This is a genomic window from Streptomyces sp. NPDC040545 (genome assembly GCF_055595065.1).
Window position 1 is genome coordinate 56,584 of the sequence record NZ_JBVIWA010000024.1, and the last position, 48,860, is coordinate 105,443.

Consider the following 48,860-nt stretch of genomic DNA (forward strand, 5'->3'; position numbering starts at 1 on the left):
CGGAACTTCTTCCTCGGCTCCGAGCCCACCAAGGGCCGCGGCCCCCTCCGCCGCCTCGACGTGGACCTCATGCGCGAGACCACCCGCACCGAGCTGCTGCGCATGGGCATCGACCTGCGCGACGTGGACCAGCCCATCGGCACGCTGTCCGGCGGTGAGCGGCAGTGCGTGGCCATCGCCCGCGCCGTGTACTTCGGGGCGAAGGTCCTCGTACTCGACGAGCCGACCGCGGCCCTCGGCGTCAAGCAGTCCGGAGTGGTCCTCAAGTACGTCGCCGCCGCCCGGGACGCGGGCCTCGGCGTGGTCCTGATCACCCACAACCCCCACCACGCGTACCTGGTCGGAGACCGTTTCGTCCTCCTCAAGCGGGGCACCATGGCGGGCAGCCACACCCGCGACTCGATCACGCTCGACGAGCTCACCCGGCAGATGGCGGGCGGCTCCGAGCTGGACGAGCTGAGCCACGAACTGGAGCGAGTGGCAGAATCAGGGGCAGGCGCCCCACACGCCACGGCCGCGACGGACGGCGCAGCCGGTCGCGGCGGCCCGGCCGACGAGGCCGACCGGCCCCCCCGAACCACCGCACCCAAGAGGGACGACACGACTCGATGAGCACGTACCGGGACTTCACGCTCACCCACCGGGGGTCGGCGCGAGGCACCGTCCTGCGGACCATCGGGACCCGGGAGCGCCGGTCGCACCTGACGGCCCCGCGCGTCCCCACGGTCGGCATCGACATCGGCGGAACCAAGGTGATGGCCGGCGTCGTCGACGCCGACGGGATCATCCTGGAGAAGATCCGCACGGAGACCCCGGACAAGTCCAAGAGCCCCAAGGTCGTCGAGGACACCATCGTCGAGCTGGTGCTGGACCTCTCCGACCGGCACGACGTGCACGCGGTCGGCATCGGGGCGGCCGGCTGGGTCGACGCCGACCGCTCACGCGTGCTGTTCGCACCCCACCTGGCCTGGCGCGACGAGCCCCTGCGCGACGCGCTCCAGTCCCGGCTCGCGGTCCCGGTCATGGTCGACAACGATGCCAACACCGCCGCCTGGGCGGAATGGCGCTTCGGCGCCGGACGCGGCGAGGACCACCTCGTCATGATCACGCTCGGCACCGGCATCGGCGGGGCCATCCTCGAAGGCGGTCAGGTCAAGCGCGGCCGGTACGGGGTCGCGGGCGAATTCGGCCATATGCAGGTCGTCCCCGGCGGCCACCGCTGCCCCTGCGGCAACCGCGGCTGCTGGGAGCAGTACAGCTCCGGGAACGCCCTGGTCCGCGAGGCCCGCGAGCTGGCCGCCGCCGATTCGCCGGTCGCGTACAACATCATCGCCCGGGTCGGCGGCAACGTCTCCGAGATCACCGGACCGCTGATCACCGAGCTGGCCCGCGAGGGCGACGCCATGTGCGTCGAGCTGCTCCAGGACATCGGCCAGTGGCTGGGCGTCGGCATCGCCAACCTCGCCGCCGCCCTCGACCCGTCCTGCTTCGTCATCGGCGGCGGCGTCAGCGCCGCCGACGACCTGCTGATCGGTCCGGCCCGGGACGCCTTCCGCCGCCACCTCACCGGTCGCGGCTACCGCCCCGAAGCCCGTATCGCCAAGGCCCAGCTCGGACCCGAGGCGGGCATGGTCGGCGCCGCCGACCTCGCCCGGCTCGTCGCCCGCCGCTTCCGCCGCGCCACCCGCCGCCGGGTCGAGCGCTACGAGCGGTACGAGCGCTACGCGCAGCAGCTGGGGCGGCGCGATCCCGCCGCCCCCAAGGACCAGGACGAACAGTGAACCCGCCCACCCTGCCCCACCAGGCCTCCGCCCCCGACGCCGAAAGCACCCCGGCGCCCACCGCCGAGGACCGCAGGCACGTCGTCAAGCGCCGCTGGATCACCGCGATCATCATCCTGCTGCTGGTCGGCGTACCCGCGGGCTACCTGGCGATCTCCACCCAGCAGAGCCGCGAGAGCGGCCGCGACAAGGCCGCCAAGGTCGGCGCGTCCAAGGTGCGCCCCGGCTGGCCCTCCAAGGTGCAGCGCAGCATCTACGAGGTCCCGGTCCCGGACAAGGCCTGGCGCGTCGGGTTCCTGGAGACCAACAACTGGCGCACCAGCCGGCTGTACGTCCAGTTCGCGGTCACCCCGCCGGAACTGGACGGCTTCCTGTCCTCCCTCGGCATCGGCCGACAGGACCTGACCCCCGGCGTCTCGGTCTCCGCGCACGACACCTCGATCGCCGGCTGGCACTGGAAGCCGGAGACCTCATGGCTGGGCACCACCCTCGAACAGGACGACCCCCGGCCCACCCGGGACATCACCGTCGACCTCACCGACCCCAAGGTCTCCAAGGTCTACGTCGTCTCCTCCACCACCCCCTAGCCTTGGGATCATGAAGCTCACCAAGCGGCTGCATTCCTGCGTCCAGTTGGAGAAGGACGGGCGCACGCTCGTCATCGACCCGGGCGCCTTCAGCGAACCGGACGCGGGACTGGGGGCGGACGCCCTGCTGGTCACGCACGAACACCCCGACCACTTCGAGGAGGGCCGGCTGCGGGCCGCCCTCGACGCGAATCCGGCCGCGCAGCTGTGGACCCTGCGCAGCGTCGCCGAGAAGCTCGCCCCCGCCTATCCGGGCCGGGTGCACACCGTCGGCCACGGCGACGCCTTCACCGCGGCCGGGTTCGAGGTCCAGGTCCACGGGGAGCTGCACGCGGTGATCCACCCGGACATCCCGCGCGTCACGAACGTCGGCTACCTCGTGGAGGGTTCCCTCTTCCACCCCGGGGACGCGCTGACCGTGCCCGGGGTCCCCGTCGAGACGCTGATGGTCCCGGTCCACGCCCCCTGGAACAAGGTCTCCGAGGTGGTCGACTACCTCCGCGAGGTCAAGCCGCGCCGGGCCCTCGACATCCACGACGCCTACCTCTCCGACCTCGCCCGGCCGATCTACGACAACGTCCTGGGCGCCCTCGGGGGCACCGACCACGGGCGACTCACCGCGGGCGACTCCGCCGAACTGTGACTGTCGGTGCCGGGCGGTAGGTTGGCACGTATGCGTATCGCCACCTACAACGTCAACTCCATCACCGCCCGGCTGCCGCGCCTGCTGGCCTGGCTGGAGAGCTCCGGTACGGATGTCCTGTGCGTCCAGGAGACCAAGTGCTCGGAGGCGCAGTTCCCCTACGACGAGCTGCGTGAGCTGGGCTACGAATCGGCGGTCAACGCCACCGGCCGCTGGAACGGCGTGGCCCTGCTCTCCAAGGTCGGCCTGGAGGACGTGGTCCTCGGGCTGCCCGGCGGGCCCGACTACGAGGGCGTCCAGGAACCCCGCGCGATCTCCGCGACCTGCGGTGGGGTCCGGGTCTGGTCGGTGTACGTGCCCAACGGGCGCGAGGTCGAGCACGACCACTACGGCTACAAGCTGGACTGGTTCCGCTCCCTGACCACGGCCATCGCCGAGGAGGCGGCCGGTCCGCGCCCCTTCGCGGTGCTCGGAGACTTCAACGTGGCCCCGACCGACGAGGACGTCTACGACCCGGCCGTCTTCGCGGGCCTCACCCATGTCACCCCCGCCGAGCGGGCCGCCCTGGAGGCGCTGCGCGCCGCCGGGCTCTCGGACGTGTTCCCGCGCGCCCTGAAGTACGACCGTCCCTACACCTTCTGGGACTACCGGATGCTCGCCTTCCCCAAGAACAAGGGCATGCGCATCGACCTGGTCTACGGGAACGAGTCCTTCACCAAGGCCGTGACCGATTCCTACGTCGACCGCGAGGAGCGCAAGGGCAAGGGCGCGTCCGACCACGCGCCCGTCGTCGTGGACCTGGACCTCGCCCGGTAGCCGGTGGCTGGTGGCCGGTGCCATCCGGGCCGACGGATCCAGGCGCGCCCTGTGGTCAGTGGCGGATCCTGGTGCGACGCTGGGCGGTATGAACATCCCCTTCCTGGACAACTGGCTGAACCGACGCGAAACGGAACAGGGCGCGGGACTCGCCGCCGCCCTCGCGGACGACCCCGAGGGCGTCGCCGAGTTGTTCTCGGAGTGCGAGATGCTGCGCGTCCAGGCACGGGCGGACGGGCTCGAACTCAACGAGAGCCAGGCCTCGTTGGAGGCCCTGGACCAGCTGATGCCGCGCTGGCGGCGGGATCCCGAGGCGGTGCCCTGGCTCGGCAACGACGCCGGCTTCTACCTCGGGACCGTGATCATCCGGACGGTTCCGGGGGCCGCCTGGCGGGTGTGGCCCAACGGTCAGCCGGTGATCCGGCTGGCCTCGGGCCGGGAGCTGAACGTGATCGAGTCGGGCCTGTCCTGGGCGATGACCGGATCCCCCGAGCTCAGCCAGGCGTACGCCGAGGCCTCCGAGGGCTGACGCCCCGGAGTGTCGATACCGACTCCGACTCCGACTCCGACAAGTGGGCAGGGCAGCACATGGCCGTCGAAACGTTGATCGAGCTGCGGGACGTCAACAAGCACTTCGGTGCGCTGCACGTACTGCGGGACATCAGCCTCACCGTCGGCCGCGGGGAGGTGGTGGTGGTCATCGGCCCCTCCGGTTCCGGGAAATCCACCCTGTGCCGGGCGATCAACCGGCTGGAGACCGTCGAGTCGGGCACGATCCTGATCGACGGGGAGGCGCTGCCCGCCGAGGGCAAGGAGCTGGCCCGGCTGCGTGCCGAGGTGGGGATGGTCTTCCAGTCCTTCAACCTGTTCGCGCACAAGACCGTCCTCGCGAACGTCTCGCTCGCGCAGGTCAAGGTCCGCGGCCGCAAGCGGGGCGAGGCGGACCGGCGCTCCCGGGAGCTCCTGGAGCGGGTCGGCCTGGCCGACCAGGCCGAGAAGTTCCCGGCCCAGCTCTCCGGCGGTCAGCAGCAGCGCGTGGCGATCGCCCGCGCCCTCGCCATGGACCCCAAGGCCCTGCTCTTCGACGAGCCCACCTCCGCGCTCGACCCGGAGATGATCAACGAGGTGCTGGAGGTCATGCGGCAGCTCGCCGGCGAGGGCATGACCATGGTCGTGGTCACCCACGAGATGGGCTTCGCCCGCTCCGCCGCGAACCGCGTGCTCTTCATGGCCGACGGGCAGATCATCGAGGACCGTACCCCGGAGCAGTTCTTCACCGCCCCCGAGAGCGACCGGGCCAAGGACTTCCTGTCGAAGATCCTCAAGCACTGACGGGCCCGGCCGGCCGCCGGGTGCCGGGCCGCCCGGCGGCTGCTGCCGGGCGCCCGGTCCCGGCAGCAGCCGTGTCTCACTGCTCGCGCAGCGGGACCGACAGGTAGCTCGGATCGGTGCGCGGCGAGGAGAAGGTCAGCTGCGCGCCGATGGGGTTGTGCTCGATGTAGAGCGGGTCGACCGTGTCGATGACGAGAGCGAGCCGGTGGCCCGCCGGGACGTCATAGGCGGTGGAGAACAGCTCCAGGTCCACGCCGAAGGCCTGGCCGGGAGCCTTCCCGTGGAAGGTGTACGGGGCGTTGCTGACGAGCTTGCCGATGCCGAGCGGGCCGACGTCGTAGAGGTACGCGACGAAGGTGCCGTCGCCCTTGGTGGGGGTGACGGTGGTGTGCAGCTTCGCGGTGCCGCGGATCCGCCGCGCCTCGTCGTAGCGCTCCGACTGCCAGACGGCCGCGAAGGCCCGGGGGAGGAGCGGGACGGAGGCGATCGGCGGCGCCTTCACGAACTGGTCGAGGGCGCTGGAGAGGAGGAGGATGCCGCCGTTGGCGCCGGAGTCGACATTGGCGAAGAGGTGCTCGCTGTCGGAGAGCGCCAGCTTCTCGGTGCCCCCGGAGCCGACCGACTTCCAGTCGGCGTAGCCCTCGTACCCGTCGTTGCTACGGGACTTGATCTGCACCGGGGCCTCGGTGTCGACGCCGTTGCGCTCGCCCTTGAGGTAGCGGTCGAACCAGCGGTGCGCGTTGGTCCAGGTGTCGTTGGGCAGCCCCAGCAGGCCGGTGCCCTCGGCGGTGGCGTGGTCCCCGGGCCGGAACTCCAGGCGCTTGGGGCCGGTCAGCCGCTCGTAGAACTTCGCGTACTGGTTGGGCGGGAAGATGGTGTCTCCCCAGGCGTTGCCGAGCATGATCGCGGCGCCGTTGGCGTTGATCCGGTCCACCTGCTCGGAGGCCGAACGCCTCCTGCCCCACTCGATCATCTGCTGCTCCTGGTCCAGCCGGGAGCCGAGGAAGTTGCCGAGGAGCGTCTTGAGTTCGGGTCCGGGGCGGCCGGTGAGGTACCCGGCGGCGCCGAGCATTCCGGCGGCCTGGAGGTGCTGGGTGCGGCCGGAGTAGATGGATTCGATGAGGTCGGCCCAGCCGCTCATCGAGACCACGGCCTTGACGCGCGGGTCGTGGGCGGAGGCCAGCAGGGTGATACCGGCGGCGTACGAGACCCCGCCGAGGCCGATGCGGTCCGCGTCGGCGGGGGAGTTGGCGAGGGCCCAGTCGATGACGGCGCTGACGTCGGCGATGTCCGGCGGGCCTGCAACCTCGATGTCGCCGCCGGAGAGCCAGAAGCCGCGGGAGGTGTAACTGACCACGACGTAACCGGAGTCGGCGAGCTTCTTGGCCTGGGCGATGTACTCGATCTGCGGCAGGCCCCAGCTGGTGGGCAGCACGATCAGCGGGTACTTCCGGCCGCTCTGGGCCCCGGCCGGGGTGAAGACGTTGCCCTTGAGGGTGATTCCGCCGGATCCCGGGATGTCGTGGAAGCGCAGCTGCGAGGAGGCGTCGGCGGCGGCTGCCGCGGTGGTGACGGGAGCCGCCTGGGCCTGATGGGGGGCCAGGCCCAGGACGGCTGCCGCCAGCAGGGTCGCCACGGCCGCTGCGGTGGTGGTGCGTTGCATCTGTCGCTCCTCGCGCGTGCGCCGGGATTGTCAAAGTGACCCGACGGTAACGGGAGCGTGTTACCGAAAGTAACCCATGGGTAAGTTACGCACTGGTAACGATTGGGTGAGGGCGGTCGACCAGCCGCCGGCCGGCCGTCAGCCGTTCTGCGGGGTGCCGGACAGGGCGCTCTTGGCCTTCCACTGGTCCCAGGAGAGGTTCCACTCGCCGTAGCCGTTGCCGATGTCGGCGTTGCCCTTCGAGCCCTCGCCGACCACCTCGAAGGCGTCGCCGATCTGGGACTGCGCGAAGAACTCCTTGGCGTCGGCGTCGCTCATCCCCACACAGCCGGAGCTGCTGTTGGCCCGCCCGAAGTTGCCGGAGTTCCACGGGGCGGCGTGCGCGTACATGCCGGACCAGGTGAGCCGCATCGAGTAATCGACCATCTTGTTGTAGGCGTTGTCCAGGCCCACCGTCTGGGAGTCCATCCGGATGGTGCCCTCCTTCGACATGATCACCATCTTCCCGGACCATGAGGCCTTCTTGCCGCCGGGCGTGCCGGCCGAGATCGGGACCGTCTTGAGCGCCTGGCCGTCCTGGGTCACCGACATCTTCTTGGTGTCGAGGCTGACCTGGATCCGGCGGTCCTTGCCGATCTTGAAATCGGTGTTGTAGTCCCGGGTGAACATGCCCCCGCCCTTGCCGGAGTCCACGCCGTTCAGGTTCATCTCGACCTTCACGTCCGTGCCGGACTTCCAGTAGTCCTTGGGCCGCCAGTCGACGCGGTCGTTGCCGGAGTAGTCCTTGATCCAGCCCCAGGAGCCCTCGGTGTTGTCCGAGGTGGTGACCTTGAGCTGCTTCTCGACCTCGGCCTTGTTCGTCACCGGGTTGTCGAAGACGAGCGACACGGGCATCGCCACGCCCACCGAGCTGCCCTTGGGGATGTTGATCGAGACCTTGTTCACCTTGTCGGCGGCGCTGGTCTTGAACTGGGTGGCGGCGCTCTGGCTGTCGGTGTTCTGCGCCTCGACCTTGTACTCCGCGCCGGGCGGGGCGTTGCGCTCCGAGGTCCAGGTCTTCCCGTCGTCGGAGATCTTCCCCGGCAGCTCCGCGCCCTTGGCGTCGGTCACCTTCACCTGGGCCAGCTTGCCCTCGGCGACGGTCACGGTCACCGGCTGGCCCGCCTTGACCTGATCGCCCGCGAGGTTCACCGAGACCGCCATGGGCGCCTTCGGCTTCAGCTCGGCCTTGCCCTTGTCGTCACCGCCACCGTCGCTCCCGCCCGAACAGGCGGTCAGCGAGGCGGCCAGAAGTGCGGTGCCCGCCATGGCGGTGCGGCGTATACGGCTCAACGAAGGGCCCTTTCCAGGAGCGGTGGAGTGAACGTCCGCAAAAGAGGATGCGAACGGCTCGACTTTAGGTTCCGCAATCGGCGGAAAAAGTCATCCTTTCTCTTGTGACATCGACCGCAGCGAAACGGTCATCATCCGGTCACAATCGCCGCGCACTTCGGTCACGGGCAGCTGTGAGAGTCCTGTGAGAGACCGTCAGGACGACAGGAAGGCCGTCTGCCGTGTGTGCACTGCTCGTGACCCCCGCCCAGCAGAACCATGACCAGGACCGGGAGCTCCGGGTGCGTGCCCTGTCGGTCTCCGAATACCAGGCGTTCCTTTCCCGTCACGGCGGGGCGAGCTTTCTCCAGTACCCGTCCTGGGCCCGCGTAAAGGACCTTTGGCGCTCGGAAAGGGTCGGCTGGCACTATCCGGACGGTCAGATTCAGGGCGCTGGTCTCGTTCTCTACCGGCAATTTCCCGGCACCCGCAAATACTTCGCCTACCTCCCCGAGGGGCCCGTCGCCGACTGGTCCGATCCGCACATCGACCGCTGGCTGACCCCGCTCATGCGCCACCTGCGCTCCTCCGGCGCCTTCGCCGTCCGCATCGGCCCCACCCCCGCCTACCGGCGCTGGGACGCGGCCACCGCCAAGTCCGCCGCCGGGCCGGGCCGGCAGATATCCGACGTGCTCGCCACCGAGGTCGATCCGGTGGGCGCAGCCCTCGCCGACCGGCTGCGCACGCGCGGCTGGACGCGGTGCGGCGGCGAGGACGACGGCGACGCCCAGCCCCGCCACGTCTTCCGCGTGCCGCTGGCGGGCCGCACCCTCGACGAGGTGTGGGCGGGCCTCAATCAGGAATGGCGGCGCAACGTACGCAAGGCCACGAAGTCCGGCGTGGAGACGGTCATCGGCACGTTCGAGGACCTGCCCGAGTTCTACCGGCTGCTGCGCATCACCGAGGAGCGCGACGGCTTCCGGCTCGGCCGCTCCCTCGCGTACTACGAGCAGCAGTACCGGGTCCTCAACGAGGAGGCGCCCGGCCGTATGCGGCTCTACCTGGGCGTTTACCAGGGGGAGATCCTCGCCGCCCACACGATGATCACCGCCGGGAAGCGGGTCTGGTACCAGACGGGCGCCTCCGCCGACCACCGCCGCGAGGTACGGCCCAGCAACGCCCTGCAGTGGCGCATGATGTGCGACGCCCACGCCCTCGGAGCGGAGGAGTACGACATGCGCGGGGTACCCTCCACCCTTGACCCCGACGAACGTTCCTTCGGGCTGCTGCGCTGGAAGCTCGGCACCGGCGGCCAGGTCGTCGAGACGCTCGGAGAGTGGGAGATACCGATGGACGGAGTCGCCAACACGGCGCTCTACAAGGCGTTCCAGGCGTACCTGGCTCGCCGGTGACGGCCACCGACACCGACAGCGGCACCGATACGGGCACCGGAGCGGCCGCCGCCGCGCCCGGAGCCGCCGCGCCCTCCGGGAAGACCTCGGTGCTGCGCAGCGGCGCCCTCATGGCGGCCGGTTCGATCGTCTCCCGCGCCACCGGCTTCATCCGCTCCGCCGTCGTCGTCGCGGCGCTGGGAACCGAACTCCTGGGCGACAGCTACGCCGTCGCCAACACGGTCCCGAACATCATCTACATGCTGCTCATCGGCGGCGCGCTCAACGCCGTCTTCGTACCCGAGCTCGTCCGGGCCGCCAAGGAGCACGCGGACGGCGGATCCGCCTACACCGACCGGCTGCTCACCGCCTGCACCGCCGCCCTCGTGGTGCTCACCGCCGTCGCGGTCCTCGCCGCCCCGCTGATCGTCTCGGTGTACACCGACTACGACGGCGCCCAGGCGAGCACCACCGCGGCCCTGGCCCGGTACTGCCTCCCACAGATCCTCTTCTACGGGCTCTTCACCCTGCTCGGCCAGGTGCTGAACGCCCGCGGCCGGTTCGGCGCGATGATGTGGACCCCGGTCCTCAACAACCTCGTCATCATCGGCGTCTTCGGGCTCTTCCTCTACCTCTCCCACGACGGGGCGCCCGGCCTCACCGCCGCCGAGACCCGGCTCCTGGGCCTCGGCACCACCCTCGGCATCCTCATCCAGGCCCTCGCCCTCGTCCCCTCGCTGCGCGCCGCCCGCTTCCGCTGGCGCCCGCGCTTCGACTGGCGCGGCAGCGGCCTCGGCCGCCCCCTGCGCAACGCGGGCTGGACCGTCATGCTCGTCCTCACCAACCAGATCGCCTACTGGGTCGTCACCCGGCTCTCCACCACCACCGGGCAGCAGGCCGTGGACGCCGGACTCGCGGGCGGTGCCGGCTACACCGCCTACAGCAACGCCTACCAGCTGTGGATCGTCCCGCAGGGCATCATCACCGTCTCCCTCGTGACCGCCCTGATGCCGCGGATGAGCGCGGCCGCCACCGAGGGCGACCTCGGCGCCGTGCGCCGCGACATCTCCTACGCCCTGCGCTCCAGCGCAGCCCTCGTCGTCCCCGCCGCCGCGCTCTTCGCCGCCCTCGCCCCCTGGGTGATGGGCAGTGTCTTCGAGTACGGCCGCACCGATGCCGCCGACATCGAGGTCATGGCGGGCATGCTCATCGCCTTCGCGCCCGGCCTGATCGCCTTCTCCGCGCAGTACGTCCTCTCGCGCGGCTTCTACGCCCTCTCCGACACCCGGACCCCCTTCTTCCTGAACCTGGTCATCGCCGCGCTCACCGCCGGGCTGTCGGCCGCCGCCTACCTCCTGCTTTCTCCGCGCTGGGCGGTCACCGGCATGGCCGCCGCCTCCTCCGTCGCCTTCATGGGAGGCGCCGCCGCCACCGCGTACGCCCTCTCCCGCAGGCTCGGCCCGCGCGCGGGCACCCGTACCGAGCGGCGCGCGACCGCCGTACGGACCCACGTGCGGCTGCTGGCCGCCTGCACACCGGCGGCCGCCGCCGGGTACGCGGCCGCCCGCGCCGCCGACCCGTTCGGCAACTTCGCCGCGGTCGGGGCGGGAACCGCCGCCCTGGCCCTCGTCGTCGTCATCCTCGCCGGGCCGCTGCGCCTGACGGAGATCACCGACATGCTGGACTCCCTGCGGCGCAGGACCGGCCGCTGACGGGAGGCAAGGCCCCGCAACACCTTTGGGATACTGACCGGATGCCACGCGTACTGCTGATCGAGGACGACCCTTCCATCCGCGAGGGGGTCGGCCTCGGCCTGCGCCGCCGGGGCCACGACGTGAGTTCCGCCGAGACCGGCGAGGAAGGGCTGGCGCTGATGGGCGGCTTCCGCCCCGAGCTCGTCCTGCTCGACCTGATGCTGCCGGGGATCAACGGGGTCCAGGTCTGCCGCCGCATCCGCGAGACCAGCCAGGTGCCGATCATCATGCTCACCGCCCGCGGCGACGACTTCGACATAGTCGTCGGCCTGGAGGCCGGCGCCGACGACTACATCGTCAAACCCGCCCGCACCGAGGTCATCGAGGCCCGCATCAAAGCCGTACTGCGCCGGCTCAGCGACCCCGTGGGCGCCCGCTCCGGGGTCGAGCACCACGGTCAGCTGACCATCGACCGCGCCGGGCTGAGCGTAGCCAAGAACGGCGAGCGCGTGCCCCTCGCCCCCAGCGAGATCAAGCTCCTGCTGCACCTGTCGGCCTCGCCCGAGCAGGTCTTCTCCCGCCAGCAGCTCCTCGAATACGTCTGGGACCACAGCTACCACGCCGATGCCCGGCTCGTGGACGCCTGCGTGCGCCGGCTGCGCACCAAGGTCGAGGACCCCGACGCGAGCCCCCGCTACATACAGACCGTGCGCGGCTTCGGCTACCGCTTCGGTCCCCTGTAGGCGGCCGTGAGACGCATCGCGCCGCTGGGCCTGCGCACCCGACTGATCGCGGCCTTCCTGCTGGTCGCCGCGATCAGCGCGGTGACCACCGCCGCCCTCACCTACCAGCAGGCGCGCAACGCGATCCTCAAGCAGACCCAGGACACCGCCATCAGCACCCTGCGGGACCAGGTCGAGCAGCAGGAGTTCCGTCTCCCGCTGGACCAGCAGGAGCTCCAGCGCATCGTCATCGATCTCGGCAAGCGCGGCAAACCCCACCCCTGGATCATCTTCGGCGAGTACGGCAGCGTGCGGGTCTCCACCAACCCCGGCACGCCGACCTCCAGCGTGATCACCGACAACCTGCGCGAGAAGGTCCGCCGCCACGACTACACCGCCTTCCAGCGGGTCGAGGACGCGCGCGGCAACCCGTGGCTCACCATCGGCGTCCCCGCCCTCTTCGAGCACGACGGCTTCAGCGAATCCACCGGAGCCGTCTTCTACGCCAGCGTCCCCCTCTCCACCGAGAAGCAGACCGTGGAGGCCATGGTCGACGCCGCCAAGCAGGGCGCCGTCCCGGGCCTGGCCATTGCCATCGTGCCCGCGCTGCTGGCTGCCCGCAGCGTGCTGCGGCCGGTCCGCGACATGCGCCGGGCCGCCCAGCACCTCGGCCGCGGCCGCCTCGACACCCGGATCGAGGTCCGGGGCGCCGACGAGCTCGCCGGACTCGCCCGCACCTTCAACGAGACCGCACGCGCCCTGGAGCAGTCCGTGCGCGAGCTCCAGGACGCGGAGGTCCGCGCCCGCCGCTTCGCCTCCGACGTCTCCCACGAACTGCGCACCCCCCTCGCCGGGATGCTGGCCGTCACCGAGGTCCTCGACGAGGACGCCGAACGCCTCGACGCCGACACCGCCAAGGCCCTGCGCCTGGTCAGCGCCGAGACGGGCAAGCTCGCCGTCCTCGTCGAGGACCTGATGGAGATCTCCCGCTTCGACGCCCGGGCCGCCGAGCTCAACCTCGACGACGTGGACATCGCCGAAGCCGTGCGCAAGACCCTGGAGCGCCGCCACTGGGTCGACGACCGCATCGTCGCCGAGCTGCCGGACCAGGTGCGCGCCCGGCTCGACCCGCGCCGCTTCGACGTGATCCTCGCCAACCTCGTCGGCAATGCCCTGCGGCACGGCGGCGCCCCCGTACGCATCACCGTACGGACCGCACCGGGCGAGGACGGCGAACGGCTGCTGATCGACGTCGCCGACAGCGGCCCCGGCATCGCCCCCGAGGTGCTGCCGCACATCTTCGACCGCTTCTTCAAGGCCGACGCGGCCAGGACCCGCTCCGCCGGAAGCGGTCTCGGCCTCGCCATCACCCTGGAGAACGTCCGCCTGCACGGCGGAACCCTCCTCGCGGCCAACGGGCCCGCCGGGGGAGCGGTGTTCACCCTCGACATGCCGCTGGAGGCCCGCGTATGACAGGGCGCAGGACGAGAACGAGGTCCCGGGCGGCCGTGGCCACGGCGGCGCTGGTGAGCTGCGCCCTGCTGCTCACCGGGTGCGGGATCAAACGCAGCGGGGTGATCGACAGCGGCCACGCCGCCACCGTCAAGGTCGCCGATGGCAAGAACAGCACCTATCTCTACTTCCTCTCCAAGGAGGGCGACCGGCTCGTCCCGGCTCCGTTCAGCCTGCTGGTGGACTACAAGCTCAATCCCGTGGTGCTGCTGCGCCTGCTGCTGGAAGGCCCCCGCGGCCGGGCCGGCGAGGCCGGGCTCACCACAGGTCTGCCCCAGCTGCCCGCCGGCCAGGGGGCGGAGAAGCTCGAGGTGAGCTCGGCTTCGCACGCGGGGGTGACGGTCCGGGTGCCGTTCGCCGTGGGTGACCTGTCGGCCCTGGCCCGCATGCAGCTCGTCTGCACCATGGGCATCTCCGCCGTGAAGGACACCCTCACCCCCGTCACCCTGCAGGGCAGCGACACCACCCTCGCCCCTGCCGAATGCGACCTGAAGCGCTGACGGGCACCCCCTGGGTACCCGGCCGCGCCCTTGCGGGCAGCCCCGCGCACCCGTCACGGTGGCCCCATGGACCACGCCGCGGACGTCCCCGACGTCTTCGACCCCCGCATCTACGCCGCCGGCATCCCGCACGAGCGCTACCGGCTGCTGCGCGAGCGGCACCCCGTGGCCTGGCAGGCGGAGCCGGAGATCCAGGGCTGGCCCGCCGGCCCGGGCTTCTGGGCCGTCACCCGGCACGCCGATGTCGTGCGGGTCCTGCGCGACCACCGGACGTACACCTCCTGGCTGGGCGCCACCCAGATCCGCGACCCCGACCCGGCCGACCTGCCCTTCCTGCGCCGCACCATGCTCAACCAGGACCCACCCGAACACGGCCGGCTGCGGCGGCTGGTGTCCCGCGCTTTCACCCCCGCCCGCGTCGACGCCTTCGCCGGGCGGGTACGGGAGCGGGCCCGCGCCCTGCTCGCCGCCGCCCGCCAGGACGCCACGGACGGCGCCGCCGACCTCGTACGCGCCGTCACCGACGAGTACGCGCTGCTGAACCTCACCGACCTGCTGGGCGTCCCGGCCGCCGACCGGGCCCTGCTGCTGGAGTGGACCGTACGGATCATCGGGTACCAGGACCCCGACGACGCCCCGCCGCCGCTCCTCGGCCCGGACGGCACACCGCTCAACCCGCGCTCACCGGCCCTGCTCGGCGAGATGTTCGCCTACGCCCGCGAACTGGCCGGCCACAAGCGCGCCCACCCCGGCGACGACGTGATGACCGCCCTCGCCGAGGCCGGACTGGACCCGGCCGAACTGGAGATGTTCTTCTTCCTGCTCACCGTCGCGGGCAACGACACCGTACGCAGCGCCGCCCCCGGCGGCCTGCTCGCTCTGGCCGGGGCCCCGGACGCCTACCGCCGGCTCGCGGACGGAACCGTCCCGTTCGACCGCGCCGTCGACGAACTCCTTCGCGTCCACCCGCCGGTGCTCAGCTTCCGCCGCACGGCCGCCGTCGACACCGAACTGGCCGGGCGGACCATCCGCGCCGGGGAGAAGGTGGTGGTCTTCCACGCCTCCGCCAACCACGACGAGCGCGCCTTCACCGACCCCGGCCGCCTCGACCTGGCGCGGACGCCCAACCCGCACGTCTCCTTCGGGGACGGCCCGCACGTCTGCCTCGGCGCCCACTTCGCCCGGCTCCAGCTGCGCATCCTCTACGAGGAGTGGTGCGCGGCCATGCCCCCGCCGGAACTGGCGGGACCGCCCCGGAGGCTGGTCTCCAACTTCATCAACGGGATCACGAGGCTGCCGGTTCGGGTGTCAGAGCGGCCCGGGTGACATCGGCCGCGAGCTCGGTCACATCGGGGCCGTAGGCATCGGAGTTGACCACCCTCAGCACCAGGCAGAAGGGATCCTTCCGGTACGTGCGGGCCAGCCGCTCGTGGTGGCGGGCGAGATAGCGGGCGGCGGCCTGGTTGCTGACCGCCGTCTGCCCGGAGAGCAGGAAGACGGGACGGCCGCCCTGCGCGCCCGTCAGCCTGGCCAGCAGCACGTGCTCCACCCGCCCCTTGGCCCACCGGTAGCTCTCGCCGCCCACCTGGATCGCGCCCCGGTCCTCGTGCTCCTGGGTGTCGACGTTCACCCGTACCCCCGGCAGCATCGAGGCCAGGTGTGCCACCGTACGGGTGTTGGATGTCGGGCCGCCGACGCAGAACTCGGCGCGCTCGCCGAAGCCCTGGCGCGCCTCGTCGTGCGTGACGATCTGGACGTTGGCCCCGCAGTCCTTGATCAGCGCGGATATCTCCAGCAGCGCGAAGGCGTCGTTGCGGTGCACCGACGACTCCTTGCCGCCCATCTGCCGGTTGACCACGAACAGGCACTCGGCGCCGGCCGGCAGTCCGAAGAAGCCCTGCTTGCGGCGCAGCGTACGGCGCCACAGGTAGGTCCGGGCGAACCAGCCGAACCCGCCGCTGACGGCGGTGGCTATCACCCCGAGCACGATGTTGCGCACGTCGTCGTTCATGCGGCGGATGGTAGCGGCCGGGCCGCCTTCCTGACGCGGGGGGTGCGGTGAAGTTACGCTGCGCGAACCAGACCTGACCGGCCGTCGACCGGAGGAACCGCATGCGTGCTCCCGCCGCACGTCAGTTTGCGCTCGTCGCCCTCGCCGGGGCGCTCGTCTCCACCGGGGCCGCCGCCCCGCCCACCACGGCCGCCCCGCCGGCCAAGGTGCCGGTCGCCGCCGGCTACGGCGGCGCCGTCGCCAGCGTCGACGCCGACGCCACCGCCGCGGGCATCGCCGTCCTGCGCTCCGGCGGCAACGCCGTGGACGCGGCGGTCGCCACCGCCGCCGCGCTCGGGGTGACCGAGCCCTACTCGGCGGGCATCGGCGGAGGCGGCTACCTCGTCTACTACGACGCCCGCTCGCACCGGGTGCACACCGTCGACGGCCGCGAGACCGCCCCCGCCACGGCCACCGAGGCACTCTTCCTGGAGAACGGCCTCCCCATCCCCTTCGCGGAGGGCCAGACCAGCGGCCGCGGGGTCGGCGTGCCCGGCACCCCCGCCACCTGGAAGAGCGCCCTCGACGCCTGGGGCACCCGCCCGCTGGACAAACTGCTGAAGCCCGCCGAGAAACTGGCCCGCGAGGGCTTCACGGTGGACAGCACCTTCCGGGCCCAGACCGAGCTCAACCAGGACCGCTTCAAGGACTTCCCGGCGACCTCGAAGCTCTTCCTGCCGGGCGGCGCCCTGCCGGTGGTCGGCTCCACCTTCAAGAACCCCGACCTCGCCGCCACCTACGCCGAACTCGGCCGCAAGGGGACCGGAGCCCTCTACCGCGGACCCCTCGCCGAGGACATCGTCCGGGCGGTGCGCACACCCCCGGTGGATCCGGCGGCCACCCGCAAGGTCCGCCCCGGCGACCTGACCACCGCCGACCTGCGCGCGTACGCGACCAAGCGGCAGGACCCGACCCGGGTGAGCTACCGCGGCCTGGACGTCTACGGCATGGCGCCCTCCTCCTCCGGCGGCACCACCGTCGGCGAGGCGCTGAACATCCTGGAGCGGAGCGACCTCTCGAAGCTGTCGCAGACGCAGTACCTGCACCGCTTCATCGAGGCCTCGCGGATCTCCTTCGCCGACCGGGGCCGCTGGGTCGGTGACCCGGCGGCGGTGGACGTGCCCACGCGTGAGCTGCTCTCGCAGCGGTTCGCCGACTCGCGCGGCTGCCTGATCGCACCGGACCGTACGCTGACCAGCCCGCTGGCCCCCGGCGACCCGCGCCACCCGGCGGCCTGCGGCGGATCCGGCCGGGCCGCCCCGACCACGTACGAAGGGGAGAACACCACGCACCTGACGGTCGCCGACCGCTGGGGCAACGTGGTCTCCTACACCCTGACCATCGAGTCCACCGGCGGTAGCGCGATCACCGTTCCCGGACGCGGCTTCCTGCTCAACAACGAGCTGACCGACTTCTCGTTCGCCCCGGCCGCGCCCGGCGTCCCGGACCCGAACCTGCCCGGCCCCGGCAAGCGGCCGCGCTCGTCCATGTCCCCGACGATCGTGCTGGAGGACGGCCGTCCGGTGCTCGCGGTCGGCTCCCCGGGCGGTGCCACCATCATCACGACCGTGCTGCAGACCCTGATCGGCCACCTGGACCGGGGGCTGCCGCTCGTCGACGCGATCGCCGCGCCGCGGGCCAGCCAGCGCAACCAGACCACCACCGAGCTGGAACCGGGCCTGTGGAACAGCCCGGTGCGCGCGGAGCTGGAGGCGATCGGCCAGGGCTTCCGGCAGAACCCGGAGATCGGCGCGGCCACCGGCGTGCAGCGGCTGCCGGACGGCCGCTGGCTGGCGGCGGCCGAGACCAGCCGCCGGGGCGGCGGCTCGGCGATGGTGGTCCGCCCTCACGGGAAGCCGTAGCGGTCGGGGAGGGGTTCAGAGGGCGGTGAGAATCCGCGGACCGTCGGCGGTGATCGCGACCGTGTGCTCCGAGTGGGCGGCGCGGCTGCCGTCGACGGTGCGCAGGGTCCAGCCGTCCGCGTCGCAGGTGTAGTCGTCCGTACCGCCCGCGATCAGCATCGGCTCGATGGCGAGGACCAGGCCGGGGCGCAGCTTCATGCCGCGTCCCGGCGGGCCCTCGTTGGGCACGCCCGGGTCCTCGTGCATGGTGCGGCCGATGCCGTGGCCGCCGAAGCCGTCCGGCACCCCGTACCCGGCGGCGCGGCAGGTGGCACCGATCGCGTGGGCGATGTCGCCGATCCGGTTGCCGGGCACGGCGGCGGCGATCCCGGCGGCGAGGGCCGCCTCGGAGGTCTCGATCAGCCGGAGGTCGGCGGGCCGGGCCGGGCCGACGGTGAAGCTGACCGCCGCGTCCCCGACCCAGCCGCCGAGCTTCGCCCCGCAGTCGGCGCTGACCAGGTCACCGCCCCGCAGCCGGTAGTCGCCGGGGATGCCGTGCACGATCGCGTCGTTCACCGAGACGCACACCACGGCGGGGAAGGGCACGGGCGCGAACGGCGGCCGGTACCCCAGGAACGGCGAGGTGGCACCGGCCTCGCGGAGCACCTCGCGGGCCACCTGGTCCAGGTCCCGCAGGGACACCCCCACGTCGGCGGCCTCCCGTACGGCGGCCAGGGCGCGGGCGACCACCCGGCCCGCGGCGCGCATCTCGTCGATCTCTCGGTCCGTCTTCAGTTTCACCATGCCAATAACTATACCGGTATAAGAATAACGGGATAGTTATTGGTGTGCGGGGTAGGATGACGGCATGGTCCGTACCCCCCTCACCCCCGAAGAACGCGAGCGCGGCGAGCGGCTCGGCGCCCTGCTGCGCGAGGCCCGCGGCGACCGGAGCATGGTCGAGGTCGCGGCCGGCGCCGGGCTCTCCGCCGAGACCCTGCGCAAGATCGAGACCGGCCGGGCACCCACCCCCGCCTTCTTCACGGTCGCCGCCCTCGCCGCGGCCCTCGGCCTCTCCCTGGACGACCTGCTGCGACGCTGCGCCGTCGTCCCGGCATAGGCTCTGCCCGGGGCGTGTCCGGGCCTGCCGTTCGGGCGGGCGCGGCGGCCGGACGGCCCAATCGGCGGTGGGAGGTCCGGAGCGCGGGGCAAGCGTGAAGGCGTGTCAGCCATGAACGCATCCAAGCGAGTCGGTTTCGCAGTCGTCGGCGCCCTCCTCGCGGGCGGCCTGCTGCTCGCGGCGTGTGCCGCCCCCGAAGGCCGCCCCCGCGCGGGCGAGGTGGTCTTCCGCCACCCCGGCGTCGTCGTCGGCCACGGCCAGCTGCGGCAGGCGAAGCAGATGGTCGCGGCAGGCAAGGAACCCTGGCTCTCCGCGTACCGGGCGCTCCTCGGCACCCGCTAGGCCTCGCTCGACTACACCCCGCACCCGGCCGACGTGGTGCCCTGCCCCTTCAACGGCCTGGGAAACCGTCAGCCACGGAGAGACCCCGCCCGCCTGACACCCCCTAGGGTGCGGTCATGGACCTCGAAGAGCTCGGCAGGGCGCGGTACGTCAGTCTCACCACCTTCCGCAAGGACGGCACGCCCGTGGCGACACCGGTGTGGGCGGTCGCCGACGGGGGTGAGCTGTACGTGTGGACGCGCAGCGATTCGTGGAAGGTCAAGCGGATCCGCAACAACGGGCGGGTCACCGTCACCGCCTGCGACATGCGCGGGCGCGTCGAGGAAGGGGCGCAGGCGCGGGAGGGGCAGGCCCGGCTGCTCGACGAGGCGGGGCTGCGGCGGGTGCGGAAGCTGATGTCGCGCAAGTACGGCTGGCAGTTCTGGTTGGTGGACGTGCCCGCCGCCTTGGCGCGCCGGGGCAGGCGTCCGCACACCGCGATCGCCGTCAAGCTTTGAGACTCCCGTAGCCCGCCCGTAACACAGGTGGGATCCAATGCGGTCATGGAGACCGCGACTTCGCTGGCGATCAGTCAACTCTCGGGATACTTGCGGGGATTGACGCAGAGACTGGATCCCGGGGCAGGCTGGTACGGGGAGTTCCTGCGCCGGGATCCGGAGGGGATGAGGGCCTGTCTCGACGGGGCGGCGATGCCCCCGTGGGACGTGGTGGAATCGCTGCTGCGGGACCTGGCCGGGGCGCGGGGGGCGGAGTTCGCGGCGCGGGAGACCGTATACGCGGCCCAGCTGCGGGCGGCGGCCGTCGCCGTGTGGGACCGGCTGCCGGGCGGCGAGGGGGAGCTGCGGACCCTGATCGCGGCGGCGGTGGCGCAGCGGGCCGATGCGCAGACGGCCCTGCGGAGCCTGACGGTACGGCTCGGCAGGGCCGCCGACCGGACCGAGACGGACGCCCTCACCCGGGAACTCTCCTGGGCCCAGGACGACGTGGCCCGCGCCGTGGCCCGGCACGAAGACCTGGCTGCCCGCCTGCGGGCCCTGCGGGCGGGCCCCGACGGCCTGTGGCCGGCGGGGCCGGAGACCGCGGAGTGGCTGCCCGGGGTACCCCGGCAGCGGAAGGCGTGCACCGAACCGGGAGCCGGGCCGGGAGCAGGGCCCGGCAACGGGCCGCGCGCCGAACCCGGCAACGGGCCGGGCGCCTGGCCGGACACCGCGCCGCAAGCGCCCGCCGCCGAGGAGCCACCCGCGCGCGCCGAGGCGCCGGTCGGCCGGGCCGAGGGGCGGTGGCTGCGCGGCGCGCGACGCTCCGGCGGCGCCCGGTACGCGGGCTCGGCGGCCCCCGAGGCCCCGGCCTTCACCCCGCCGCCGGGACACCCCGGCGGGGACGGCACGCCGGGTTCCGGTCCCGGTGCCGCGCTCCCCGCACCCCGCGGAGCCCGCTTCGGCATCCCGGACGTCCCCGCACCCGAGACCCCTGGCCCCGCCGAGCCCGAGCCCCGCCCCGTACCGCGTCCCGAGCACCGGGCCGGGCCTTCGGCGGGCGTCCCCGGAGCCGTCGCCGCCGCCCTGCTCGCCCTGCGCGCCCAGGGCCGCAGCGGCGAGGCGCACGCCCTGCTGTGCGAGGCCGCGTCCCGGCCCGCCGAGCACCTGCCCGCTCTCGCCGCCGAGCTGACCCGGGCGGGACTGGCGGCGGACTGGGCCACCCTGCTGTGGGAGGCGGCCTCGCTCCCGCCCGAGCGGCTCGCGGCGGCCGCGGCCGCCCTCGGCGCCGCCGGCCGGGAGGCCGACTGCGACGCCCTGCTGCGCCAGGGCGCCGCCCGCCCGGCCGCCGAGGTCGCGGACGCGGCGCTCGCCCTGGACGGGGCCGGCCGGATCCGCGAGGCCGACGCCCTGCTCGGCGCCTTCGTCCAGGTGCGCACCGCCGAGGAGGCGGCGGGCCTGGCCCGGCACGACCCCCAGTGGTTCGCCCCGCGGCTGCTCCGGGCGGCGCGGGCGCTGCCCGGGTCCCGGCACCGCGACCTGGTCCACGCCCTGCGGGTGGCGGGCATCGCCGGCGCGTAGAGGTACTTAACCCGCCCGTCTCCTGACCGCATTCGACCGCGCGGCGACGTAACGTGATCGACTACTCCAACCGCGCACGGCGGTCTTGCCCCACGCTGTGACGAGGCCTACGTTCTACTCCCTACGCATATCGTCTACGTGCGTAGAACTCGGCGTTCCCGTCGCGAGGAGCAGCTCATGGCCCAAGTCGTCCGCGCCGCGCTGGTCCAGGCCACCTGGACCGGAGACACCGAATCGATGATCGCCAAACACGAGGAGCACGCCCGCCGGGCAGCCGCCCAGGGCGCGCAGATCATCGGCTTCCAAGAAGTCTTCAACGCCCCCTACTTCTGTCAGGTCCAGGAGCCCGAGCACTACGGCTGGGCCGAAGCCGTCCCCGACGGCCCGACCGTACGCCGGATGCAGGACCTCGCCCGCGAGACCGGCATGGTGATCGTCGTACCGGTCTTCGAGCTGGAGAGCGAGGGCTTCTACTACAACACCGCCGCCGTCATCGACGCCGACGGCAGCTACCTGGGCAAGTACCGCAAGCACCACATCCCCCAGGTCAAAGGCTTCTGGGAGAAGTACTACTTCCGTCCGGGCAACCTCGGCTGGCCCGTCTTCGACACCGCCGTCGGCCGGATCGGCGTCTACATCTGCTACGACCGCCACTTCCCCGAGGGATGGCGCCAACTGGGCCTGGCCGGGGCCCAGCTGGTCTACAACCCCTCCGCCACCTCCCGAGGCCTGTCCGCGTACCTGTGGCAGCTGGAGCAGCCCGCCTCCGCCGTCGCCAACGAGTACTTCGTCGCCGCCATCAACCGCGTCGGCCAGGAGGAGTACGGCGACAACGACTTCTACGGCACCAGCTACTTCGTCGACCCGCGCGGCCAGTTCGTCGGGGAGGTCGCCAGCGACAAGGACGAGGAACTCGTCGTCCGCGACCTCGACTTCGACCTGATCAAGGAGGTTCGCGACCAGTGGGCCTTCTACCGCGACCGCCGTCCCGACGCCTACGGAGGGCTCGTACAGCCGTGACCAACCCGACTCCGCTCCACAGCCGCCACCGCACCGTCCTGCCCGACTGGCTCGCGCTCTACTACAAGCACCCCATCGAGCTCACCCACGGAGAGGGCCGCCACGTCTGGGACGCCGACGGCAACCGCTACCTCGACTTCTTCGGCGGCATCCTCACCACGATGACCGCCCACGCCCTGCCCGAGGTCACCAAGGCCGTGTCCGAGCAGGCCGGACGGATCATCCACTCCTCCACCCTGTACCTCAACCGGCCGATGATCGAGCTGGCCGAGCGGGTCGCCGCCCTCTCCGGCATCCCCGACGCCCGGGTCTTCTTCACCACCTCCGGCACCGAGGCCAACGACACCGCCCTGCTGCTCGCGACGACGTACCGCCGCTCCAACCAGATCCTGGCGATGCGCAACAGCTACCACGGCCGGTCCTTCTCCACCGTCTCGATCACCGGCAACCGCGGCTGGTCCCCGACCAGTCTCTCCCCGCTGCAGACGTACTACGTCCAGGGCGCGGTCCGCACCCGCGGACCCCTCGCCCACCTGGACGACGCCGCCTTCACCGCTGCCGCCGTCGAGGACCTGGAGGACGTACTCGGCCAGGCCCGCGGGGGAGTGGCCGCCCTCATCGCCGAACCCATCCAGGGCGTCGGCGGCTTCACCTCGCCGCCCGACGGCCTCTACGGCGCCTTCCGCGAGGTCCTGAACCGCCACGGCATCCTGTGGATCAGCGACGAGGTGCAGACCGGCTGGGGCCGCACCGGCGACAACTTCTGGGGCTGGCAGGCACACGCCCAGAACGGCCCGCCGGACATCCTCACCTTCGCCAAGGGCATCGGCAACGGCATGTCCATCGGCGGGGTCGTGGCCCGGGCCGAGGTGATGAACTGCCTGGACTCCAACTCCATCTCCACCTTCGGCGGCTCCCCGGTCACCATGGCGGCCGGCGTGGCCAACCTCGCGTACCTGCTGGAGCACGACCTCCAGGGCAACGCCCGCCGCGTCGGCGGCCTGCTCCTGGAGCGGCTGCGCTCCATCGCCGCCACCGTGCCCGCCGTACGGGAGATCCGCGGCCGGGGCCTGATGGCCGGCCTCGAACTCACGAAGCCGGGCACGGACGAGGCCGACCCGGACGCGGCCGCGGCCGTCCTGGAGGCGGCCCGCGAAGGCGGCCTGCTGCTCGGCAAGGGCGGCGGGTACAACACCAGCGTGCTGCGCATCGCGCCGCCGCTCTCCCTCACCGTCGCCGAGGCGGAAGAGGGCGCCGAGATCCTCGAACAGGCATTGCGCAGCGTCCAGTAGGGGGATCACATGAGCATCCGCACCCTGATCCGCGGCGGCCTCGTCGTCACCGCCTCCGACGAACTGCACGCGGACGTCCTGATCGAGGACGGCCGCGTCGCGGCACTGGCAGCACACGGCTCGGCGGCCGCCGGAGCCTGGACGGCCGACCGCACGATCGACGCGAACGGGAAGTACGTGATCCCCGGCGGGGTCGACGCGCACACCCACATGGAACTTCCCTTCGGAGGCACCTCGGCCTCCGACACCTTCGAGACCGGAACCAGAGCCGCCGCCTGGGGCGGCACCACCACCATCGTCGACTTCGCCGTGCAGAGCGTGGGCCACTCCCTGCGCGAGGGACTCGACACCTGGTACGCCAAGGCCGACGGCAACTGCGCCGTCGACTACGCCTTCCACATGATCCTCTCGGACGTCAACGAGAGAACGCTCAAGGAGATGGACCACCTCGTCGGCGAGGGAGTCACCTCCTTCAAGCTGTTCATGGCCTACCCCGGCGTCTTCTACAGCGACGACGGGCAGATCCTGCGCGCCATGCAGCGCGGCGCCGCCAACGGCGGGCTGATCATGATGCACGCCGAGAACGGCATCGCGATCGACGTCCTCGTCGAACAGGCCCTCGCGCGCGGGGAGACCGACCCCCGGCACCACGGCGAGGTCCGCAAGGTGCTGCTCGAAGCCGAGGCCACCCACCGTGCGATCCAGCTGGCGCGGGTCGCGGGCGCCCCGCTGTACGTGGTCCACGTCTCGGCGGAGGAAGCGGTGGCGGAGCTCGCCGCCGCCCGCGACAAGGGCCTCCCGGTCTTCGGGGAAACCTGTCCGCAGTACCTGTTCCTGTCCACCGACAACCTGGAGGAGCCCGACTTCCAGGGCGCCAAGTACGTCTGCTCCACGCCGCTGCGACCGAAGGAACACCAGGCGGCGCTGTGGCGGGGCCTGCGGACCAACGACCTCCAGGTGGTCTCCACCGACCACTGCCCCTTCTGCTTCCGGGGCCAGAAGGAACTGGGCCGCGGGGACTTCTCCAAGATCCCCAACGGGCTGCCGGGTGTGGAGAACCGGATGGACCTCCTCCACCAGGCCGTCCTCGACGGGCACATCAGCCGCCGCCGCTGGATCGAGATCGCGTGCGCGACCCCGGCCCGGATGTTCGGCCTCTACCCGCAGAAGGGCACCATCGCGCCGGGCTCCGACGCCGACATCGTCCTCTACGATCCGCACGCCGAGCAGGTCATCTCCGCCGAGACGCACCACATGAACGTGGACTACTCGGCGTACGAGGGCAGGCGGATCACCGGACGCGTCGACACCGTGCTCTCGCGCGGCGAACTCGTCATCGACCAGCGCGAATTCACCGGCCGGGCCGGCCACGGGGCCTTCGTCCCCCGCTCCACCTGCCAGTACCTGTAAAGCTCAAGGAGCCGCCCCATGGACTTCGGCCTCGTCCTGCAGACCGACCCGCCCGCCTCCCAGGTCATCAGCCTCATGAAGCGCGCCGAGCGCAACGGCTTCCGCTACGGCTGGACCTTCGACTCCGCCGTGCTGTGGCAGGAGCCGTTCGTCATCTACAGCCAGATCCTGGAACACACCCGCAAGCTGCACATCGGCCCCATGGTCACCAACCCGGGCACCCGCACCTGGGAGGTGACCGCCTCCACCTTCGCCACCCTCAACGACATGTTCGGCAACCGCACCGTCTGCGGGATCGGGCGCGGGGACTCAGCGATGCGCGTCGCCGGGCGCAAGCCCAACACCCTGGCCCGCCTGGGCGAGGCCATCGACGTCATCCGGGACCTGGCCGAGGGCCGCGAGGCCCTGGTGGACGGCAACCCGATCCGCCTGCCGTGGGTCCGCGACGGGAAACTCCCCGTCTGGATGGCGGCGTACGGGCCCAAGGCCCTGGCCCTGGCGGGGGAGAAGGCCGACGGGTTCATCCTCCAGCTCGCCGACCTCTACCTCACCGAGTGGATGGTCAAGTCGGTCCGCGAGGCGGCCGTCGCGGCCGGCCGCGACCCGGCGGAGATCACCATCTGCGTGGCGGCGCCCGCGTACGTCAGCGATGACCTCGCGCACGCCCGCGACCAGTGCCGCTGGTTCGGCGGCATGGTCGGCAACCACGTCGCGGACCTCGTCGGCCGCTACGGCGAGCACTCCTCGATGGTCCCCGACGAGCTCACCGAGTACATCAAGGCCCGCCAGGGCTACGACTACAGCCACCACGGCCGGGCCGGGAACCCGTCCACCGACTTCGTCCCCGACGAGATCGTCGACCGGTTCTGCCTGCTGGGCCCGGCCGAGGCGCACATCGAGAAGCTGCGGGCCCTGCGCGACCTGGGCGTCGACCAGTTCGCCGTCTACGACATGCACGACGCGCGGGAGGCCACGATCGACGCGTACGGCCAGCACATCATCCCGGTGCTGCGCGACTGACCGGCCCACCGTGTCCGCCCGGCGGGCCGCCTCCGTGAGGGAGGCGGCCCGCTCCGGATTCAGGTCCGTGAGGTCTTGCGGTGCGACAGGCCGTCCAGGAGGTCGCGCTCGGCCGGGTTGAACTGAGGGCTGTCGAGCTGAGGACGCAAGGGGCCGACGAGGGCGGTCAGCAGCACGCTGGGTCTGACCAGGGACGCGGGTGGAGCCTGGAGGGCCAGGACATCGGTCAGGGCCGTGGCGGCACGGAACGATCCGGTCGCCGTGCGGGACAGGCGGCTGACGTAGCGGCGCAGGAGGCGGTCCGAGAGCTTCGGGCGCTTGCCCTCGGTGGTGGTGAAATGGATGTCCTGACCGGTGGCAAGGGCCCAAGCGGCGTTGACGGGGCGGGCGATGGCACGCTGCGCACGGTGGGCCAGGTTGCCGGTCGAGCCGGTCGCGAGCAGGTCGCGCAGAGCGAGCGCGCCCAGCGCCGCCACCGACATGCCCTGCGCGTAGACAGGGTTGAAGGTGGCGACGGAGTCCCCCAGTGCCACCAGGCCATCGGGCCGGGCGCCGAGCCGTTCGTAGTAGTAGCGCCGATTCGCGGTGCTGTGGGTGACGCTGACCTCGCCGAGCGGTTCGGCGTGCTCCAGCAGGTCGGCCATGATGGGATGGCGCAGCGTGCGGGCGAAGGACTCGAAGTCCTCCGCAGCGCGCGTGGGCTCTCCACCAGGGGCTCCCATCAGGCTGACGTGCCAGCGGTCGCCGTCGATCGGCAGAATGCCGCCCGCCTTGGCAGGCTGGCGCAGACGCGGGTCGGCCTGCACTCCGACGACCGGCCAGCCGCGCGTGGGGACGGGGGCCCGGTAGAGGCGGCTCGCATAGACCATGCCGGAGTCGAGACGCTCCTCGGCGAGGCCGGTGAGACCGAGCTGGGCGAGCCACCGGGGCAGGCGGGAGGCCCGTCCGGAGGCATCGATGACCAGGTCGGCGCGCAGTTCCGATTCCGTGCCGTCGCCGTCACGCAGCCGTACGCCCCTGACGGCACGGCGGTCGCCGAGCAGTCCGACGGCCTTGGTGTGCGTACGCACGGTGACCCGCGGGTCTGTGAGGACCTCTTGCCGGACGACGAGGTCCGTCAGGTCCCGGCTCGCGGTGATCACGTAGTGGGTGGCACGCTGCCAGCGGCGGTACCACCCCTCGGGAGAGTAGATCACCATGTCGGTGGTCACCGGTATGTGGTGGGCGCCCGCGGCCAGCAAACGGTCGATGCTGCCCGGTAGCAGGGCGTTGATCGCCTCTGCGCCGCCGGCTTGCAGCCAGTGGATATGGGCGGCCTGGGGAACTCCGGTGCGCGGTTCGGTCCCCGCGGGCAGATCGTGGGCCTCGAGGATCTCCACGGAATCGGCATGCTCCTTGACCGCTGCCGCCGCGAGCATGCCCGCGAGGCTCCCCCCGACGATGACGACACGCTTGGGGCCGCGGCTCGTGGCTTCACTCATGACGGGCTGCCTTCTACGGGGGCACGGTAGTACTCACGGACGTTTCGGACCACGGGCGAAGCGAGCGCCAGAGACAGCGGAACCAGGCTCTCGGCGCGCAACTCCGTGGTCCGCGTGGCGTCTTGCAGGTGTTCGGGGTGCGTCCGCTGCCGCTCGCGAGCGACGAGGACCATGGCCGCATCCGCGGTGACCGCCGCGGAGGCGTCGTCGCCACCGGTGCGGAGCGCCGTACGGTACGCCATCTCGCGGACGGCTGGGTCGAAGTACGGCGTCAGGGCGAGGATGGCGTCGTACAGGGCGGTTCTCCGGGCCGTGAGGAGCATGGCCGGCGAAGTCCGCCACCATGAGAGCGAGGGCCGGATCGCGCTCGGCGTGGGGACCTGCCCGAGGGTCCGCCACAGAGGCGCGAGGAGTCGCAGCTGGCGGACGGCCCGCGCGGTCCGTGTCACCCGCGGTCCGACGAGGGGGAGAGCGAACCCGATGGCACCGAGAACGGAGCTGGGGGCGGCGAGCTGGGGCGAAACCTCGTCGACCAGGAAGTCCAGGTCTTCTCCCGCCCAGCGGGCGGCGACCGCGGTCAATCTGATGACGTCGTAACAAGCGGTGAGCAGGTAGGCGGGTGCGAGGATGCGCAGGCCCAGCCGGAGCAGCCCCTTCACTTCTCCGGACCACCGCCAGCACAGAACGCTGGCGGCGGTCATGGCCACACCTTGCACGGCCAGGTAGGTGACGATCATTTCGCGGATGAACGGCGTGTTGGCGTAGTAGGCGTCGAACAGGGTGGTCTGCTCCACCGGAGCGCTGCCGGCCCAGAACAGTGCGATGACGGCAACCATGGCCAGGCTGTAGGCGGTCACACACAGAGCCGACGCCCGCCGGACCTGCTGCGGGGGACCCGATCGCCATTTGATGATCAACAGGAGACTCGCTCCTGAGAAGGCGATCGTCGTCGAATAGACAACAGGCGCGGCGACGTTGGTGATGCCGGTCAGCCGGTTGAGCGCGACGATGGAGGCAGGAGCGGCAAGAATCATGAGGCAGCCGGCGGCGAAGAGCAGGAGACAGGCGGCGCGGAGCAGTGTGTCCCTTCGTCTTCGGACCAGTGCGGGGACCTTCATGGCGCAGACCAGTAAGAGCGCGATCCCGTAGACGTAGAAGCCGAGACTGCTGGGCTCGGATTTCACCGGTGGCGCCTCTCCTCGATGCGGGTGCGGGTGGGGGTGCGGGTGGGGTGCGGAGGCGGCGGGAGGCCGCGGCCTCCGGATCAGATCCGGGCCGAGCGGTGTGTCATCGACAGCTGGATGCGCCCTGCGAGGTTCCGCGGATCGGCGCTGCTGAAAGCCCCTTCCAAGGCCGCCTGTACGTCCGTGGCGAAGCGGATGCCGAAGCGCTCGGCCTCCAGCTCCTCACGTAGGTCCTGAGCCTCGGCGCGGGACGCGCAATGGAGCGTGGTGTCCGTCCGTGCGCCGAGGGGTGGTTCTGTGTCGTCGATCTCGGCGACAAGGGCTATGAATGCGGCCAGAGCGCCCTGCGTGCCGCCCTGTCCGGCCCGGGACGCAGCGGGATCGTGATCGAGGACGCTGCGGCCATGACCCTGGAACATGTGCCACGCCTCGTGGCCGATGATGACGAGCTGGTGCTCGGGGTTGGTGTTCTCCTCGTAGACGATCAAGTCGCGGCTGGTCCGGTCGATCCAGAGCCCGCTGGCGGTCGCGGGCGGGAAGGGCAGCTTCCGGAGCCGGACCGGGCGTCCTCGTAACCGGCTCAGCGCCGCACCGATCGAGGGGATGACGTGATCACCGTCGGCGGGCGGTATCAGGTTCCGGACGATCTGAGTGCTGAGCCGCCGCATCGCCCTTGGTTCCGCGCTCACTGGTCTCCTTCGTGTTTGTCGAGCTCCAGCAGGGCGTTCAAGGTCGCGTTGAGCACGTGCCATCGTTCCTCCGGCAGGTCGCGCGCCTGCCGGAGGGCGATGCCGCGGACGTCGTCGTGACCCGACCGCGCTCCTGCCGCCGGGGCGACGGCGGCGTCCGCCGCTTCCTGTGCCGCCTCGAGCGCGGCAAGGACCGGCAACAGCGCGCGGTTCAGGGCCTCGGAGGCCGGGACGGTGAAGAACGCCTCCCCGCCGTCGACGCCGAAGAAGCCCACCAGGCCGTGCAGGAGGTCGACGCTGGGCGTCTTCTCGCCGGTGCACACCTGTCGCGCCCAGAACCCGGAGACTCCCAGCAGCCGGGAAACGCGTCCGGCCAGGTCCGACATGCGTTCGCCGGTACGCGCCAGATGGGCATCCGCGAGCGAGCGGATGCGTGCGCGGACCCGTTCGTTCACCGTGTCGGCCGGCGGCTGGCCGCCCTGGAGCAGGATCCGGACCGTCTCTTCGGGCAGAGCCGTCCTGGCGGCCAGTTCTTGCGGCTCGAGCAGGTCGGATCGCTTCAGGCTCTGCTGTCGTATGAGCGTCTCAAGGGATTCGAGCGTCCCGGGCAGACACGGGGCAGGGTCCACCAAGATCCTCCCAAGGGCACGTGAGCCGGAGCGGACGGGCGCGACGCAGCCTAACTCGTATCGATCCTTGCCTCAACGATCGTTTACAGCCACGAAACGATCGCTGATGGACCTTCCTCGGGCGAACCGTACGGAGCGGCGGGGCCCGGGGCCGGTTCACCTCCTGGACATCCGGTGTCCAGGGGCCGGTGCGGGAATGGCGGTGGGGTTTGTCGGTCGGGCGTGCTTTGCTGGAGACATGATCGATGAGTTCCTGGCCCGTGGCCTGTCCGATGTGGAAGAGGCCGTCCGCAAGGCGGCGGCGATCGAGATCATGCCGAGATTCAGGCAGCTCGCCGAGCACGAGGTCGACGAGAAGAGCGGCCCCCACGACCTGGTGACCGTCGCCGACCGCCAGGCCGAGGAGTACCTCACGGCCGCCCTGACGCGGCTGCTGCCCGGCTCCGCCGTGGTCGGCGAGGAGGCCGTGCACGCCGACCCCGCGGTGTACGCGGCGCTGCGCGCGGACGCCCCGGTGTGGATCGTCGACCCCGTCGACGGCACCCGTCAGTTCGTGAACGGCGACCCGGCCTTCTGCACCCTCGTCGCCCTGGCCCTGCGCGGGGAGATCCTCGCCTCCTGGACCTACGCCCCGGCACTGGAGGAGCTGGCGACCGCCGTGCGCGGGCAGGGTGCGTACGTCGACGGCGAGCGGCTCCGGTGCGGTTCGCCGGAGCCGGGCGCCGCGCTGCGGGTCGCCATCGCACACCCGCTGTACACGAGCGACGAGAACAAGCGGACGCTGGCCCGGCTGGACGTGCCCGGGGTCGTGGCCCGCCCCTGCGGCTCGGCGGGCCTGGAGTACCTGAAGGTGGCCCGCGGCGAGATGGACGGCCTGGCCTTCACCTGGCCCTCGGCCTGGGACCACGCGGCCGGGCTGCTGCTGGTCGCCGAGGCCGGCGGGACGCAGAGCACCGTCGACGGGGTCCCCTTCCGGGTGGACCGGGACAACGCGCTGCCGTTCGCGGTCGGGCGGGACGAGGCCACCACCGTACGCATCCGGGAGCTGCTCCGGGGCGTCTGACCGGGTCCGGTGCGGTCCGGCCGGGTCCGGACGGTCCGGGCGGCGGAATATCCTGGAGGCGCAGGCGCCGCCGGAGACGAAGGAGTCGCAAGTGCCGTCGATTCTCGATGTGGTCGTGGTGGGGGCGGGGCCTAACGGGCTGACCGCCGCCGTCGAACTGGCCCGGCGCGGCTTCTCGGTGGCGGTCTTCGAAGCCGCCGGCACGGTCGGCGGCGGTGCCCGGACCGAGGAGCTCACCCTTCCCGGCTTCCGGCACGACCCCTGCTCGGCGGTGCACCCGCTGGGGGCCGGCTCGCCGGTCTTCGCCACCATGCCGCTGAAGCGGTACGGGCTGGAGTGGCTGCACGCCCCGCTGCCCATGGCGCACCCCTTCGACGACGGCACGGCCGCGGTCCTGTCCCGCTCGGTCGCGGAGACGGCGGCGTCCTTCGGGCCTCGCGACGCGGGCGCCTACCGGCGTCTGGTCGGGCCGTTCCTCGGCAAATGGGACACCCTGGCCCGGGACTTCATGTCCCTGCCCAGCACCGCGCTGCCCCGGGATCCGCTCACGCTCGCCCGCTTCGGGCTCGCCGGACTGCCGCCCTCCACCTGGCTCCTGAGCCGCTTCCGCGACGAACGGGCAAGGGCGCTGTTCGCGGGGCTCGTGGCCCACGTCATCGCACCGCTCGGCGGGATCGCCACCAGCGCGGTGGGCCTGGTCTTCGCGCTGGCCGCGCACGCGAACGGCTGGCCGATGCCGCGCGGCGGCTCACAGTCCGTGTCCGACGCCCTGGCCGGGTACCTGCGCGACCTCGGCGGGACCATCCACACCGGCTTCGAGGTCAAGCGGCTCGACGACCTCCCGCCCGCCCGCGCCTACGTCTTCGACACCTCGCCGACCGCGCTGGCCCGCATCGCCCGCCTGGGGCGCGCGTACGACGGATACCGGTACGGCGCCTCCGTGTTCAAGCTCGACTACGCGCTGGACGGGCCGGTCCCGTGGACGGCCGAGGCGCCGCGCCGCGCCGGCACCGTCCAGATCGGCCCGCGCGCCCGGGACATCGACGCCGCCCTGCAGCTCGCCTCCGGCGGCCGCGCCCCGCGCGCCCCCTTCCTCATCACCGCACAGCCCAGCCTCGTCGACCCCGGCCGGGCGCCCGAGGGCAAGCACGTGTTCTGGGCGTACGGACATGTCCCCGCGGGCTGGGACGGCGATCTCACCGAGGCCGTCGAATCCCAACTGGAGCGATTCGCACCGGGCTTCCGCGACCTGGTGCTCGCCCGCGCCACGGCCGGGCCGCCCCAGCTCGCCGCCCGCAACCCCAACTACGTCGGCGGGGACATCGCCTGCGGAGCCGCCTCGGGCCTTCAGCTCCTGCTGCGTCCCAAGCTCTCCCTCAACCCGTACACGACGGCCCACCCGGCCGTCTTCCTCTGCTCCTCGGCCACCCCGCCGGGCCCGGGCGTGCACGGCATGTCCGGGCACAATGCCGCCAAGGCGGTCTGGCGGCACCTGCGAAAGGGCTCCTGATGGTCCGTATCACCCTGGTCCGCGGCGACATCACCGCGGAGAAGGCCGACGCCATCGTCAACGCGGCGAACTCCTCGCTGCTCGGTGGCGGCGGGGTCGACGGCGCCATCCACCGGCGCGGCGGGCCGGAGATCCTCGCGGCCTGCGAGGACCTGCGGCGTTCGCACTACGGCAAGGGGCTGGCGACGGGCCGGGCCGTCGCCACCACGGCCGGGCGGCTCGCCGCCGGGCACGTCATCCACACGGTGGGCCCGGTCTGGTCGCGCGAGGAGGACCGGTCGGCGCTGCTGGCCTCCTGCTACCGCGAGTCGCTGCGGATCGCCGACGAGCTGGGGGCCCGTACGGTCGCGTTCCCGGCCATCTCGACCGGCATCTACGGCTGGCCGATGGACGACGGGGCGCGGATCGCGGTGGAGACGGTGCGCCGCGCCCGTACCGAGGTGCAGGAGGTGCGTTTCGTGCTCTTCGACGCGGCCGCCTACGAGGCCTTCGAGACGGCGGTGGCGGCCGCCTCCTGAGCCGCCCGCCCAGCCGTCGTCAGCGCGGCGTACGCCCGGAGGCGCCCGGGGCGGGCCGCGGGTAGGTCCGGGACTGCTTGACGCTGCCGAACGCGAAGCTCGACTCGATCGAGGCGATCCCGGGGATGGCGTGGATCCGGTGGCGCACCAGGGATTCGTAGGCCTCCAGGTCCTCGATGACGATCCGGAGCAGGTAGTCGCTGCTGCCCGCCATCAGGTAGCAGTCCTGGATGTGCTCGATGACCGCGACGTGCTCCTCGAACAGCCGCACCGCCTCCGCCGTGTGGCGTTCCAGGCGGATCCGGACGAAGACGGTGACCGGGAGCCCGAAGGCGACCTGGTCGACCATGGCCGTGTAGCCGCGGATCAGGCCCGCCTCCTCCAGCCGCCGTACCCGGCGCAGGCAGGGCGACGGGGACAGCCGGACGCGGTCGGCGAGGTCCTGGTTGGACAGGCGCCCGTCGGCCTGCAATTCCCTGATGATCTGCAGATCCACTGCGTCCATGGTCGCTCCTTGGCAGATTCTGCCCCAAACGTATGTCCGAGAGGCAGAACTGGCAATCGGCTGCCCCGCCCCACGCTCTAGCGTTGCCCAGGCACGGACCGGACCGGTCCGGGTCTCAGAGGCTGGAGCACTTCCTTGGTCGCGACGAACACCACCCGGGCGACCCTGCCTCCCGATGCGGCGGGCCCGCGGGCCGGACACCCCGGCCGGCGCGGGCTCTCCCCACAGGCCGAGGGCATGCTGGCCTTGCTGGTCACCGTGTCGATCTGGGCGGCCTTCGCGCTCAGCGCCCGGGCCCTGAGCGGTTCCTCCCTGCTGCCCGCAGACGCGGCCCTGCTGCGCTTCGGTGTCCCCCTCGTCGTCCTGTTCCCCGCCCTGTGGCGGCGCCGGCGCGCCATCGCCGCGGTGCGGCCGGGCCCCGCGGTGAAGATCGTCTGCGGTGCCGGGGTGCCGTTCTTCCTGGCCGCGATGCACGGCGGCGCGCTGACGTCCGCCGCCTTCGTCGGCTCCATCGTCCCCGGCATGGTCCCGCTGTTCGTCTCCGCGATCATGATCCGCCGGGGCCACGGCGTCCCCCGCGGCACGCAGGCCGCCGGACTCGCCCTGATCGCGGCCGGCGTGGCCGCCCTCGTCTGGCGCTACGTCGTCCCCGTCGACACCGACGTCCTCGCCGGCGCCGGCACGCTCCTGGTGGCCAGCGGCCTCTGGGCCCTCTACACCGTGGGGCTGCGCGAGGTCGGCCTCGACCCGATCGGGTCGATCGGACTGCTGTGCCTGCCCTCCTTCGCCGTGATCGGGCTCCTGGTGCTGACCGGGGTGCTCCCCACCGGCATCGCGCACGCGGCGGGCAGCGACATCGCGCTGTTCCTCGTCGTGCAGGGGCTGGGGGTCGGCCTGTGCGCGGGCCTGCTGTACGCCTTCGCCATCCGCCGCCTCGGCGCCGAGCGCAGCGCCGTCGTCGGCAGCCTCAGCCCCGTCGCCGTCGTCCTGCTCGCCGTCCCGCTGCTCGGCGAGACACCGACCCTCGCCGTACTCGTCGGCGTCCCCCTCATCACCGCCGGCGTCGTCCTCGCCAACCGCCGCCCACGACCCAAGGTTCCCGCAGATGCTTGAGCTCCTCCCCACGCCGCCCACCGACCCGCTGTGGGACCTGACCTACGAGTTCGGCAGTGACGAGCGGCCCGAACGCCTCAACCTCGTCCTCGGCGTCTACCGGGACCAGACGGGCACCACACCCGTCATGACCGCCGTGCGCGAGGCCGAGATCCGCCTGGCGGAGCGCTCCGACTCCAAGGAGTACCGTGGGCTCTCCGGCAACGCGGCCTTCAACCGTTCCCTGCTGGAGCTGGTCCTGGGCCCGGCCGGGCCCACCGACCGGGCCGCGGCCGTCCAGACCGTCGCGGGCTCCGGCGCGCTGCGGCTGCTCGCCGACCTGATCTGCCGGACCCGCCCGGGCGCCACGGTGTGGATCAGCGATCCGGCCTACGTCAACCACCGGCCCATCCTGGAGGCCGCCGGGCTGCGCGTGCGTACGTACGGCTGGCGCGACGCCGAGGGCGGCTTCGACACGGCCGGTGTGCTGCGGGAACTGCAGGAGGCGGAGCGGGACGACGTGGTCCTGCTCCAGGGCTGCTGCCACAACCCCACGGGCGTGGACCCGCTGCTGGACGACTGGGAGGCGCTCGCCGAATCGGCCGCCCGCAGGGGCTGGGTACCCTTCGTCGACCTCGCCTACCACGGCCTCGGCGACGGCTTGGAGTCCGACCTGCTGCCCACGCGGATGCTGGCGGCGCGGGTGCCGGAAATGCTGATCGCGGTCAGCTGCTCGAAGAACTTCGGCCTCTACAGCGACCGCGTCGGCTGCGCCATCGTGCTCGGTGCCTCGGGCCAGGCCGTCCGGCATGCCGAGACCGCCCTGCAGAACGCCGCCCGGACGCTCTACTCGATGCCGCCCGAGCACGGCGCGGCCGTGGTGACCACGATCCTGGAGGACGACGGGCTGCGGGCCGCCTGGCGCGCGGAGCTGGAGGTCATGCGCGGCCGGATCATGGACAACCGGGCCGATCTGGTCGCCCACCTGAGCGCGCTCGGCTGCGCGGACCAGGCGCGCTCGCTCGCCCGGCAGAAGGGCATGTTCTCGATGCTGCCGCTGTCCGCGCAGCAGATGCTCCGGCTGCGCAGGCAGTACGCCGTCTACGGCACGACCTCGGGGCGGATCAACATCGCGGGCATCCCGGCGCACCGGATCCCCTGCCTCGCCCGGGGCATCGCCGGCGTCCTCGGCACGGCCGAAGCGCCCCGCACGATCCCGGCGCTCCCGCGCCAGCAGCAGTCCGGACCGGCCGCCGCCGTTCAGGCGTAGGCCCGGTCAGGGGGTCGGCCACAGAGCACAAGACAGTCCCCGGCAGTCCGTCGGTTCCATGAGCCATCCGCCGTCGCCGATGGCTCCCCTGGCCGACAGGTGCTGCCGGGGGCCTGGCCCGAGCCTGGACAAGGGTCACGCGGGCCTGAGGACGTCTCCAGAGGGAAGTGCGGCTCTTTCCGGTTATCCGGTGTATTGATGAGTTTCCTCCCAATTCGCACCCAGTCAAGGCTTTGTCCGGACGTACTCTGTAAAGAAATCCGCGTCGCGCCCGCCACGAGCCCGACGGAAGGTGCCGCCATGACCACATGGCCCGTCCCGCTCCCCGCCCGAGGGCCCGGCGCCACGGTCTGGGAGCCTGAAACCGTCACCGCAGACCCGTACAACGCGCAGACGCCCTCGGCCGCGCTGGCCGAGCCGGTCACCCCCGTCGGTGCCTTCTTCGTACGCGACCACTTCGGCATCCCGCGGACCCCGCCCGGCCAGTGGCGGCTGCGGATCGGCGGCGCCGTGGCCGCCCCCTTCGCCATCGGCTACGCGGAGCTGCTCGCGATGGAGCACCGGGAACTCGACGTCGTGGTGGAGTGCGCGGGCAACGGCCGCAGCCTGATGACACCCCGCCCGGCCGGCCTGCCCTGGGGCCAGCAGGCGGTGGGCTGCGCGCACTTCGCCGGAGTGCCCTTCCGCCTCCTCGCCGAGCGGGCCCTGATCGGACCGCCGGCCGTGGAGGTCGTCTTCACCGGCGCCGACTCCGGCCCGGTGCGCGGCCACCGGGCGGCCTTCGAGCGCAGCCTCCCGCTCGCCGTGGCCCTCCACCCGGACACCCTCCTCGTCACCCGTATGAACGGACAGCCGCTCACCCCCGAGCACGGGGCCCCGGTCCGCCTGCTGGTCCCCGGCCGCTACGCCGTCGCCGACGTGAAGTGGCTGGTCGGGGCCCGGGCCGTGACCCGCCCGTTCGCCGGTGTCTTCCAGAGCGAGGAATACCTCTACGTGGCCTCCCGCGGCACCCCCGAAGGCCCGGTGACGAACGTGCGGGTCAAGTCGCTCATCACCGAACCCGAACCGGACACGGCCGTGTGCCGGGGCCACGAGACCCTCCTCCGCGGCCGCGCCTGGTCCGGCGGCGGGGTGCCGCTGCGGAGCGTCGAGGTGCGCGCCGAGTACGAGGACGACGACCGCCACCGCGAGCGCGGCTGGCACGAGGCCCTCCTCGAAGCGCCCGCCGGCCCTTACGGCTGGAGTGCCTGGTCGTACCGGTGGACGCCGCAGCAGCCCGGACCGTACCGGCTGGTCTCCCGCGCCACCGACGCCCACGGCGGCACGCAGCCGCCGCAGGCCCCGTGGAACGCCCGCGGCTACGGCTGCAACCCCGTGGCAGCCGTCGAGGTGGTGGTCGTATGAGCGGGGCGGGTGAGGCACGCGCACCAGGGGCCGCCACCGGTGCCGGCGCTGCCGCGCCCCGGCCGGGACCGGCCGACACAGAGCCCCGCGCCCCTGCCTCGGCTAGGGTGAACCGGTAGGAATCAGGCCCCCCGGGGTGAGGTCGGTGCGTTGGACACTTACCAGGCGACGAGCGAGGTGCCGGAGCCGTCGGCCGCAGCTGTCGGGTACGCGGGCGTACTCCGCGAGCTGCTGCCGATCGCCCTGTGGCGGGAGGACGCCGACGGGCGCATCGTGGAGTGGTCGCTGGCCGCCCAGGACCTGCTCGGGCACCGCCCCGAGGACATCATCGGCCTCCCCGGCAGCGCCATGCTCGTCCCCGAGGCCAACCAGGAGCTCGCCGGCCAGCTGACGCGGCGCGTCCAGTCCGGCGAGACCGTCGTCGGCACCCTGCCCGTGCGCCACCGCGACGGTCACCGCGTCCCGATGGAGATGTGGATCGTCCCCGCCGCCGACCCGCAGGGCCGGACGGGGGCCATGCTCATCGCCGTGGAGACCTCCGAGGTGCTCCACATGCGGGACTCCCTCGCCGCCCTCCAGAGCCTGTTCACCCAGTCGCCCATAGGTCTCGCCACCCTCGGCACCGACCTGCGCTTCCTCCGCGTCAACGACGCCCTGGCCCGGATGAACGGCGTCCCCGCCGCCGAGCACCTCGGCAAGCGGCTCACCGAGGTGGTCCCCGGCGTCAACGCCCTCGCGCTGGAAGCGACGATGCAGCAGGTCCTCGACCGGGGCACCGCCGTCGTCGACGTCCGCCGCACCGGGCGGACCCCCGCCGACCCGGAGAACGACCGGACCTGGTCCTGCTCGTACGCCCCGCTGCTGGACGGCTCCGGCCGGGCCCTCGGTGTGATCGCCTCGCTCATCGACATCACCGAGGCCCAGCGGGCCCAGGCCGACGCCGAACGGGCCCGGCACCGGTTCGCCCTGCTCGCCGAGGCGGGCACCCGCATCGGCACCACCCTGGACCTCCACCAGACCGCCCAGGAGATCGTGGACGTGCTGGTGCCGCAGCTCGCCGACTCGGCCGACGTCCAGCTGCTCGAAGCGGTCCTGCTCCCCGACGAGGGCCCGGTCCACGCGGCCTCCACACGCGGGGTCCTGCGCCGGCTGGCCGCCCACTTCCCCGACCCGAGCGCCCCCACCGCGAAGCTCGCCCCCGGCCAGACCTTCCAGATCCCCATGGGCACCACCTACGAGCAGGTCATCGCCGAGGGACGGCCCATGAACCTCTACCTCGCAGACATCCCCGCACTGATCACCTCACCGCGCGCCGAAGCACTGCGCACCTACCTCGCCACCCTGGGCTCGGCCCGCCTGGTCCCGCTGGTCGCCCGCGGCACCGTGCTCGGCGCCGTCGCCGTGACCCGCACGCGCGAGCGCGAACCCTTCGACGAGCAGGACCGCATCCTCGTCGACGAGCTCGTCGCCCGCGCGGCCCTCAACATCGACAACGCCCGGATGTACACCCTCCAGCGCCAGGCGGCCCTGACCCTCCAGCGCAGCCTCACCAACAGCGCGCTGCCCGAGGTCCCGGGCCTCGAACTCACCGGGCGCTACCTGCCCGCCAGCGAGCACGACGTCGGCGGGGACTGGTACGACGTCATCCCGCTGCCCGGCGGCCGGACCGGGCTGGTCATCGGGGACGTCATGGGCCACGGCGTCCACGCCGCCGCCGTCATGGGGCAGTTGCGCACGGCCGTACGGACCCTCGCGCGCCACGACGTGCCCCCGGCCCAGCTGCTCCGCTCGCTCGACGCCGTCGTGGCCGACCTGGGCGAGGACGAGATGGCCACCTGCGTGTACGCCGTCCACGACGCGGCGTCCGGCGGCTGCGTGATCGCCCGGGCCGGCCACCCGCCGCCCGCCGTGGTCACCCCCGACGGGGCCATCGTCTTCCTCGACGGCCCGCCCGGGACCCCGCTGGGCGCGGGCGGGCAGGACTTCCGCACCGAGGAGGTACGGCTGCCGCCGGGGAGCCTGCTCGTGCTCTACACCGACGGCCTCATCGAGGCCCGGGACCGGGACCTCGACGAGGGGATGGCCCAGCTGGCGGGCGCCCTGAACCAGGTGGAGCAGCCCCTGGAGGAACTGTGCGAGGGGATCCTGCAGATGCTCCTGCCGTGCGCCCAGCAGGACGACGTCGCGGTGCTGCTGGCCCGCACCCGGCCGGTGTGAGCCCGGCCCCCCGAGCCCCCCGCCCCCATGCCCCGGACCCCGGTCGGCCGGCTCACCAGGCCAGGTCCTCCAGCGCGTCCAGGTCCAGCGGGTCCGCCGCCAGCGGCTCCGGGCCCCCCGTCAGCGGCAGCTCGGCCCAGATGACCTTGCCGCGCTCGGTGTAGCGGGTGCCCCACCGGTCGGCGTACTGGGCGACGAGGAACAGCCCGCGCCCGCCCTCGTCGGTGGTCGCCGCGTACCGCAGGTGCGGTGAGGTGCTGCTGCCGTCGGAGACCTCGCAGACGAGGCTGCGGTCGCGCAGCAGCCGCACCCGCACGGGCGCGCTCCCGTACCGGATGGCGTTGGTGACCAGCTCGCTGAGGATCAGCTCGGTGGAGAAGGAGATCTCCTCCAGCCCCCACGCCGCGAGCTGCGCCGCGCCCGCGTTGCGCACGCGCGAGACGGCCGAGGCCTCGCCCGGCACCTCCCACTCGGCGATCCGGTCGGCCGCCAGCCGCCGGGTGTCGGCCACCAACAGGGCGATGTCGTCGCTCGGCACCGGGAACAGCATCGCGGCGAGCACGTCCGAGCAGGCCTGGTCGGGACTGCGGCCGGGCCGCGCCAGCGACTCGCCCAGCAGCTGCAGTCCGGAGTCGAAGTCCCGGTCGCGGTCCTCCACCAGGCCGTCGGTGAACAGCACCAGCCGGCTTCCCTCGGGGAGCACGAACTCGGCGGCCTCGAAGGGCATGCCGCCCACGCCCAAGGGCAGCCCGGCCGGCAGCTCGGGGAATTCGACGTCCCCTCCGGGGCGGATCAGCGCGGGCCCGGGATGGCCGGCGCTGGCCATCAGGCACCGCCCGGAGACCGGGTCGTAGACCGCGTAGAGACAGGTGGCACCGGTAACCCCGGCCGGCTCGGCGGCCCCTTCCGAGGCCTCCTCGGCGCCGCCCTCCCCGTCCCCGCCCGGGAGCCCGCTCCCGGTGTCGTTCTGGTCGATCCGGTTGATCAGCTCGTCCAGGTGCCCGAGCAGCTCGTCGGGGGGCAGGTCCAGCGTGGAGAAGTTGTGCACCGCGGTCCGCAGCCGGCCCATGGTCGCCGCGGCGTGCACCCCGTGCCCCACCACATCGCCGACGACCAGCGCCACCCGGCCCCCCGGCAGCGGGATCACGTCGAACCAGTCCCCGCCCACCCCCGCCTTCGCGGGCAGATAGCGGAAGGCCACGTCCACGGCGTTCTGGGCGGGCAGCACCCGGGGCAGGAGGCTGCGCTGGAGCGTCACGGCCATCGCGTGCTCGCGGGTGAAGCGGCGGGCGTTGTCGATGGAGACCGCCGCGCGCGCACCCAGCTCGGCCGCGAAGGACCGGTCCTCCTCGTCGAAGGGCTCCGGGGTGTCGGCCCGCCAGAAGTTGGCCATGCCCAGGACCACGCCCCGGGCCCGGAGCGGTACGGAGATCAGCGAGTGCAGCCCGTAGTCGAGCGCCACCCGGGTGCCCTGGGAGTCCTGGGCCCGCCAGCCCATGGCAGCGTTCAGGTCGGCCGCGAGCACCGCGTGCCCGGCGTCCAGGGCCGCCGCCATCGGGGCCGTCGGCACGACGAACCGGATGATGTCGCCCACCGGCTGGAGCGGCGAGTCGGCACGTACGCCGGTGATCGCGGCCCGGCGCATCTCGGTGTAGATCCCGGTGACCAGGGAGGGCTCGTCACCGTGCAGCACCGGCTCCAGCAGCTCCACCGTGACGAAGTCCGCGAACCGGGGGACGGCGACCTCCGACAGCTCCTCGGCGGTCCGCACCACGTCCAGGGTGGTACCGATCCGCACACCGGCGTCGTAGAGCAGCTGGAGCCGGCCACGGGCCACTTCGGCCCGGCCGGAGACCGCGGCGAGCTCGGTGGAGTCGCGCAGGGTCACGACGCTGCCCGTGGACATGCCCTTGTACTGCGCGGTGGGCCGTACGTTGACGGCGAGCAGCCGGTCGCCCGCCAGGTGCACGTGGTCCGTCACGACCTGGCCGGAGGCGAGCAGTTCCGCGGTGCGCGGGTCGAGGCCGAGGTCGGTGACGTGCCGGTTCTCGGGGTCGGGCGGCAGGCCGAGCAGCCGGCGGGCCTCGTCGTTGGCCAGGACGAGCCGCTGGTCGGCGTCGATGATGACCACGCCCTCGCGGACGGCGTGCAGGACGGCCTCGTGGTGCTCGTTGATCCGGCTCATCTCGGCCGCGCCCAGGCCCCGGGTCTGGCGCCGCAGCCGGCCGCTGACCAGGGCAGCACCACCGGTACCGAGCAGCAGGGCGCCCGCGGCCGCACCGAGCAGGAGCGGGAGCTGACCCTCGACGACCTGGGAGACGTTCTCGACGTCTATGCCGGTGCCGACCAGGCCGATGACGACGCCGTCGGAGTTCCGTATCGGGACGACGGCCCGGACGGCGTCGCTCGGCTCGCCCCGGAACGTTTCCGTGAAGGCATGCCCGGCGAGGGCGCGGCTGAGGTCACCGGTGGCCCGCCGGCCGATCAGCTCGGGCTGCGAGTCGGTGTAACGGATCCCGTCGGTGTTCATGACGGCGATGAAGTCGACGCCCGAACCCCGGCGGGCGGCCTCGGCCAGCGGCTGGAGCAGAGCGGTCGGATCCGTCGAGAGCAGCGCCGACACGATACCGGGGGCGTTCGCGAAGGACTCGGCCGCCGCGAGCGAGCGGTGACGGGCGTCGCGCTCGCTGTCGTACTGGGCCTGGAAGACCAGGGCCGCCGCGGCGGCGGCGATCAGCAGGAGCACGATCATCGCCTGGAGGGCGAAGACCTGACCGGCGACGCTGTGTGCCCACCGGGACAGGCGCGCGAACAGCCGCGAGCCCCACCCGGTCGGCTGGCGACCAAAACGTCCGGTCATGAGCCCTTTCTAACACTGTCCGCGGGGTTTGGTGCGGCTGCCGGTACGCAGGAGGCCGCACGGTACGCGCGTGGGCCGAGTCCGACCTGCGCGGTGAAGTGCTGGCGGAAGGTGACCTCACTGGCGAAACCGGCCCGCCGGGCCACTTCCGGCACCGGATGGTCGGTGCGCTCCAGCAGCTTGCGGGCCGCGTCCAGCCGGTGGCCCAGCAGCCACCGGTGCGGGGTGGTGCCGGTGGCGGCGGCGAAGTGCCGGGCGAAGGAACGCGGGGACATCCCGGCCCAGCCGGCCATGGTCGCCACGGACAGGGGCTCGTGCAGCGAACGCAGGGCACGCGCCCGTACGGCGGCCAGCGCCTCGGCCGTCCGGTCCGCGGCCGGGACGGGCCGGTCCAGGTACTGGGCGTGGTCCCCGGTGCGGAAGGGGCCCGTCACCATGGAACGGGCGATGGCGGCGGCGGCCTCGGCTCCGTGCGCCTCCCGGACCAGGTGCAGGCACAGGTCGATCCCGGAAGCCACCCCGGCGGAGGTCCACAGCCCGCCGTCCTCGACGTAGAGCGGGGCGTCCTCGACCACGATCCCCGGGTAGCGCGCGGCGAGCTGCGGGGCCAGCCACCAGTGGGTGACCGCCCGGCGGCCCTCCAGCAGACCGGCCTCCGCCAGGATGAACGCCCCGGCACACAGGGCGGCGACCGGCACGCCCCGGCCGTGCGCCTCGCGCAGGGCGGCGAGGACCGGCGCGGGCGTCGGATCGGCCGGCTCGGCCAGCGCCGGTACGACGACCAGGTCCGCGGTGGCCAGCCAGTCCAGCCCCCGGTCGGGGGACAGGGTCAGCCCGCCGGGCAGCGGGATCGGACCGGGTTCCAGGGCGCACCGGCGCAGCTCGAAGCCGGGCACCCCGGCGTGGCTGCGGTCGGGGCCCCAGACCTCGGTGATGACGGCGAGGTCGAAGCTGCGGATACCGGGCTGGACGACGATCGCGACGCGGCGCATCCGGCCAGTCTGCCAGGGGGCCGGAACTGCCAGTCTGGCAGGATCCCATCGGTACGGGGCCTCGCGGGCGCTGTCGGGCCCGCGGCCCGGCGGGCAGCATGGAGCCATGACAACGACCGCGATCGAGATCGCTCCCGACAGTGCCCTGCTGGTCATCGACGTGCAGAAGGGCTTCGACGAGGAGTCCTTCTGGGGGCCCCGCAACAACCCGGCGGCCGAGGACAACATCGCGGCCCTGATGGACGCCTGGCAGGCGGCCGGCCGCCCGGTGGTCCTCGTCCGGCACGCGTCCGTGCAGCCCGGCTCCGTCCTCGCCGCCGATCACCCCGGCCATGCCTTCAAGGACCTGGTCGAGAAGCGGAGCCAGGGGGCCCTGGTGATCACCAAGACAGTGAACTCGGCCTTCTACGGCACCCCGGACCTGGCCGACTGGCTGAAGGCCCGGGGGATCGGCCAGCTGGTGCTGGTCGGCATCCAGACCAACATGTGCGTCGAGACCACGGCCCGGATGGCGGGGAACCTGGGCTACGACGTGCTCGTCCCGCTCGACGCCACGCACACCTTCGACCTCGCGGGGCCGGGGGGCCTCGCCCTGACGGCGGACGAGCTCGCCACCGCCACCGCGGTGAACCTTCAGGGCGGCGGCTTCGCCCGCGTGGTCACCACGGCCGACCTCCTCGCGGCGTAGCGATTTCAGCCGCGCCGGCGTGTGAGGCGCGGGGTCTGGTGCGGAGCCCCAGGAAACCCGGCTCCGCCGGGCACCGGGCTCCGCCCGGACCCTCCCCCGGCTACCTCTGGGAGGTGCCCCCTGCTCACACCGCCGGCGAGGCTGGATTCGCCCGGCGAGGCCGGGTCGGGCCGGTGAAGCCGAAAGGGGTCGGCGAAGCCGGGAGGGGCCGGCGGGGCAGGGTGAGGGGCCCCGCCCCCGGGCAGGGGGGTCGGGGCCCTCGAAGGTGGCGGCCGCGTCAGAGGACGTCGGCGGCGATGCCGGCCGCGACCTGCTCCAGCAGGGGACCCGCGTTCGGGATGGACTTGGCCGGGTCGGGCTCCAGGTCCGTGAGCGGGTACGCCTTGCGGATGCCGGCCCCCTCCAGGGCTTCCTGGGTCAGCAGCAGCCGGCCGCACACGGCCACCACGGGCTTGCCCGCCGCGCGCGCCGCGGCCGCGACACCCGCCGGGGCCTTGCCGTGCAGGGTCTGCTCGTCCAGGGAGCCCTCACCGGTGATGACCAGCGTGGCCCGCTCCAGCGCGGGGGCGAAGCCGAGCACCTCCAGCATCAGCTCGATGCCGGGACGGAACGTCGCGCCGAGCAGCAGGGCCCCGTAGCCGATGCCGCCCGCGCCACCGGCACCCGGGAGCACCGCGCACTCGGCGGCCTTCGTGCCGATCGACTTCTCCAGGACCACCGCGAAGTGCGCCAGCGCCGCGTCGAGCGTCGCCACGTCCTCGGGCGACGCCCCCTTCTGCGGGCCGTAGACCGCGGCGCAGCCCTTCGGACCGGTCAGCGGGTTGTCCACGTCGCTCGCGAGGACGAACTCCACCTCCGCGAAGCGCGGGTCGATGCCGGACAGGTCGGCCGAGGCCAGCTCGGCCAGCGCGCCGCCGCCCGGACCCACCGGTTCGCCGTTCGCATCCAGGAACACCGCGCCCAGGGCGGCCAGCATGCCGGCGCCGCCGTCGGTGGTGGCACTGCCGCCCACACCGAAGACGATCGAGCGCGCGCCCGCGTCCAGCGCGGCCTTGAGCAGCTCGCCCGAGCCGTACGTGGTCGCCGTCAGCGCGGCGAAGGTGCCCGCCGGCAGCAGCTGCAGCCCGGAGGCCTCCGCCATCTCGACCACCGCGGTGCCCTCGCGCAGCGCGAAGGCGGCCGTGACCTGGTCGCCGAGGGGTCCGGTGACCCGTACCTCCCGGCGTTCGAAGCCGGCTGCCACGGCTGCCGCGACCGTTCCGTCGCCGCCGTCCGCGACGGGGAGGGTCTCGATCTCCACGTCCGGTACGGCCCTGCGCAGGCCGGCCGTCACCCGCTCCGCGACCTGAACGGCCGTGAGCGAACCCTTGAATTTGTCCGCGGCGATGAGCACGCGCGCGGCCTCATTTACTGCTCCGTCCGTCACCTTGCTATTCCCTTGCTATCGAACAGTGCAGTCGCGCCGCCATGAGCTTATCCGGAGGATCCTCCTATGCCCATGAGTGGCCTGGGCCACACCCGGCGCGACATGCCCCTAAATAGGGATATACGGCTGCATAGTGTGGCCGCATGAGCGCGGAATCACTGGAACGGCCACCTCCGGACACCCCGGGAGGGGGATCCGGCGGCCCCGCGGAGGGCGCGCCCGACCATGCCGTCGTCACCGTGGGTGTGATCGCCCCGGCGCCGGGCCCGCCCGGCCACCAGCCCCTGCACGGGATGCGGGACGGGGTCCGGGCCATGGTCGGCGACGCCGTCACCGAACGGGGGGCGGCCCGCCACCCGCGGCTGCGGCGCGTGGCCGGGTCCAAGGGGCGGGAGTACGGGGACGGCGAAGGCCCGGGGTCCCCGGAGGCGTGACGTCTCGGGGCTCCCGGGCCTTGATCCGGCGGGCAGGTCCTGCGGCCCGTCAGGACAGCTCGTACACCGCCAGCCGGCCGTTGTCGTAGACCTTCTTCGCGAGTCCGGCCAGGAGCGGCGACTCGGCGCCCGAGGGGCGGTGCGCCACGATGTAGCGGACGTGGTACCGGTCGTGGAGCCGGCGCAGGATCGCGGCCGTCGGCCGGTAGACGGCGTCCTCGTTGAACCGGAACAGCTCCTGGTCCCAGAAGGGGCCGTAGTAGGCGGCGCCGCCGCCCGACAGCGCCATGGCCCGTGGCGCGTACCCCCAGCCCTCGATCAGCACCGACCGCTCCGAGTACGCGCTGAGCCACTGCGAGCGGGTGTTGTTGTCGCACTTCGCCCCGGTGGGCAGCGGGCCCTCCACCTGCCAGCAGTGACTGTTGGTGGCCAGCACGTCCGTCGGCTCGCTGTGGGCACGGATCCAGCGCGCCGCCTGCACGTGCGAGCCGGGCAGGACGAAGGAGTACGACCACAGGGCTTGCCGGGACTGCAGGATGTCGTGGAAGAGCCCCGGGGTGCCGGCCGTGAGGGCGGCGGTCAGCAGGACGATCGCGCCGCGCCCGCGCAGCGCGGGCCATACCCGGCCGCCGAGCCGCCACAGGACCGCGCCGACCAGGGCGGCCAGGAGTAGCGCGGCGGCCAGGGCGAGCGCGGGCAGCAGCACGGAGTAGGAGGTGGCCCCGCGCCCCTTGTCGCCGGCGAGCCGCAGCACGTAGGCCGTCCAGCGGCCGGAATAGCGGTAGATCCCGAAGGTGAGCAGCGCCGAGAAGGCGAGCACGCCGAAGGCGAGTGCGGCCTTGCCCCGCGCACCGAGCGCGGCGCGTTCGAACGTCTCGCAGAAGCCCCAGGCCGAGAGCATGGCCCCGAAAGGCAGCGAGGCGAGCGTGAAGTAGCTGGCGTTGTAGCCGTTGACGACCAGGTAGGCACACGGTCCCGCCACGGAGGCACCGAGCAGGAACCACTGGACGGGCTCCAGCCGGAAGCGCCGCTTCGAGATCAGCGGGATCATGCCGAGCAGCTTCAGCTGGTGGTTGAGCAGGAAGGCGACCAGGGTGCCCACGACCACGAGGGCCTGGAACGCCGGCGAGCGCAGGTGCCCCTGATCGGCCCAGTAGCCGCGGATGTTGCCGAACGGGATGATCTCCAGGCCGTAGCTCTCGAAGTTGAAGATGACTGCCGTCGCGAAGAGCTGGGCACCGCCGAGGACCGCGCCCAGCCCGACCACGTGCCACGGGATGCGCCGGGTGGTGATCAGCAGGACGAGGCCGGTCAGGGCCAGGCCGGCCAGCGTGACGGGCAGGGTGCTCGCCTTGGCCGCGGTCGATGCCAGGGCGAACAGCGCGACGAGGACGTACACCTCGCGGCCGAAGAGCGGGGCCCGGTCGGCGCCCTCGCCGTCCGCGGCTGTCGCGCCCTCCTTGCGGCTCCGGCGCAGCGCGTCGCCGATGACCCCCATCAGCGCGATGAGCAGCGGCTGGCTGTACGTCAGGGAGAGGCTCGACCAGGACATCAGCCGGACGGCGGGGGCGCCGAAGGTCCAGGTGGGGACGGGATTGGGGTAGATGGCGGTGAACTCGGCCACGGCGAAGACCAGCAGCGCGGCCAGCGGACCTGCCCAGGCCCGCCCGACGAGGCGCTGGGCCACCACGGCGGCGATCACCATGCCGAGCGCCGCCAGCGCGGGGACCATGAGCCTGGACTCGATCACCGCGAGGTCGATGTGACCCACCATGTCGGACATGGCCATGTGGGCGAAGGTGAACCAGTGGTAGTGCAGGGGCTCGCCGGCAGCCTGGGGGAAGGTCAGCGGGACGTTGTGCTTCGCGTTCGCGGCGAGCGACAGCAGGTACGGCATGTCGTTGAACAGCCTGCTGCCCTCTTTGTCCGGGAGGACCGGGTACAAGGACAGGAAGGTCTGGTGGAAGTAGACGCTGCTGAGCATCACCGTCCCGGAGACCGACCAGGACCAGCCCAGCGAGGGGCTGGTGTAACCGCGCGGCCGCCAGTGCCGGCGGAGCTTCGGTACGGCCGCGAAGGGGATCACCACGGCGAGCGGCCACGCGAGGGCGAGCGACTGGGCGCCGGCCCCGACGAGGACCGCCCAGGCGGCCAGTTCCAGGACGAGGCCGAGGACCGCACCGAAGGCGAGGTCCTCGATCAGCGTGTGTGGCCGCCGGCGAAGGGCCCGGAAGACCAGCGTGCCGGGGAGCATGACGCCCCAGAGCACGTAGAAGGTGTACCGGGCGATGTCGCTGACCGTGGTGTCCGAGGCCAGCAGCAGGGAGACCAGGAGCAGGTACGCGGCGGCCGCCGGCAGGAAGCGCCAGAACGCGTGCGGGCCGGGCCGGTCGGTCGCGCGGGACGGGGACGAGCCGCTCAGCGGCCGCGCCCCGAGGCCGGTCCGCTCGGACGCGACGCTGCCAGTTGTACCCATATGTCTTGGTTCTTCCCTACCTGCTATGCGTCGGCCGACCCCGGACGGGGTCGGCCGGGAGCGCCCCGGACCGGGCGCCAGGGATCAGGCCGCGTACTCGGAGACCCGCTGGTCGTGGCCGGCGGCCGCGGTGTCCTCGGCGGAGTCGTAGCCGACGAAGTAGGCGGGGCGGGCCTGGACGGCGGAGTAGATCCGGCCTATGTACTCGCCGAGCAGGCCGACGCAGACGAGCTGGACGCCGCCGAGGAAGACCATGCCGATGAAGAGGGAGGCCCAGCCGGGGACGGTGGCGCCGAGGGCGTACTGGATCGTGGTGTA

General features: G+C 72.5%; 44 protein-coding genes and 1 pseudogene (1 of these 45 running past the window's edge). 31 read left to right on the forward strand and 14 right to left on the reverse strand.

The window, feature by feature from the left end:
• From ACZ573_RS33010 to ACZ573_RS33040, 7 genes are all read left to right on the forward strand, one after another.
• Positions 1-612, forward strand: partial view of an ATP-binding cassette domain-containing protein gene (locus tag ACZ573_RS33010; RefSeq protein WP_471311479.1) — the 3' portion only. Its footprint begins 360 nt before the window's first position; only the last 612 of its 972 coding nucleotides appear in the window; the start codon falls outside the window, past its left edge; it ends in the stop codon at positions 610-612.
• Complete coding sequence (locus ACZ573_RS33015; RefSeq protein ID WP_351156548.1) at positions 609-1,781, forward strand: ROK family glucokinase; 1,173 nt, start codon at positions 609-611, stop codon at positions 1,779-1,781. Before ACZ573_RS33010 ends, ACZ573_RS33015 begins: the two co-directional genes overlap by 4 nt.
• The gene (locus ACZ573_RS33020; RefSeq protein WP_471311482.1) at positions 1,778-2,368 is read left to right on the forward strand and encodes a hypothetical protein; all 591 of its coding nucleotides are present in this window, start codon (positions 1,778-1,780) and stop codon (positions 2,366-2,368) included. Before ACZ573_RS33015 ends, ACZ573_RS33020 begins: the two co-directional genes overlap by 4 nt.
• Positions 2,369-2,378: 10 nt before the next feature.
• A complete protein-coding gene (locus tag ACZ573_RS33025; protein ID WP_471311485.1) occupies positions 2,379-3,011 on the forward strand; it encodes an MBL fold metallo-hydrolase in 633 nt (210 codons plus the stop codon).
• A 30-nt stretch (positions 3,012-3,041) separates the two neighbouring features.
• Positions 3,042-3,827 (forward strand): exodeoxyribonuclease III, encoded by a 786-nt coding sequence (locus ACZ573_RS33030; protein WP_471311488.1) that lies wholly within the window; start codon positions 3,042-3,044, stop codon positions 3,825-3,827.
• A gap of 88 nt (positions 3,828-3,915) precedes the next feature.
• Positions 3,916-4,356, forward strand: coding sequence for a DUF6278 family protein (locus tag ACZ573_RS33035; RefSeq protein ID WP_471311491.1), 441 nt, complete (start codon positions 3,916-3,918; stop codon positions 4,354-4,356).
• A 59-nt stretch (positions 4,357-4,415) separates the two neighbouring features.
• Positions 4,416-5,159: an amino acid ABC transporter ATP-binding protein gene (locus ACZ573_RS33040; RefSeq protein ID WP_471311494.1), complete on the forward strand. Its 744-nt coding sequence runs from the start codon at positions 4,416-4,418 to the stop codon at positions 5,157-5,159.
• Between the two features lie 76 nt (positions 5,160-5,235).
• Here ACZ573_RS33040 and ACZ573_RS33045 read toward each other — a convergent pair whose 3' ends face one another.
• The gene (locus tag ACZ573_RS33045) at positions 5,236-6,822 is read right to left on the reverse strand and encodes a CocE/NonD family hydrolase (protein ID WP_471311497.1); all 1,587 of its coding nucleotides are present in this window, start codon (positions 6,820-6,822) and stop codon (positions 5,236-5,238) included.
• 138 nt (positions 6,823-6,960) lie between these two features.
• Positions 6,961-8,130, reverse strand: coding sequence for a L,D-transpeptidase (locus ACZ573_RS33050; protein ID WP_471311611.1), 1,170 nt, complete (start codon positions 8,128-8,130; stop codon positions 6,961-6,963).
• A 245-nt stretch (positions 8,131-8,375) separates the two neighbouring features.
• Between ACZ573_RS33050 and ACZ573_RS33055 the strand changes: the two genes are divergently transcribed.
• From ACZ573_RS33055 to ACZ573_RS33080, 6 genes are all read left to right on the forward strand, one after another.
• Complete coding sequence (locus ACZ573_RS33055) at positions 8,376-9,545, forward strand: lipid II:glycine glycyltransferase FemX (protein ID WP_471311500.1); 1,170 nt, start codon at positions 8,376-8,378, stop codon at positions 9,543-9,545.
• Positions 9,542-11,236, forward strand: coding sequence for a murein biosynthesis integral membrane protein MurJ (gene murJ, locus ACZ573_RS33060; RefSeq protein ID WP_471311503.1), 1,695 nt, complete (start codon positions 9,542-9,544; stop codon positions 11,234-11,236). The genes ACZ573_RS33055 and murJ overlap by 4 nt, the downstream gene beginning before the upstream one ends.
• Before the next feature lie 41 nt (positions 11,237-11,277).
• Entirely contained in the window at positions 11,278-11,961 is a 684-nt protein-coding gene (locus ACZ573_RS33065) for a response regulator (protein WP_471311505.1), read from the forward strand.
• Between the two features lie 6 nt (positions 11,962-11,967).
• Positions 11,968-13,413, forward strand: a complete 1,446-nt coding sequence (locus ACZ573_RS33070) for an ATP-binding protein (protein WP_471311507.1) — start codon at positions 11,968-11,970, stop codon at positions 13,411-13,413.
• A gap of 35 nt (positions 13,414-13,448) precedes the next feature.
• Positions 13,449-13,952, forward strand: a complete 504-nt coding sequence (locus tag ACZ573_RS33075) for a hypothetical protein (RefSeq protein WP_471311510.1) — start codon at positions 13,449-13,451, stop codon at positions 13,950-13,952.
• 66 nt (positions 13,953-14,018) lie between these two features.
• Positions 14,019-15,278: a cytochrome P450 gene (locus ACZ573_RS33080; RefSeq protein ID WP_471311513.1), complete on the forward strand. Its 1,260-nt coding sequence runs from the start codon at positions 14,019-14,021 to the stop codon at positions 15,276-15,278.
• Here ACZ573_RS33080 and ACZ573_RS33085 read toward each other — a convergent pair.
• Positions 15,238-15,963, reverse strand: coding sequence for a hypothetical protein (locus ACZ573_RS33085; RefSeq protein ID WP_471311518.1), 726 nt, complete (start codon positions 15,961-15,963; stop codon positions 15,238-15,240). The genes ACZ573_RS33080 and ACZ573_RS33085 overlap by 41 nt on opposite strands.
• Before the next feature lie 101 nt (positions 15,964-16,064).
• On the opposite strand from ACZ573_RS33085, the gene ggt reads away from it, so the two are divergent.
• Positions 16,065-17,864, forward strand: a complete 1,800-nt coding sequence (ggt, locus tag ACZ573_RS33090) for a gamma-glutamyltransferase (RefSeq protein WP_471311520.1) — start codon at positions 16,065-16,067, stop codon at positions 17,862-17,864.
• Between the two features lie 15 nt (positions 17,865-17,879).
• On the opposite strand, the gene map is transcribed toward ggt, so the two are convergent.
• Complete coding sequence (gene map / locus ACZ573_RS33095) at positions 17,880-18,647, reverse strand: type I methionyl aminopeptidase (RefSeq protein ID WP_471311523.1); 768 nt, start codon at positions 18,645-18,647, stop codon at positions 17,880-17,882.
• Between the two features lie 64 nt (positions 18,648-18,711).
• On the opposite strand from map, the gene ACZ573_RS33100 reads away from it, so the two are divergent.
• The 8 genes from ACZ573_RS33100 to ACZ573_RS33135 all read left to right on the forward strand — a co-directional run bounded on the left by ACZ573_RS33100 (position 18,712) and on the right by ACZ573_RS33135 (position 26,104).
• Positions 18,712-18,963: a helix-turn-helix domain-containing protein gene (locus tag ACZ573_RS33100; RefSeq protein WP_030016857.1), complete on the forward strand. Its 252-nt coding sequence runs from the start codon at positions 18,712-18,714 to the stop codon at positions 18,961-18,963.
• A gap of 111 nt (positions 18,964-19,074) precedes the next feature.
• Positions 19,075-19,305, forward strand: a complete 231-nt coding sequence (locus ACZ573_RS33105; protein WP_471311527.1) for a hypothetical protein — start codon at positions 19,075-19,077, stop codon at positions 19,303-19,305.
• Positions 19,306-19,421: 116 nt separating this feature from the next.
• A complete protein-coding gene (locus ACZ573_RS33110; protein ID WP_471311530.1) occupies positions 19,422-19,802 on the forward strand; it encodes a PPOX class F420-dependent oxidoreductase in 381 nt (126 codons plus the stop codon).
• Between the two features lie 99 nt (positions 19,803-19,901).
• Complete coding sequence (locus ACZ573_RS33115) at positions 19,902-21,362, forward strand: hypothetical protein (protein ID WP_471311535.1); 1,461 nt, start codon at positions 19,902-19,904, stop codon at positions 21,360-21,362.
• Positions 21,363-21,539: 177 nt separating this feature from the next.
• The gene (locus ACZ573_RS33120) at positions 21,540-22,382 is read left to right on the forward strand and encodes a nitrilase-related carbon-nitrogen hydrolase (RefSeq protein WP_189740752.1); all 843 of its coding nucleotides are present in this window, start codon (positions 21,540-21,542) and stop codon (positions 22,380-22,382) included.
• Positions 22,379-23,674: an aspartate aminotransferase family protein gene (locus ACZ573_RS33125; RefSeq protein ID WP_471311538.1), complete on the forward strand. Its 1,296-nt coding sequence runs from the start codon at positions 22,379-22,381 to the stop codon at positions 23,672-23,674. Before ACZ573_RS33120 ends, ACZ573_RS33125 begins: the two co-directional genes overlap by 4 nt.
• A gap of 9 nt (positions 23,675-23,683) precedes the next feature.
• Positions 23,684-25,084 (forward strand): dihydropyrimidinase, encoded by a 1,401-nt coding sequence (hydA, locus tag ACZ573_RS33130; RefSeq protein ID WP_471311540.1) that lies wholly within the window; start codon positions 23,684-23,686, stop codon positions 25,082-25,084.
• Positions 25,085-25,102: 18 nt separating this feature from the next.
• Positions 25,103-26,104 carry a TIGR03842 family LLM class F420-dependent oxidoreductase gene (locus ACZ573_RS33135; protein ID WP_471311542.1) on the forward strand — a complete coding sequence of 334 codons (1,002 nt, stop codon included), beginning with the start codon at positions 25,103-25,105 and terminating at the stop codon, positions 26,102-26,104.
• A 59-nt stretch (positions 26,105-26,163) separates the two neighbouring features.
• On the opposite strand, the gene ACZ573_RS33140 is transcribed toward ACZ573_RS33135, so the two are convergent.
• The 4 genes from ACZ573_RS33140 to ACZ573_RS33155 all read right to left on the reverse strand — a co-directional run bounded on the left by ACZ573_RS33140 (position 26,164) and on the right by ACZ573_RS33155 (position 30,087).
• Positions 26,164-27,585, reverse strand: a complete 1,422-nt coding sequence (locus tag ACZ573_RS33140; protein ID WP_471311545.1) for an FAD-dependent oxidoreductase — start codon at positions 27,583-27,585, stop codon at positions 26,164-26,166.
• A complete protein-coding gene (locus tag ACZ573_RS33145) occupies positions 27,582-28,769 on the reverse strand; it encodes an MAB_1171c family putative transporter (protein WP_471311548.1) in 1,188 nt (395 codons plus the stop codon). Before ACZ573_RS33145 ends, ACZ573_RS33140 begins: the two co-directional genes overlap by 4 nt.
• A gap of 80 nt (positions 28,770-28,849) precedes the next feature.
• Positions 28,850-29,458, reverse strand: a complete 609-nt coding sequence (locus tag ACZ573_RS33150) for a toxin-antitoxin system, toxin component (RefSeq protein WP_471311553.1) — start codon at positions 29,456-29,458, stop codon at positions 28,850-28,852.
• Entirely contained in the window at positions 29,455-30,087 is a 633-nt protein-coding gene (locus ACZ573_RS33155) for a hypothetical protein (RefSeq protein WP_471311556.1), read from the reverse strand. Before ACZ573_RS33155 ends, ACZ573_RS33150 begins: the two co-directional genes overlap by 4 nt.
• Positions 30,088-30,325: 238 nt before the next feature.
• On the opposite strand from ACZ573_RS33155, the gene ACZ573_RS33160 reads away from it, so the two are divergent.
• From ACZ573_RS33160 to ACZ573_RS33170, 3 genes are all read left to right on the forward strand, one after another.
• Complete coding sequence (locus ACZ573_RS33160) at positions 30,326-31,150, forward strand: inositol monophosphatase family protein (protein WP_471311558.1); 825 nt, start codon at positions 30,326-30,328, stop codon at positions 31,148-31,150.
• 91 nt (positions 31,151-31,241) lie between these two features.
• The gene (locus ACZ573_RS33165) at positions 31,242-32,660 is read left to right on the forward strand and encodes a phytoene desaturase family protein (protein WP_471311561.1); all 1,419 of its coding nucleotides are present in this window, start codon (positions 31,242-31,244) and stop codon (positions 32,658-32,660) included.
• On the forward strand, positions 32,660-33,178 hold the full coding sequence (locus tag ACZ573_RS33170; RefSeq protein ID WP_471311563.1) for an O-acetyl-ADP-ribose deacetylase: 519 nt from the start codon (positions 32,660-32,662) through the stop codon (positions 33,176-33,178). Before ACZ573_RS33165 ends, ACZ573_RS33170 begins: the two co-directional genes overlap by 1 nt.
• A 19-nt stretch (positions 33,179-33,197) precedes the next feature.
• On the opposite strand, the gene ACZ573_RS33175 is transcribed toward ACZ573_RS33170, so the two are convergent.
• The gene (locus ACZ573_RS33175) at positions 33,198-33,683 is read right to left on the reverse strand and encodes an Lrp/AsnC family transcriptional regulator (protein WP_471311565.1); all 486 of its coding nucleotides are present in this window, start codon (positions 33,681-33,683) and stop codon (positions 33,198-33,200) included.
• 135 nt (positions 33,684-33,818) lie between these two features.
• On the opposite strand from ACZ573_RS33175, the gene ACZ573_RS33180 reads away from it, so the two are divergent.
• The 4 genes from ACZ573_RS33180 (at position 33,819) to ACZ573_RS33195 (ending at position 39,666) form a co-directional block, all read left to right on the forward strand.
• Positions 33,819-34,796, forward strand: coding sequence for a DMT family transporter (locus ACZ573_RS33180; protein ID WP_471311568.1), 978 nt, complete (start codon positions 33,819-33,821; stop codon positions 34,794-34,796).
• A complete protein-coding gene (locus ACZ573_RS33185; protein ID WP_471311571.1) occupies positions 34,789-36,045 on the forward strand; it encodes an amino acid aminotransferase in 1,257 nt (418 codons plus the stop codon). Before ACZ573_RS33180 ends, ACZ573_RS33185 begins: the two co-directional genes overlap by 8 nt.
• A 300-nt stretch (positions 36,046-36,345) precedes the next feature.
• Positions 36,346-37,449 (forward strand): molybdopterin-dependent oxidoreductase, encoded by a 1,104-nt coding sequence (locus tag ACZ573_RS33190; RefSeq protein WP_471311574.1) that lies wholly within the window; start codon positions 36,346-36,348, stop codon positions 37,447-37,449.
• Between the two features lie 150 nt (positions 37,450-37,599).
• Positions 37,600-39,666, forward strand: a complete 2,067-nt coding sequence (locus ACZ573_RS33195; protein ID WP_471311576.1) for a SpoIIE family protein phosphatase — start codon at positions 37,600-37,602, stop codon at positions 39,664-39,666.
• Between the two features lie 52 nt (positions 39,667-39,718).
• Here the strand turns inward: ACZ573_RS33195 and ACZ573_RS33200 are convergent, their stop codons facing one another.
• Positions 39,719-42,526, reverse strand: a complete 2,808-nt coding sequence (locus ACZ573_RS33200) for a SpoIIE family protein phosphatase (protein WP_471311579.1) — start codon at positions 42,524-42,526, stop codon at positions 39,719-39,721.
• On the reverse strand, positions 42,523-43,518 hold the full coding sequence (locus ACZ573_RS33205) for a GlxA family transcriptional regulator (protein WP_471311583.1): 996 nt from the start codon (positions 43,516-43,518) through the stop codon (positions 42,523-42,525). Before ACZ573_RS33205 ends, ACZ573_RS33200 begins: the two co-directional genes overlap by 4 nt.
• 106 nt (positions 43,519-43,624) lie before the next feature.
• Here ACZ573_RS33205 and ACZ573_RS33210 point away from each other — a divergent pair, with 106 nt between their 5' ends.
• On the forward strand, positions 43,625-44,206 hold the full coding sequence (locus ACZ573_RS33210) for a cysteine hydrolase family protein (RefSeq protein ID WP_471311585.1): 582 nt from the start codon (positions 43,625-43,627) through the stop codon (positions 44,204-44,206).
• Between the two features lie 277 nt (positions 44,207-44,483).
• Here ACZ573_RS33210 and ACZ573_RS33215 read toward each other — a convergent pair whose 3' ends face one another.
• Complete coding sequence (locus ACZ573_RS33215) at positions 44,484-45,632, reverse strand: glycerate kinase (protein ID WP_471311588.1); 1,149 nt, start codon at positions 45,630-45,632, stop codon at positions 44,484-44,486.
• A gap of 143 nt (positions 45,633-45,775) precedes the next feature.
• On the opposite strand from ACZ573_RS33215, the gene ACZ573_RS33220 reads away from it, so the two are divergent.
• The gene (locus ACZ573_RS33220) at positions 45,776-46,066 is read left to right on the forward strand and encodes a hypothetical protein (protein ID WP_471311591.1); all 291 of its coding nucleotides are present in this window, start codon (positions 45,776-45,778) and stop codon (positions 46,064-46,066) included.
• A 49-nt stretch (positions 46,067-46,115) separates the two neighbouring features.
• Here the strand turns inward: ACZ573_RS33220 and ACZ573_RS33225 are convergent, their stop codons facing one another.
• Together ACZ573_RS33225 and ACZ573_RS33230 are read right to left on the reverse strand one after the other, a co-directional pair.
• Positions 46,116-48,542 (reverse strand): hypothetical protein, encoded by a 2,427-nt coding sequence (locus ACZ573_RS33225; RefSeq protein WP_471311594.1) that lies wholly within the window; start codon positions 48,540-48,542, stop codon positions 46,116-46,118.
• Between the two features lie 84 nt (positions 48,543-48,626).
• Positions 48,627-48,860 (reverse strand): annotated as a pseudogene (locus ACZ573_RS33230) (hypothetical protein); the annotation flags it as partial.

Coding starts and splice junctions, on each gene's coding strand:
- ACZ573_RS33015 (WP_351156548.1), top strand. CDS start 609: ATGAGCACGTACCGGGACTTCACGCTCACCCACCGGGGGTCGGCGCGA.
- ACZ573_RS33025 (WP_471311485.1), top strand. CDS start 2,379: ATGAAGCTCACCAAGCGGCTGCATTCCTGCGTCCAGTTGGAGAAGGAC.
- ACZ573_RS33030 (WP_471311488.1), top strand. CDS start 3,042: ATGCGTATCGCCACCTACAACGTCAACTCCATCACCGCCCGGCTGCCG.
- ACZ573_RS33035 (WP_471311491.1), top strand. CDS start 3,916: ATGAACATCCCCTTCCTGGACAACTGGCTGAACCGACGCGAAACGGAA.
- ACZ573_RS33040 (WP_471311494.1), top strand. CDS start 4,416: ATGGCCGTCGAAACGTTGATCGAGCTGCGGGACGTCAACAAGCACTTC.
- ACZ573_RS33045 (WP_471311497.1), bottom strand. CDS start 6,822: ATGCAACGCACCACCACCGCAGCGGCCGTGGCGACCCTGCTGGCGGCA.
- ACZ573_RS33050 (WP_471311611.1), bottom strand. CDS start 8,130: ATGGCGGGCACCGCACTTCTGGCCGCCTCGCTGACCGCCTGTTCGGGC.
- ACZ573_RS33065 (WP_471311505.1), top strand. CDS start 11,278: ATGCCACGCGTACTGCTGATCGAGGACGACCCTTCCATCCGCGAGGGG.
- ACZ573_RS33080 (WP_471311513.1), top strand. CDS start 14,019: ATGGACCACGCCGCGGACGTCCCCGACGTCTTCGACCCCCGCATCTAC.
- ACZ573_RS33085 (WP_471311518.1), bottom strand. CDS start 15,963: ATGAACGACGACGTGCGCAACATCGTGCTCGGGGTGATAGCCACCGCC.
- ggt (WP_471311520.1), top strand. CDS start 16,065: ATGCGTGCTCCCGCCGCACGTCAGTTTGCGCTCGTCGCCCTCGCCGGG.
- map (WP_471311523.1), bottom strand. CDS start 18,647: ATGGTGAAACTGAAGACGGACCGAGAGATCGACGAGATGCGCGCCGCG.
- ACZ573_RS33100 (WP_030016857.1), top strand. CDS start 18,712: ATGGTCCGTACCCCCCTCACCCCCGAAGAACGCGAGCGCGGCGAGCGG.
- ACZ573_RS33105 (WP_471311527.1), top strand. CDS start 19,075: ATGAACGCATCCAAGCGAGTCGGTTTCGCAGTCGTCGGCGCCCTCCTC.
- ACZ573_RS33110 (WP_471311530.1), top strand. CDS start 19,422: ATGGACCTCGAAGAGCTCGGCAGGGCGCGGTACGTCAGTCTCACCACC.
- ACZ573_RS33120 (WP_189740752.1), top strand. CDS start 21,540: ATGGCCCAAGTCGTCCGCGCCGCGCTGGTCCAGGCCACCTGGACCGGA.
- hydA (WP_471311540.1), top strand. CDS start 23,684: ATGAGCATCCGCACCCTGATCCGCGGCGGCCTCGTCGTCACCGCCTCC.
- ACZ573_RS33135 (WP_471311542.1), top strand. CDS start 25,103: ATGGACTTCGGCCTCGTCCTGCAGACCGACCCGCCCGCCTCCCAGGTC.
- ACZ573_RS33140 (WP_471311545.1), bottom strand. CDS start 27,585: ATGAGTGAAGCCACGAGCCGCGGCCCCAAGCGTGTCGTCATCGTCGGG.
- ACZ573_RS33160 (WP_471311558.1), top strand. CDS start 30,326: ATGATCGATGAGTTCCTGGCCCGTGGCCTGTCCGATGTGGAAGAGGCC.
- ACZ573_RS33170 (WP_471311563.1), top strand. CDS start 32,660: ATGGTCCGTATCACCCTGGTCCGCGGCGACATCACCGCGGAGAAGGCC.
- ACZ573_RS33175 (WP_471311565.1), bottom strand. CDS start 33,683: ATGGACGCAGTGGATCTGCAGATCATCAGGGAATTGCAGGCCGACGGG.
- ACZ573_RS33185 (WP_471311571.1), top strand. CDS start 34,789: ATGCTTGAGCTCCTCCCCACGCCGCCCACCGACCCGCTGTGGGACCTG.
- ACZ573_RS33190 (WP_471311574.1), top strand. CDS start 36,346: ATGACCACATGGCCCGTCCCGCTCCCCGCCCGAGGGCCCGGCGCCACG.
- ACZ573_RS33200 (WP_471311579.1), bottom strand. CDS start 42,526: ATGACCGGACGTTTTGGTCGCCAGCCGACCGGGTGGGGCTCGCGGCTG.
- ACZ573_RS33205 (WP_471311583.1), bottom strand. CDS start 43,518: ATGCGCCGCGTCGCGATCGTCGTCCAGCCCGGTATCCGCAGCTTCGAC.
- ACZ573_RS33210 (WP_471311585.1), top strand. CDS start 43,625: ATGACAACGACCGCGATCGAGATCGCTCCCGACAGTGCCCTGCTGGTC.
- ACZ573_RS33220 (WP_471311591.1), top strand. CDS start 45,776: ATGAGCGCGGAATCACTGGAACGGCCACCTCCGGACACCCCGGGAGGG.
- ACZ573_RS33225 (WP_471311594.1), bottom strand. CDS start 48,542: ATGGGTACAACTGGCAGCGTCGCGTCCGAGCGGACCGGCCTCGGGGCG.